This is a genomic window from Tianweitania populi, assembly GCF_014652875.1.
Classification (GTDB): domain Bacteria; phylum Pseudomonadota; class Alphaproteobacteria; order Rhizobiales; family Rhizobiaceae; genus Tianweitania; species Tianweitania populi.
Window position 1 is genome coordinate 903,693 of record NZ_BMZQ01000002.1, and the last position, 57,138, is coordinate 960,830.

Annotated in this window: 51 protein-coding genes and 1 tRNA gene (2 of these 52 running past the window's edge); 28 read left to right on the forward strand and 24 right to left on the reverse strand. The window is 62.5% G+C overall.

Features of this window, described 5'->3' with window-relative positions:
• Window positions 1-205 carry the start of a MarR family winged helix-turn-helix transcriptional regulator gene (locus IE166_RS13680; protein WP_189504716.1) on the reverse strand. 263 nt of this gene lie to the left of the window's left edge, so the window shows 205 of its 468 coding nt (coding positions 1-205); its start codon is at window positions 203-205; its stop codon lies off the left edge, out of view.
• A gap of 150 nt (window positions 206-355) precedes the next feature.
• Between IE166_RS13680 and IE166_RS13685 the strand changes: the two genes are divergently transcribed.
• Together IE166_RS13685 and IE166_RS13690 are read left to right on the forward strand one after the other, a co-directional pair.
• Complete coding sequence (locus IE166_RS13685) at window positions 356-2,398, forward strand: M3 family metallopeptidase (RefSeq protein ID WP_189504718.1); 2,043 nt, start codon at window positions 356-358, stop codon at window positions 2,396-2,398.
• A gap of 3 nt (window positions 2,399-2,401) precedes the next feature.
• Window positions 2,402-3,361 carry a small ribosomal subunit Rsm22 family protein gene (locus tag IE166_RS13690; RefSeq protein WP_189504720.1) on the forward strand — a complete coding sequence of 320 codons (960 nt, stop codon included), beginning with the start codon at window positions 2,402-2,404 and terminating at the stop codon, window positions 3,359-3,361.
• Window positions 3,362-3,363: 2 nt separating this feature from the next.
• Here IE166_RS13690 and IE166_RS13695 read toward each other — a convergent pair whose 3' ends face one another.
• Entirely contained in the window at window positions 3,364-3,627 is a 264-nt protein-coding gene (locus IE166_RS13695; protein WP_189504722.1) for a hypothetical protein, read from the reverse strand.
• 142 nt (window positions 3,628-3,769) lie between these two features.
• Here IE166_RS13695 and typA point away from each other — a divergent pair, with 142 nt between their 5' ends.
• The gene (gene typA, locus IE166_RS13700; protein ID WP_189504724.1) at window positions 3,770-5,590 is read left to right on the forward strand and encodes a translational GTPase TypA; all 1,821 of its coding nucleotides are present in this window, start codon (window positions 3,770-3,772) and stop codon (window positions 5,588-5,590) included.
• A gap of 324 nt (window positions 5,591-5,914) precedes the next feature.
• Here typA and IE166_RS13705 read toward each other — a convergent pair whose 3' ends face one another.
• Together IE166_RS13705 and IE166_RS13710 are read right to left on the reverse strand one after the other, a co-directional pair.
• Entirely contained in the window at window positions 5,915-6,778 is an 864-nt protein-coding gene (locus tag IE166_RS13705; RefSeq protein WP_189504726.1) for a transglutaminase-like domain-containing protein, read from the reverse strand.
• Window positions 6,779-6,887: 109 nt separating this feature from the next.
• Window positions 6,888-7,112: a DUF1674 domain-containing protein gene (locus IE166_RS13710; protein WP_189505973.1), complete on the reverse strand. Its 225-nt coding sequence runs from the start codon at window positions 7,110-7,112 to the stop codon at window positions 6,888-6,890.
• 105 nt (window positions 7,113-7,217) lie between these two features.
• Here IE166_RS13710 and htpX point away from each other — a divergent pair, with 105 nt between their 5' ends.
• The 15 genes from htpX (at window position 7,218) to IE166_RS13785 (ending at window position 23,619) form a co-directional block, all read left to right on the forward strand.
• On the forward strand, window positions 7,218-8,234 hold the full coding sequence (gene htpX / locus IE166_RS13715) for a zinc metalloprotease HtpX (protein ID WP_189504728.1): 1,017 nt from the start codon (window positions 7,218-7,220) through the stop codon (window positions 8,232-8,234).
• On the forward strand, window positions 8,231-9,613 hold the full coding sequence (locus tag IE166_RS13720; RefSeq protein ID WP_385965606.1) for an RsmB/NOP family class I SAM-dependent RNA methyltransferase: 1,383 nt from the start codon (window positions 8,231-8,233) through the stop codon (window positions 9,611-9,613). Before htpX ends, IE166_RS13720 begins: the two co-directional genes overlap by 4 nt.
• Before the next feature lie 87 nt (window positions 9,614-9,700).
• Entirely contained in the window at window positions 9,701-11,398 is a 1,698-nt protein-coding gene (locus IE166_RS13725; protein WP_189504732.1) for a heparinase II/III family protein, read from the forward strand.
• Between the two features lie 77 nt (window positions 11,399-11,475).
• A complete protein-coding gene (purH, locus tag IE166_RS13730) occupies window positions 11,476-13,092 on the forward strand; it encodes a bifunctional phosphoribosylaminoimidazolecarboxamide formyltransferase/IMP cyclohydrolase (RefSeq protein ID WP_189504734.1) in 1,617 nt (538 codons plus the stop codon).
• A gap of 193 nt (window positions 13,093-13,285) precedes the next feature.
• Window positions 13,286-14,329, forward strand: a complete 1,044-nt coding sequence (gene obgE, locus IE166_RS13735) for a GTPase ObgE (protein WP_189504736.1) — start codon at window positions 13,286-13,288, stop codon at window positions 14,327-14,329.
• Entirely contained in the window at window positions 14,329-15,498 is a 1,170-nt protein-coding gene (gene proB / locus IE166_RS13740; RefSeq protein WP_189504738.1) for a glutamate 5-kinase, read from the forward strand. The genes obgE and proB overlap by 1 nt, the downstream gene beginning before the upstream one ends.
• Window positions 15,482-16,762, forward strand: a complete 1,281-nt coding sequence (locus tag IE166_RS13745) for a glutamate-5-semialdehyde dehydrogenase (protein WP_189504740.1) — start codon at window positions 15,482-15,484, stop codon at window positions 16,760-16,762. The genes proB and IE166_RS13745 overlap by 17 nt, the downstream gene beginning before the upstream one ends.
• 25 nt (window positions 16,763-16,787) lie before the next feature.
• Window positions 16,788-17,222, forward strand: coding sequence for an OsmC family protein (locus IE166_RS13750; RefSeq protein ID WP_189504742.1), 435 nt, complete (start codon window positions 16,788-16,790; stop codon window positions 17,220-17,222).
• 40 nt (window positions 17,223-17,262) lie between these two features.
• On the forward strand, window positions 17,263-17,859 hold the full coding sequence (locus IE166_RS13755; protein WP_189505975.1) for a nicotinate-nucleotide adenylyltransferase: 597 nt from the start codon (window positions 17,263-17,265) through the stop codon (window positions 17,857-17,859).
• A 151-nt stretch (window positions 17,860-18,010) separates the two neighbouring features.
• The gene (gene rsfS, locus IE166_RS13760) at window positions 18,011-18,370 is read left to right on the forward strand and encodes a ribosome silencing factor (protein WP_244641525.1); all 360 of its coding nucleotides are present in this window, start codon (window positions 18,011-18,013) and stop codon (window positions 18,368-18,370) included.
• Between the two features lie 21 nt (window positions 18,371-18,391).
• Window positions 18,392-18,871 (forward strand): 23S rRNA (pseudouridine(1915)-N(3))-methyltransferase RlmH, encoded by a 480-nt coding sequence (rlmH, locus tag IE166_RS13765; protein ID WP_189504744.1) that lies wholly within the window; start codon window positions 18,392-18,394, stop codon window positions 18,869-18,871.
• A gap of 156 nt (window positions 18,872-19,027) precedes the next feature.
• Window positions 19,028-20,398 carry a murein hydrolase activator EnvC family protein gene (locus tag IE166_RS13770; RefSeq protein WP_189504746.1) on the forward strand — a complete coding sequence of 457 codons (1,371 nt, stop codon included), beginning with the start codon at window positions 19,028-19,030 and terminating at the stop codon, window positions 20,396-20,398.
• Window positions 20,388-21,713 carry a S41 family peptidase gene (locus IE166_RS13775; protein ID WP_189504748.1) on the forward strand — a complete coding sequence of 442 codons (1,326 nt, stop codon included), beginning with the start codon at window positions 20,388-20,390 and terminating at the stop codon, window positions 21,711-21,713. The genes IE166_RS13770 and IE166_RS13775 overlap by 11 nt, the downstream gene beginning before the upstream one ends.
• 104 nt (window positions 21,714-21,817) lie before the next feature.
• Window positions 21,818-23,008, forward strand: coding sequence for a divergent polysaccharide deacetylase family protein (locus IE166_RS13780; RefSeq protein ID WP_189504750.1), 1,191 nt, complete (start codon window positions 21,818-21,820; stop codon window positions 23,006-23,008).
• Between the two features lie 77 nt (window positions 23,009-23,085).
• On the forward strand, window positions 23,086-23,619 hold the full coding sequence (locus IE166_RS13785; protein WP_189504752.1) for an RNA pyrophosphohydrolase: 534 nt from the start codon (window positions 23,086-23,088) through the stop codon (window positions 23,617-23,619).
• Between the two features lie 124 nt (window positions 23,620-23,743).
• On the opposite strand, the gene IE166_RS13790 is transcribed toward IE166_RS13785, so the two are convergent.
• From IE166_RS13790 to IE166_RS13830, 9 genes are all read right to left on the reverse strand, one after another.
• Window positions 23,744-24,445 (reverse strand): glycosyltransferase, encoded by a 702-nt coding sequence (locus IE166_RS13790; RefSeq protein ID WP_189504754.1) that lies wholly within the window; start codon window positions 24,443-24,445, stop codon window positions 23,744-23,746.
• Window positions 24,446-24,559: 114 nt separating this feature from the next.
• On the reverse strand, window positions 24,560-25,168 hold the full coding sequence (locus tag IE166_RS13795; RefSeq protein ID WP_189504756.1) for a hypothetical protein: 609 nt from the start codon (window positions 25,166-25,168) through the stop codon (window positions 24,560-24,562).
• Window positions 25,169-25,180: 12 nt separating this feature from the next.
• Window positions 25,181-25,579, reverse strand: a complete 399-nt coding sequence (locus tag IE166_RS13800; RefSeq protein ID WP_189504758.1) for a F0F1 ATP synthase subunit epsilon — start codon at window positions 25,577-25,579, stop codon at window positions 25,181-25,183.
• A 66-nt stretch (window positions 25,580-25,645) separates the two neighbouring features.
• Window positions 25,646-27,085 (reverse strand): F0F1 ATP synthase subunit beta, encoded by a 1,440-nt coding sequence (atpD, locus tag IE166_RS13805; RefSeq protein WP_189504760.1) that lies wholly within the window; start codon window positions 27,083-27,085, stop codon window positions 25,646-25,648.
• 57 nt (window positions 27,086-27,142) lie between these two features.
• Complete coding sequence (locus IE166_RS13810) at window positions 27,143-28,027, reverse strand: F0F1 ATP synthase subunit gamma (RefSeq protein WP_189504762.1); 885 nt, start codon at window positions 28,025-28,027, stop codon at window positions 27,143-27,145.
• A 24-nt stretch (window positions 28,028-28,051) separates the two neighbouring features.
• Window positions 28,052-29,581, reverse strand: a complete 1,530-nt coding sequence (gene atpA / locus IE166_RS13815) for a F0F1 ATP synthase subunit alpha (protein WP_189504764.1) — start codon at window positions 29,579-29,581, stop codon at window positions 28,052-28,054.
• Window positions 29,581-30,141 carry a F0F1 ATP synthase subunit delta gene (locus IE166_RS13820; protein ID WP_189504765.1) on the reverse strand — a complete coding sequence of 187 codons (561 nt, stop codon included), beginning with the start codon at window positions 30,139-30,141 and terminating at the stop codon, window positions 29,581-29,583. The genes atpA and IE166_RS13820 overlap by 1 nt, the downstream gene beginning before the upstream one ends.
• A 241-nt stretch (window positions 30,142-30,382) precedes the next feature.
• Entirely contained in the window at window positions 30,383-30,778 is a 396-nt protein-coding gene (locus IE166_RS13825; RefSeq protein ID WP_189504766.1) for an AGROH133_08824 family phage infection protein, read from the reverse strand.
• Window positions 30,779-30,859: 81 nt separating this feature from the next.
• Window positions 30,860-33,052 carry a primosomal protein N' gene (locus tag IE166_RS13830; RefSeq protein ID WP_189504767.1) on the reverse strand — a complete coding sequence of 731 codons (2,193 nt, stop codon included), beginning with the start codon at window positions 33,050-33,052 and terminating at the stop codon, window positions 30,860-30,862.
• A gap of 108 nt (window positions 33,053-33,160) precedes the next feature.
• On the opposite strand from IE166_RS13830, the gene fsa reads away from it, so the two are divergent.
• Window positions 33,161-33,814 (forward strand): fructose-6-phosphate aldolase, encoded by a 654-nt coding sequence (fsa, locus tag IE166_RS13835; protein ID WP_189504768.1) that lies wholly within the window; start codon window positions 33,161-33,163, stop codon window positions 33,812-33,814.
• Between the two features lie 483 nt (window positions 33,815-34,297).
• Here the strand turns inward: fsa and IE166_RS13840 are convergent, their stop codons facing one another.
• The 4 genes from IE166_RS13840 to IE166_RS13855 all read right to left on the reverse strand — a co-directional run bounded on the left by IE166_RS13840 (window position 34,298) and on the right by IE166_RS13855 (window position 40,612).
• Window positions 34,298-35,185: a 1-acyl-sn-glycerol-3-phosphate acyltransferase gene (locus IE166_RS13840; protein WP_244641468.1), complete on the reverse strand. Its 888-nt coding sequence runs from the start codon at window positions 35,183-35,185 to the stop codon at window positions 34,298-34,300.
• A gap of 96 nt (window positions 35,186-35,281) precedes the next feature.
• Window positions 35,282-35,938 (reverse strand): hypothetical protein, encoded by a 657-nt coding sequence (locus IE166_RS13845; protein ID WP_189504771.1) that lies wholly within the window; start codon window positions 35,936-35,938, stop codon window positions 35,282-35,284.
• Complete coding sequence (leuS, locus tag IE166_RS13850; RefSeq protein ID WP_189504774.1) at window positions 35,925-38,510, reverse strand: leucine--tRNA ligase; 2,586 nt, start codon at window positions 38,508-38,510, stop codon at window positions 35,925-35,927. The genes IE166_RS13845 and leuS overlap by 14 nt, the downstream gene beginning before the upstream one ends.
• Before the next feature lie 101 nt (window positions 38,511-38,611).
• On the reverse strand, window positions 38,612-40,612 hold the full coding sequence (locus IE166_RS13855) for a BCCT family transporter (protein ID WP_244641469.1): 2,001 nt from the start codon (window positions 40,610-40,612) through the stop codon (window positions 38,612-38,614).
• Window positions 40,613-40,778: 166 nt separating this feature from the next.
• Between IE166_RS13855 and IE166_RS13860 the strand changes: the two genes are divergently transcribed.
• The 3 genes from IE166_RS13860 (at window position 40,779) to IE166_RS13870 (ending at window position 42,237) form a co-directional block, all read left to right on the forward strand.
• Window positions 40,779-41,441 (forward strand): YggS family pyridoxal phosphate-dependent enzyme, encoded by a 663-nt coding sequence (locus tag IE166_RS13860; protein ID WP_189504776.1) that lies wholly within the window; start codon window positions 40,779-40,781, stop codon window positions 41,439-41,441.
• Window positions 41,442-41,656: 215 nt separating this feature from the next.
• Window positions 41,657-41,872, forward strand: a complete 216-nt coding sequence (locus IE166_RS13865) for a ribbon-helix-helix protein, CopG family (protein ID WP_189504778.1) — start codon at window positions 41,657-41,659, stop codon at window positions 41,870-41,872.
• Complete coding sequence (locus IE166_RS13870) at window positions 41,866-42,237, forward strand: type II toxin-antitoxin system VapC family toxin (protein ID WP_189504780.1); 372 nt, start codon at window positions 41,866-41,868, stop codon at window positions 42,235-42,237. The genes IE166_RS13865 and IE166_RS13870 overlap by 7 nt, the downstream gene beginning before the upstream one ends.
• A gap of 96 nt (window positions 42,238-42,333) precedes the next feature.
• Here the strand turns inward: IE166_RS13870 and IE166_RS13875 are convergent, their stop codons facing one another.
• Window positions 42,334-43,440 (reverse strand): branched-chain amino acid ABC transporter substrate-binding protein, encoded by a 1,107-nt coding sequence (locus tag IE166_RS13875; RefSeq protein ID WP_189504782.1) that lies wholly within the window; start codon window positions 43,438-43,440, stop codon window positions 42,334-42,336.
• Between the two features lie 234 nt (window positions 43,441-43,674).
• Here IE166_RS13875 and IE166_RS13880 point away from each other — a divergent pair, with 234 nt between their 5' ends.
• The 5 genes from IE166_RS13880 (at window position 43,675) to IE166_RS13900 (ending at window position 53,752) form a co-directional block, all read left to right on the forward strand.
• A complete protein-coding gene (locus IE166_RS13880) occupies window positions 43,675-44,721 on the forward strand; it encodes an aldo/keto reductase (RefSeq protein WP_189504784.1) in 1,047 nt (348 codons plus the stop codon).
• A gap of 188 nt (window positions 44,722-44,909) precedes the next feature.
• Window positions 44,910-46,871 carry an acetate--CoA ligase gene (gene acs, locus IE166_RS13885; RefSeq protein WP_189504786.1) on the forward strand — a complete coding sequence of 654 codons (1,962 nt, stop codon included), beginning with the start codon at window positions 44,910-44,912 and terminating at the stop codon, window positions 46,869-46,871.
• 5 nt (window positions 46,872-46,876) lie between these two features.
• Entirely contained in the window at window positions 46,877-47,488 is a 612-nt protein-coding gene (locus tag IE166_RS13890) for a LysE family translocator (protein WP_189504788.1), read from the forward strand.
• Between the two features lie 112 nt (window positions 47,489-47,600).
• Window positions 47,601-52,337 (forward strand): NAD-glutamate dehydrogenase, encoded by a 4,737-nt coding sequence (locus IE166_RS13895; protein ID WP_385965585.1) that lies wholly within the window; start codon window positions 47,601-47,603, stop codon window positions 52,335-52,337.
• Window positions 52,334-53,752 carry an MFS transporter gene (locus tag IE166_RS13900; protein ID WP_189504790.1) on the forward strand — a complete coding sequence of 473 codons (1,419 nt, stop codon included), beginning with the start codon at window positions 52,334-52,336 and terminating at the stop codon, window positions 53,750-53,752. The genes IE166_RS13895 and IE166_RS13900 overlap by 4 nt, the downstream gene beginning before the upstream one ends.
• On the opposite strand, the gene IE166_RS13905 is transcribed toward IE166_RS13900, so the two are convergent.
• The 3 genes from IE166_RS13905 to rplU form a co-directional block, all read right to left on the reverse strand.
• Window positions 53,732-54,325, reverse strand: coding sequence for a GNAT family N-acetyltransferase (locus IE166_RS13905; protein WP_189504792.1), 594 nt, complete (start codon window positions 54,323-54,325; stop codon window positions 53,732-53,734). The genes IE166_RS13900 and IE166_RS13905 overlap by 21 nt on opposite strands.
• Before the next feature lie 124 nt (window positions 54,326-54,449).
• Window positions 54,450-54,719: a 50S ribosomal protein L27 gene (gene rpmA, locus IE166_RS13910; RefSeq protein WP_189504794.1), complete on the reverse strand. Its 270-nt coding sequence runs from the start codon at window positions 54,717-54,719 to the stop codon at window positions 54,450-54,452.
• A 109-nt stretch (window positions 54,720-54,828) separates the two neighbouring features.
• A complete protein-coding gene (rplU, locus tag IE166_RS13915) occupies window positions 54,829-55,143 on the reverse strand; it encodes a 50S ribosomal protein L21 (protein WP_189504796.1) in 315 nt (104 codons plus the stop codon).
• A gap of 298 nt (window positions 55,144-55,441) precedes the next feature.
• On the opposite strand from rplU, the gene IE166_RS13920 reads away from it, so the two are divergent.
• Window positions 55,442-55,531, forward strand: a tRNA-Ser gene (locus IE166_RS13920).
• A gap of 95 nt (window positions 55,532-55,626) precedes the next feature.
• Here IE166_RS13920 and IE166_RS13925 read toward each other — a convergent pair.
• The 3 genes in view from IE166_RS13925 to IE166_RS13935 are tightly spaced (each overlapping or abutting the next) and all read right to left on the reverse strand, a layout consistent with a single transcriptional unit that may run on beyond the window.
• Window positions 55,627-56,325, reverse strand: coding sequence for an ABC transporter ATP-binding protein (locus IE166_RS13925; RefSeq protein WP_189504798.1), 699 nt, complete (start codon window positions 56,323-56,325; stop codon window positions 55,627-55,629).
• A complete protein-coding gene (locus IE166_RS13930) occupies window positions 56,325-57,080 on the reverse strand; it encodes an ABC transporter ATP-binding protein (protein WP_189504799.1) in 756 nt (251 codons plus the stop codon). Before IE166_RS13930 ends, IE166_RS13925 begins: the two co-directional genes overlap by 1 nt.
• A protein-coding gene (locus tag IE166_RS13935; protein WP_189504800.1) for a branched-chain amino acid ABC transporter permease crosses the window boundary here: on the reverse strand, window positions 57,073-57,138 show its 3' portion. Its footprint extends 951 nt past the window's final position; only the last 66 of its 1,017 coding nucleotides appear in the window; the start codon falls outside the window, past its right edge — the gene reads right to left on this strand; the stop codon is at window positions 57,073-57,075. The genes IE166_RS13930 and IE166_RS13935 overlap by 8 nt, the downstream gene beginning before the upstream one ends.

Sequence of the window (57,138 nt, forward strand, 5' to 3'; positions counted from 1 at the left end):
ACGTCATGGCTTCGATGCCCATGCGCTCAGCCAGCACATTCTGGCGTACGGTTCCAGCGCGCGCCGCATGGGCGAGGACACGACCCTCGCCGTGGGTCATGTCGCATCTGGCGTCTTTGAAACGCTGGTCAGCCTCGTTGCGCAAAAGACGAGAGAGATCAGTGACGAGGAACCCGAACGAGTCGGGATCGAGTGTGCGTGCCATAATGAATTTTCGTAAGCTGAAGGATAATAAGGCTAACTTATTATTTGCGGCTTGCCTCGTCAAGCGGTTGCAGCCTTGGGTCAGCCCGCTTACATCGAAGCTCACGGCGCCTTTATGGCACCGCGCGGTTCCCAAGCACAGGTTCACCTCATGACCATCGATCTCGGCACCCACCCGCTCACCCGCTGGACCGGCCCCTTCGACCTGCCGGCTTTCGGCAGCATTCAGGATCAGGGTTTCGAACCGGTCTTCGACGCGGCGCTCGTTGCCCATGAAGCCGAAATCGAGGCGATCGCTGGCAACAGCGAGACGCCGACGATCGAGAATACGTTGCAGGCCTTGGAGCTGAGTGGCGATGCGCTGGATCGGGCCTCGGCTGTGTTCTGGATGCTGGCTGGAGCGCATACAAACGAGCGGATTCAGTCCGTGGAGCGGGCGATTTCTCCCCGGATGGCGCGTCATTTCTCCGCTATTTCGATGAACCCGCGCCTTTTCTCCCGCATTGACGACCTGTTTAACCGGCGTGACGAGCTCGATCTCGACCCTGAAACGCGTCGCGTGCTGGAAAAAACGTGGCGCCGTTATGTCCGTTCCGGCGCCAAGCTGGGGGACGAGGACAAGGCTGCCTTAGCCAAGATCAACGAGGAACTGGCCAGCCTCGGCGCGAGCTTTGGCCAGAACGTGCTGGCCGATGAATCGAGCTGGGTGATGTTTCTGGATGTCGGCGATCTCGACGGTCTGCCGGACTTCCTGAAGGCCGCGATGGCTGAGGCCGCAGCGTCGCGCGGTGAAGCCGGACGCTACGCCGTCACGCTTTCCCGCTCGATCTATGAGCCCTTCACCACCTTCTCCGAGCGCCGTGACCTCAGAGAAAAGGCGTTCCGCGCCTTCACCATGCGGGGCCAGAATGGTGGCGCGACGGATAATAGCGAAGTGGTTCGCCGGACGCTGGAATTGCGCGCGGAAAAGGCGCGGTTGCTGAGCTACGAAAGCTATGCAGCGCTGAAGCTCGAAGAAACGATGGCGAAGACGCCGGCGGCCGTGCTGGCCCTGCTCGAGCCGGTGTGGCAGAAGGCGCTGGAAAAGGCGGCGGTTGACCAGGAAGGCCTGGAAGCAATTGCTTCCGGTGAAGGTCACAATCATCCGATCGCCGCCTGGGACTGGCGCCATTACGCCGAGAAGCTGCGGGCGCAGCGCTTTGCCTTCGATGAAGCGGAGCTGAAGCCGTATCTTCAGCTCGAAAACGTTATCGCCGCTTGTTTCGACGTAGCGACCAAACTGTTCGGCATCGGTTTTCGCGAGGAAAAGGGCGTCACGGCCTGGCATCCGGATGTGCGCACCTTTGCCGTTCTGAACGCGGATGGCACGCAGCGTGGCACGTTCTTGGCGGACTATTTCAACCGTCCGACCAAGCGGTCCGGCGCCTGGATGAGCGCGTTGCAGAGCGGCTACAAGCTTGGCGGTGGCTCCAAGCCGATCATCTACAATGTCATGAACTTCGCGCGTCCGCCGCAAGGCGAGGCGGCACTTCTTTCACTGGATGAAGCGCGCACGTTGTTCCATGAATTCGGCCATGCGCTGCATGGGCTGCTGACCGACGTGACCTGGCCGTTGGTGGCAGGCACTGCGGTCAGCCGCGACTTCGTGGAACTGCCTTCGCAGCTATACGAGCATTGGCTGACGGTTCCACAGGTGCTGGAAAAGCATGCGCGCCATAAGGAAACGGGCGAGCCGATGCCGCAGGCCCTGATTGAGAAGATGGAAGCGGCGAAGACCTTCAATGCCGGTTTCGCGACGGTAGAGTTCACCTCGTCCGCGCTGATCGACATGGCTTATCACCAGTTGTCCAAGGCGCCGGACGATCCGCTGGCTTTCGAGGCCGACACGCTGGAGGCGCTGGACATGCCGGAAGCGATCGCCATGCGCCACCGCACGCCGCACTTCCAGCATGTGTTTGCTGGCGACGGCTATTCGGCCGGCTACTACTCCTACATGTGGTCGGAAGTGCTGGACGCCGACGCTTTTGCGGCCTTCGAGGAAGCGGGCGATCCGTTCGATCCGGAAACGGCGGCGAAACTGCGCCAGTTCATCTATTCGGCCGGTGGCACGCAGGAGCCGGAAACGCTCTACACCGCGTTTCGCGGACGCATGCCGTCCGCCGATGCGATGATGGCCAAGCGCGGCATCGCCTGATCCATGGAGCTCCCGGCTCGCCTGCGCCAGGCGGTTGATGCTGCCCTGGCGGGCGTTCCGCTGGCCGATCTGCAACGCGCTTCCGAACGGCTGACGCAGCGCTATCGCGGCGAGGTGCTGGACGGGCAGCTGCATCTTGGCGACGAGGTGGCCGCGCTTGCTTATGTGACGGCGCGTCTGCCCGCGACCTATGCGGCAGTGCGGGCAGCATTGGAGCATACGGCGGAACTGGCGCCGGACTTCCATCCTTCGAGCTTGATGGATATCGGCTCAGGGCCGGGCACCGCGATGTGGGCCTCAGTTGATTGCTGGCCGAGCCTCCATGAGGCGCTTCTGCTGGATGCCAGCCCGTCGATCCGGGCGCTCGGCTCACGCTTCAGCGAAGCGAGCAGCGTGTCGGCGCAGTGGCGTGCTTTCGATATTGTGCGTGACGCCTTGCCGGAAGCAAACGCCGATCTCGTCACGCTGGCTTATGTGCTCGATGAACTTACCCCTGCCATTCAACTCGCGCTGATCGATCAGGCCTGGGCACGCATCACGGGGATGCTGGTGGTCGTGGAGCCGGGCACGCCGGCCGGGTGGAAGCGCATTCTGGCGGTTCGGGATCGGTTGATCGAAGCGGGCGCTGCGATCATCGCCCCTTGTCCGCATCATGCACCGTGTCCGCTGGTCGAACCGGACTGGTGCCATTTCTCGCGTCGGGTCGCGCGCTCAACCATGCACCGCATGACGAAGCGCGGTGCCGTACCGTGGGAAGACGAGAAGTACATCTATCTCGCAGCAAGCCGATCAGCGGCGGATTACCGCCAAGCCCGCATCCTGCTTCCGCCGCGCGAAAGCTCGGGAAAGGTCGGATTGAAACTCTGTTGTGCGGATGGCGCCGCGCGAGAGCGCCTGATCACACGGCGCGAAGGCGAGACATACAAGCGCGCGCGCCGTGCCGAATGGGGTGACGCGATCTAGGCTCAGTTCTCTATCGAGGCGGTGGCCTGTGCAGACACGCCTTCGCGCTGCAGGCAGGATGCCGGGATGTTCGGCCAGGTCGCCGTTTCGCAAGAGGTGTCTCTGGCCGTCGACGTTGTCACGCGCACGATGCGGATCGGCTCGCTCCCCGCACTTGATGCGCTGGAAGGCGAAAGCGTCGGGGAGGCTGCGCCGGCATAGGCGATGGAGGCGGCTGGAACAGCCGCGGCGGCGAGGATAGAGGCGCTGAGAAGAAGGTGTTTCATGGCCGGATGAACGAGCCATGCGCTGCCAAGTTCCCGCGCCCCCTTTCGCATCTGCGAAAAATCCTGTAAGAGCGCGGCAAATCCGAGCGCTTATCCGTTTTTCGGGCGCTTTACGCGCGCGCCAACTCCCGAGAGCCCCTGTATGAACCTTCGTAATATCGCGATCATCGCGCACGTCGACCATGGCAAAACCACGCTTGTCGATGAACTCCTGAAGCAGTCCGGCTCTTTCCGCGAGAACCAGCGTGTCGCCGAGCGCATGATGGACTCCAACGACATCGAAAAAGAGCGCGGCATCACGATCCTTGCCAAGGCGACCTCGGTCGTCTGGAAGGACACGCGCATCAACATCGTCGATACGCCGGGCCACGCCGATTTCGGCGGTGAAGTCGAGCGTATCCTGTCGATGGTGGACGGTGCGATCGTACTCGTCGATGCCGCCGAAGGCCCGATGCCGCAGACCAAGTTCGTGGTCGGCAAGGCGCTCAAGGTCGGCTTGAAGCCGATCGTCGCGATCAACAAGATCGACCGTCCCGACGGCCGCCACGAGGAAGTTGTGAACGAGGTGTTCGACCTGTTCGCCAATCTCGATGCCACCGACGAGCAGCTCGATTTCCCGATCCTTTACGGCTCGGGCCGTAATGGCTGGATGGCGCTGAGCCCGGAAGGCCCGAAGGACCAGGGGCTAGCGCCCTTGTTCGACCTCGTGCTGAGCCATGTGCCGGAGCCTAAGGTTGCCGAGGGTCCGTTCCGCATGATCGGCACGATCCTGGAAGCTGACCCGTTCCTTGGCCGCATCATCACCGGCCGCATTCATTCCGGTTCGATCAAGCCGAACCAGGCCGTCAAGGTTCTGGCGCAGGACGGTACCGTTCTGGAAAACGGCCGTATTTCGAAGATCCTCGCCTTCCGCGGTATCGAACGCCAGCCGATCGAGGAAGCGCAGGCAGGTGACATCATCGCCATTGCCGGTCTTCAGAAGGGCACCGTTGCTGACACGTTCTGCGATCCGTCGGTGAGCCAGCCGCTGGAAGCTCAGCCGATCGATCCGCCGACTGTGACCATGTCCTTTATCGTCAACGACAGCCCGTATGCCGGCACCGAAGGCGACAAGGTAACGAGCCGCGTGATCCGCGATCGCCTGTTCAAGGAGGCCGAAGGCAACGTTGCGCTCAAGATCGAAGAGTCGACTGAGAAGGACTCCTTCTTCGTGTCCGGCCGCGGAGAGTTGCAGCTGGCCGTTCTGATCGAGAACATGCGCCGCGAAGGCTTTGAACTTGGTGTTTCGCGTCCGCGCGTCGTCATGAAGGATGGCGAGAACGGCGAGAAGCTGGAGCCGATCGAGGAAGTCGTTATCGACGTCGATGAGGAATATTCCGGCACGGTCGTGCAGAAGATGAGCGAGCGCAAGGCCGAAATGGTCGAGCTGCGCCCGTCCGGCGGCAATCGCGTGCGCCTCGTGTTTTACGCCCCGACCCGTGGCCTGATCGGTTACCAGTCGGAGCTTTTGACGGATACGCGCGGCACGGCGATCATGAACCGTCTGTTCCACGATTATCAGCCGTTCAAGGGTGAGATCGCAGGCCGCAACAACGGCGTGCTGATCTCCAACGACCAGGGCGAAGCTGTCGCCTACGCGCTGTTCAACCTGGAAGATCGCGGCCCGATGATCATCGATGCCGGCGTGAAGGTTTATCAGGGCATGCTGATCGGCATCCACAGCAGAGACAACGATCTCGAAGTGAACGTGCTGAAGGGCAAGAAGCTCACCAACATCCGCGCCGCCGGCAAGGATGAAGCCGTGAAACTCACGACCCCGATCAAGATGACGCTGGAGCGCGCTTTGTCCTGGATTCAAGACGACGAATTGGTGGAAGTGACGCCGAAGTCGATCCGCCTGCGCAAGCTCTACCTCGACCCGAACGAGCGCAAGCGCTTCGAAAAGTCGTCGAAGACGGCCTGATCTTTAAAGCGACCTGAACCGGCTGACCCTAGGTTAGCCGGTTTTCTCTTGCGCTCTCGGCCGATCGGTCCCACATTCCCGTTGTGTTCAACAAATTGGAAGGAGGTGATCGAATGTCGAGTGATTTCGTTTCTCGTTGCGTGGTCTCGACGGATCGTCTCTGCGGGGAGCAGCCTTCCCGCTAGGATGTGACGCGCGGACGAGCGCTTGGTAGCGCCCGGGGAAAAAGACCGCGCCACGGACGAAACACGAAGGCCGCTTCACTCAGGTGAAGCGGCTTTTTTATTGCCTAGTTTCTTGGCGTCGGACGGTGAGCGAAGCAGCTTACGCTGCTTCGCGCTCACGCATGTCGCTCTCAGCTAGGATGCGGCGGGCTTCTTCCGGAGCCAACTCGTCAGCCCAGACCTTGAATGTGGTCAGGATATGGGGGCCGAAAGTGTGGATCAGCGGCACATCCGTGGCATCGCGACCGTAGGCGACGACGACGCGGCCTGCGCGTGGCCGGTTGTGGCGGGCATCGAAGGTGTACCAGCCGCCTTCCAGATAGACCTCCATCCAGGCGGAGAAATCCATCGGTGCCGGATCGCGGGGAATGCCGATGTCGCCGAGGAAACCGTTCACATAACGCGCCGGGATATTCATGCAGCGGCAAAGCGTGATCGCGAGATGCGCGAAATCGCGACACACGCCTACGCGTTCTTCATGGCCTTGGCCCGCCGTGCGGGTGGAGCGGGCATAAGAATAACCGAACGAGATGCGGTTATGCACGTAATCGCAGATGGCCTGCACACGCTGCCAACCCGGCTGTGTGTTGCCGAAGAGGTTCCAAGCCGTGTCCATCATCAGGTCGGTGTCGCAATAACGGCTGCCTAACATGAATACCAAAGCTTCATCGGGCAGTTCGGCGATCGGCACTTCACGCAGTTCCGGGTGGGCTTGCTCGAACTCACCGCTATCGGCAATCACCGCATCATACATGATGCTGGTATCGCCAGCCGGCGCTGTGAAGCGAAGGCACCGGTTGCCGAACTGATCGAGGTAAACGGTCGAGGGGATGTCCGGCGTCAGCTGCGGGCGCTGCTCGCGAACAAGATCGACGCGCCGCTCGGGACGGATTTCAAGCGCGGCTAGGATCGGCGTCGGAGCGGGGCACTGGACGCCTAGTTCGTAACCGATACGGATCAGCATGATGCGCTCCAATTTCCGGACAATATAAAACAAAGCCGTTCAACCGGGCTTTGTTCCCCCGCGCCGTCTTGTACTTTTGGTGGGTATGATCCGGCTCAGCGTGACGATGTCAGAAGTCGACGGCGATGCCCTTCTTTTCCCAATCGCCATAGCGCACGGGATCATGGCCGCCCCGGCCACCGCGCTCCTTGGGCATGGCAGCTTCCGCCTGCTCATACTCGGCGCGCCGTGCCTGCGCTTCGGCCAGCGCGCGTTCGGCAGCCGGCGACAATGGCTTGCGCGCGAGTTCGCCTGTTTCCGGTGGAAGCCCGTTATTGGCATCGCTGTTATCCATCATTGAAGTCCCTTTAAGCGCTTCCCATGATAATAGGCGTCACGCAGGCGGCCTGAAAGGCCCCGCGTTCAACAGTTGCCGGCGCAAAAAGGAGGCGCCTCGACGATGAACATGATCCGAACCGCGATGCTGCTCGCCTTCATGACCGCGCTCTTCATGGGCGTCGGCTATCTTATCGGCGGCACGGGTGGCATGGGGATCGCCTTCTTGTTCGCCGCCGGCATGAACCTGTTTTCCTATTGGAACGCCGACAAGATGGTTCTGCGCATGAACAATGCGATGGAAGTCGATCGCAGTTCGGCGCCGGAATATTACGCGATCGTGGAAGATCTCGCACGCCGCGCCGAGCTGCCGATGCCACGCGTCTATCTGATCGACGAAGACCAGCCGAACGCCTTTGCCACCGGCCGCAATCCGCAAAACGCCGCGGTTGCCGCCACCACCGGCCTGCTGCGCCGCCTTAACGCCGATGAAGTGGCGGGTGTCATGGCGCACGAGCTGGCCCATGTGCAGAACCGCGACACGCTGACCATGACGATCACCGCAACGCTTGCCGGCGCGATATCCATGCTCGGCAACTTCGCGTTTTTCTTTGGCGGCAACCGCGAGAATAACAACAATCCGTTGGGCGGCATCGGCGTGATTGTCGCCATGATCGTGGCGCCGCTTGCGGCCATGATCGTGCAGATGGCGATCAGCCGGACGCGCGAATATTCGGCCGATCGGCGCGGTGCGGAAATCTGCGGCAACCCGAATGCGCTCGCTTCCGCGCTGAACAAGATCGCGCGCGGCGCGCATCAGATCGTCAACGAGGGTGCCGAGCGCAATCCGGCTGCGGCGCATATGTTCATCATCAACCCGCTGTCGGGCCAGCGCATGGACAACCTGTTTTCGACCCATCCGGATACCGGCAACCGCATCGCAGCCTTGCAGGCGATGACCGACATTCAGCCGGGTCGGAGTTATGCCGGTGGGTTCCAGCCGGAAACGACCAGCGCGCCGGAGAGTGCAGCCGGGCCGTGGAGCGGGCGTGGCGAACGTCAGCTAGGTAGTGGTTCGGCATCCGGTCCATGGAGCGGTTCGCGTAACAAACCGTCCACTCGCCGGGGACCATGGTCTTGAACCAGGCTCGCACGCCCAACGGCAGCGCCAATCGCCGGCCTTCGTCCTTCGCCAATCCAACCTCCGACATTCCCGGCCTGCCTGCGCGGCAGGCTGCGGCCAAGCTTCTGGCGGCGGTTGTGGATGCCCGCACCTCGCTCGACGGGCTGACGGATGAAGAGCATGGGCACCCAGCTTATCGCGCGCTGGAAGGGCGCGACAGGGCGCTGGTGCGCGCCATCCTGATCTCGGCCCTGCGGTTTCGCGGCACGATCCAGGCTGCGATCTCGAACCAGCTCGACCGGCCGCTGCCTGGCAACGCGTTGACGCTGAGCCATGTGCTGCATGTGGCCATCGCCCAAGTCCTGTATCTCGACGTGCCTGATCGCGCTGCCGTCGATCTGGCTGTCGAGCAGGCGAAAGGCGATCCGCGCACGCGGCGTTTCGACGGGTTGGTCAATGGCGTGCTGCGCTCGATCGTCAGGCGCAAGGCGCAGATCCTCGGCAAGACCCCAATCGCCAACGCCCCGGACTGGTTCGTGGCACGGTTGAACGAAGCCTATGGCGAAGAACGCGCCAAGGCCATCCTCACGGCGCATCTGACTGAGGCGCCCGTGGATTTCACCGTGAAGGATGATCCGGCGGGCTGGGCCGAAAAGCTCGGCGGCATCGTGCTGCCAACGGGCACCGTCCGGGTGGCGCGTCGGGAGGGCGCGATTGCGGCCTTGCCGGGCTATGAGGATGGCGCGTGGTGGGTGCAGGATGCGGCGGCGGCCTTGCCGGCGCTGATCATGGGCGATGTTCGGGGCAAGCGCGTTGCCGATCTCTGCGCGGCACCGGGCGGTAAGACGGCGCAGCTGATCCAGGCTGGTGCAGAGGTCACGGCGCTGGATATTTCGCGCAGCCGGATCAAGCGCCTACGGACCAATCTGGAACGGCTCGATCTTCCAGCCGAGGTCGTGGAAGCCGACCTTTCCGTTTACGAACCGGCGGAACCTTTCGATGCCGTGCTGCTGGATGCGCCTTGCTCGTCCACCGGCACGGTGCGGCGGCATCCCGACGTGCTTTGGACCAAATCCCCGGAAGAAATCGAGAAGCTGGCCGCCGTTCAGTTCCGCCTGTTGAAGGCAGCTGTGCGGCTGGTGAAGCCCGGCGGGCGCATAGTCTTCTCCAACTGTTCACTCGACCCGGTTGAAGGCGAGCAGATGGTTGAGCGCATTCTGGCCGAGCAGCCCGAGCTTGAGCTGGAGCCGATTGCACCCGGCGAGATTCCTGTCGTCGATGCTTTCCTCACGCCAACCGGCACGGTGCGCACGACACCAGCTGACCTGCCGCATGAAGACCCCGCACTTGCCGGCATGGACGGCTTCTTCGCTGCCCGGCTGAGACGCCGTGGTTAATGCCGGGTTGATCTCGGCTCCCCTATCAAAGCTCCGTTAACCATCCCCGTCTAGATTGCCGAAAGGAATCGATGATGGGATGGTTGAGTGAGTGCTGCCGTAGAAGCGCCGGAGCTTTGGGGCTTGGTGGCAAAGGCGCTGTGGCGCAAGACGCGCCGGCGTTTGCGTGCCGGTCCGGGCTGGCGCTTCCGTTATGCCGGCCGCACCCCTGACCGGCTGCTGATTGCGCCGCCCGACCTGCGTCTCGCCGATCCGCAGATCGCGCAGGACATTTATTACGGGCGCTTTCCGTTTGCCGGCAAGGTGGTGGAAACCAGCGGCCGCTCGCCCTTCGACATCAAGGTTGCTTCGCCGGAATGGGTCGAAGCACTGCAGAACTTTCATTGGCTGCGACATCTGCGCGCCGCGCAGACTGAACTGGCAGCCGTTAACGCTCGCGCCTTGGTTGGCGAGTGGATCGGCCTGCACGGCAAGCGCATCAGCCATCCCGCCTGGGATGCGGGCATCACGGCCAGCCGCGTGATCAGCTGGCTGCAGCATTCCTCGATCATCCTGCAAGGTGCCGACTTCGCCTTTTATCGCCAGTTCCTGAAGGCGCTGAGCGTGCAAGTGCGTTATTTGCGCGCTGTGGCCGCCGAGATGCCGGTGGGCGAAGACCGGTTGCGCGCCCGCATCGCACTGGCTTTTGCGGCCTTGTCGCTGCCGGTGCCGGCCGCAACTCTGCGCACCGCCACGCGCTGCCTTGCGGAAGAACTCGACCGCCAGATCCTGCCCGATGGCGGTCATATCTCGCGCAGCCCGCTGGCCGTTCTCGAACTGCTCGCCGACCTGCTGCCGCTGCGGCAAACCTATGCCAACCAGTCCGCGACGCCGCCGCAGGCCTTGATGGGCGCGGTGGACCGGATGCTGCCGGCGCTGCGCTTCTTCCGCCATCAGGACGGCTCGCTGGCGCGCTTCAACGGCATGGGCGTCACCGTTCATGACCGTGTCGCCGCCATTCTGCGCCATGACGATGCCTGTGCCGCGCCGCTGCTTCATGCGCCGCATTCCGGCTATGAGCGTTTGTCGATGGGCGGCACGACGGTGATTGCCGATACCGGCCCAGCACCGGCGGTCGACCAGTCGGCGCAAGCGCATGCCGGTTGCTTGTCGTTTGAACTGTCCTCATCGCGGCGCTCATTCATCGTCAATGCCGGCGTGGATACGTTCGGCGCGCGCGATTTCCGCCCGCTGGCCCGCGCCACAGCTGCGCATTCCACCGCCGTGTTCAACGATGCCTCTTCGGCCCGCTTCAACCTGGCGGGCATGAACGGATGGATCGGCACGCCGCTGGTGGCAGGCCCGCGCGTGGTGCGTTCGCGGCGGCTGGATGAGGGGCGCAACGGTTCGACCCTGCAGGGCTTCATCGCCAGTCATGACGGCTATCTTCAGCGTTTCGGCCTGTTCCATGAACGCCAGCTCGTCCTCTCGGATGGCGGCCAGATGCTGGAGGGCATCGATCGCTTCCATGCCGCCGGCAACGGTTTGCCGCGCAGCGGGCATGTCGCGATCCGCTTTCATGTGCATCCCGATGCCGAGCTGGATCGCGACGGCGACAGCCTCGTCATTCAAGGCCGCGACGGCGAAGGCTGGATCTTCCGTTGCGGTGAGGTGCTTCCCGAAATCGAGGATTCAATCTTCTTTGCGGGACTGGCAGGCCCGGCGCGCACCAAGCAGATCGTGCTGCATTACGATGCCGCCGAACATCCGACACTAGCCTGGCGTTTCACAAGAATCACAAGCTGACGCCCTTCGGCGCTTGCATTTGACCGCGCCCATGGCCTAGGTCCGGGCTTCCCCAGCGAAGCCCGAGATCTCCTGCCATGGCCGTCCCCTCCAAGAACATTCCGGCACCTGACCGCGTTATCATCAAGCGCGCGCTGTTGTCCGTGTCCGACAAGGCCGGCGCGGTGGAGTTTGCCCGCGCGCTGCACGAAGCCGGCGTGACGCTCCTTTCGACAGGCGGCACCTCCAAGGCGATCGCCGAAGCCGGTTTGCCGGTGACGGACGTGTCGGATGTCACAGGCTTTCCCGAGATCATGGACGGCCGGGTGAAGACGCTGCATCCAAGCGTCCATGGCGCGCTCTTGTCGATCCGCGACGACGCCGAGCACAAGGCGGCAATGGTCGAGCACGGCATCGAGCCGATCGATCTGCTCGTGGTGAACCTTTATCCCTTCGAAAGCGTGCGCGCGTCGGGCGCGAATTACGCTTCGATCGTGGAGAATATCGACATTGGCGGACCGGCCATGCTGCGCGCGGCTGCCAAAAACCATGCTTATGTCAGCGTGGTCGTCGATCCCAGCGACTATCAGTCCGTGCTGGAAGAGATGAAGGCGGGCGAGGGCAGTGTCGGCTTGGCTTTCCGCCAGCGGCTCGCGGCCAAGGCCTATTCGCGCACGGCCGCTTACGATGCTGGCATTGCCTCGTGGTTTGCCGGTGCGGTTGAAGGCGTTTCGACCACCTATAACAGCCTTGGCGGTACGGTGGCAGGCGAGTTGCGCTATGGCGAAAACCCGCACCAGACGGCCGGCTTCTACAAGACGGGCGAGAACCGCCCCGGCGTTGCGACCGCGCGGCAGTTGCAGGGCAAGGTGCTGTCCTACAACAACATCAACGACACGGATGCGGCGTTCGAGCTGGTGGGCGAGTTCGATCCGGCAAAGGGTGCTGCAGTCGCCATCATCAAGCATGCAAACCCCTGCGGCGTTGCAACCGGCGCCACGCTGGTCGATGCCTACAAGAAGGCTCTGGCCTGCGACCCCGTTTCGGCCTTCGGCGGCATCGTTGCGTTGAACGGCACGATCGACGCGGCGGTTGCGGAAGAGATCGTCAAAGTCTTCACCGAAGTAATCATCGCGCCGGACGCCACGGATGAAGCGATCGCCATCATCGCCGCGAAGAAGAACCTGCGCTTGCTGGTGACCGGCGGCCTGCCGGATCCGCGTGCGCCGGGCATGGCCGTGAAGACGGTTGCCGGCGGCTTCCTTGCTCAATCGCGCGACAATGGCGTGGTGGATGATTTCGACCTGAAGACCGTGACCAAGCGCGCGCCGAGCGAGCAGGAGTTGGCCGATCTGCGCTTCGCCTTCCGGGTGGCCAAGCATGTGAAGTCGAACGCTATCGTTTACGTTAAGGATGGGGCGACGGTGGGCATTGGCGCGGGCCAAATGAGCCGCGTGGACTCGTCGCGCATCGCCGCTTCCAAGGCGCAGGATGCAGCCAAGGCCGCCGGCTTGGATGTGTCGCTGGCCAAGGGCGCGGTTGTCGCGTCCGACGCCTTCTTCCCCTTTGCCGACGGTTTGCTGGCTGCGGTGGAAGCGGGTGCGACGGCCGTGATCCAGCCGGGCGGCTCCATGCGCGATGACGAGGTGATTGCGGCTGCCGACGAGCATGGCCTGGCGATGGTGTTCACCGGCATGCGCCACTTCCGCCACTGATCGCTGGGGTCTCTTCGCTCGCCTGCTTTGTTGCGAAAGCCTTGAAAGCCGAAAGGCTTCCATCGGTTTCGCGCCTCGCAGGCAAGCGAATATCCTCCCAGCGATACCAGCTCTTCGAAGCTGCTTTTCGTCGGCCTCTCGCGCTTTCGCGGCGTTTGCGCTACACGACGGCGCTTAAGAGGCAGACGACACGATGAAATTTCTCGACCAGGCAAAAGTTCATATTCGATCCGGTGACGGCGGAGCCGGCGCGGTTTCGTTTCGCCGTGAGAAATTCATCGAGTTCGGCGGTCCGGATGGCGGCGATGGCGGGCGCGGCGGCGATGTGTGGGCGGTGGCCGTCGAAGGCCTCAATACGCTGATCGATTACCGCTATCAGCAGCATTTCCGGGCGCAAATCGGCGTTCACGGCATGGGCCGCAACCTTGCTGGCGGCAAGGGGTCGGACGTCATCCTCAAGGTTCCGGCCGGCACGCAGATCTTCGAGGACGACAACGAGACGCTGATCGCCGACCTCACCGAAATCGGCCAGAAGGTGCTGCTCGCCAAGGGCGGCAATGGCGGCTTCGGCAATGCGCATTTCAAGAGTTCGACGAACCAGGCACCGCGCCGCGCCAATCCCGGCATCGAAGGCCAGGAACGCGATATCTGGCTCAGGCTGAAGCTGATCGCCGATGCCGGCATCGTCGGCCTGCCCAATGCCGGCAAGTCCACCTTCCTCGCGGCGGTCACTGCCGCCAAGCCGAAGATCGCGGATTATCCCTTCACCACCCTGCATCCCGGTCTCGGCGTAGCGCGCATCGACGCGCGTGAATTCGTGATCGCCGATATTCCCGGTTTGATCGAAGGCGCGCATGAGGGCGTTGGCATCGGCGACCGTTTCCTCGGCCATGTCGAGCGCACGCGTGTGCTGCTGCACCTTGTATCCGCGCAGGAAGAGGATGTCGCTTACACCTATGAAACCGTGCGCAACGAACTCGAAGCCTATGGCGGCGGTTTGGATGAAAAGCAGGAAGTGTTGGCTCTCAGCCAGGCCGACACGATCGATGGGGAAACCCGCAAGGAGAAGATCAAGGCGCTGAACAAGGCGTCCGGCAAGACGCCGCTGGTGCTGTCGGCCGCCACGAACGAGGGCACGGAAACGGTGCTGCGCGCGCTGATGGAAGTCGTGCAGGCTGCGCGAAAGCAGGAAGAGCCGGAGGTCGAGGATCCCCGCTGGCAGAAGGGCGAGTCCTGATGCAGCGCGAGCTGAGCTCTTACCGGCGCATCACCGTCAAGATCGGCTCGGCCTTGCTGGTGGATCGCGAAAGCGGTTTGAAGCGCCAATGGCTCGCCTCGCTAGCGCGCGACATCGGGACCCTACGGCAGGCGGGCGCAGATGTGCTTGTCGTATCGTCCGGCGCGATCGCGCTTGGCCGCACCATCCTGGGGTTAGGGCGCGGGCCGTTGAAGCTCGAAGAAAGCCAGGCGGCGGCGGCGGTCGGCCAGATCGCGCTGGCTGGCGCCTGGTCCGAGGAACTGGCTGGTGTCGGCCTGAAATCGGGTCAGGTGCTTGTGACGCTCGGCGATACCGAAGAACGCCGCCGCTACCTCAATGTGCGCGCTACGATCGGCACGCTGTTGAAGCTTGGCGCCGTTCCCGTGATCAACGAGAACGACACGGTTGCGACCTCCGAAATCCGTTACGGCGACAATGACCGGCTGGCTGCGCGCGTCGGCACGATGATGAATTCCGACCTGCTGGTGCTCCTGTCCGATATCGACGGGCTTTACACCGCCCCTCCGCAGCGCGACCCGAATGCCGAGTTCGTGCCTTACGTCGAGCGGATCACGGGTGAGATCGACGCCATGGCGGGTGCTGCGGCGTCCGAACTGTCGCGCGGCGGCATGCGCACCAAGCTCGATGCCGGCAAGATCGCGACGGCGGCGGGTGCGGCGATGATCATCACGGCCGGTGACCGCCTGCATCCCCTGGCCGCCATCGACAAGGGCGAGCGTGCCACCTTCTTCAAGGCGTGGGACCATCCTGTGCGCGGTTATAAGAGCTGGATTGCCGGGCAGCTGGAGCCTGCAGGCCGGCTGACGGTGGACGGCGGTGCGGTCAACGCATTGCTTGCCGGCAAGTCGCTGCTGCCAGCCGGTGTGACCGGCGTCAGCGGCGTGTTCGAGCGCGGCGACACGATCGCGGTGCTTGGCCCTGACGGCGCGGAAATCGCGCGCGGGCTTGCGGCCTATGATTCCGGCGACGCTTTGCAGATTGCGGGCCTGAAAAGCACGGAGGTGGCTGATGTGCTGGGCTATGAAGCGCGCTCGGCCATGGTGCATCGCGACGATCTCGTGATGACGAGGCAGGCCGCACGCAGCGACGCCATCGTGCAGGAAACAAGCCATGCTGAATCTGCTTGAAAAGACTGAAGTCACCGAGGTGATGGCCGAAATCGGCCGCAAGGCGCGCACCGCGACGAAGCCGCTGGCACTGGCTGCACCGGAAACGAAGGCCGCAGGGCTACAAGCGATGGCCGCAGCGATCCGAACAGGCGCGCCGGCGATCCTCAACGCCAATGCGATCGATCTGGCCAACGGTCATACGGCTGGCTTGTCGGCGTCCTTCATGGACCGGCTCCAGTTGAACGACGCACGTATCGAAGCCATGGCTGCGGGCATCGAGGCCATCGCCGATCTGCCTGATCCCGTCGGCTCGGTGATGGCTGCCTGGGAGCGGCCGAACGGGTTGAAGATCGAACGCGTGCGCACGCCGTTGGGCGTGATCGGCGTGATCTATGAGAGCCGGCCGAATGTGACGGCCGATGCCGGCGCGCTCTGCCTCAAGGCCGGCAATGCTGTGATCCTGCGCGGTGGCTCGGATTCGGCGCGCACGTCCGCCGCGATTCATGTCTGCCTGCAAAGCGGGCTGGAAGTGGCGGGTCTGCCGGCCGACGCAATCCAGCTGGTGCCAACCACCGATCGTGCTGCCGTCGGCGAGATGCTGGCCGGTTTGAACGGCGCCATCGACGTGATCGTGCCACGCGGCGGCAAGAGCCTTGTTTCGCGCGTGCAGGCCGATGCGCGTGTGCCGGTCTTTGCCCATCTCGAAGGGCTTTGCCATGTCTATGTCGACCGTTCGGCTGAACTCGACATGGCGGTGAGCCTCATCGTCAACGCCAAGATGCGGCGTACCGGCATCTGCGGCGCGGCCGAAACGCTGCTGGTGGACCGTGCGGCGGCCAACACGCATCTCCTGCAGATGCTTGAAGCGCTAAGCGCAGCCGGCTGCGAGATTCGTGGCGACAGTGATGTCTTGGAACGTTTTCCTGCCGCCAAGCCGGCGAAGGATGACGACTGGCGCACCGAATATCTCGACGCGATCCTCTCCGTGCGCTTGGTCGACGGCATCGAGGGTGCGATTGCCCATATCGATACTTATTCCTCGCACCACACCGAAGCGGTGATTGCAGACGATGCAACCGTGGTCGCGCGCTTCTTCAACGAGATCGACTCGGCAATCCTGTTGCACAATGCCTCGACCCAGTTCGCCGATGGTGGTGAGTTCGGCTTTGGCGGCGAGATCGGCATTGCCACCGGCAAGATGCACGCGCGCGGCCCGGTGGGCGTCGAGCAACTGACTTCGTTCAACTACCGCGTTCATGGCTCTGGCCAGGTTCGGCCTTAAAGCGATTAGCGGAGGAGGCGTGACCATGGAAGCATCCTCATCGACGGCGCGCACTGCAACGGTTGAACTGCGCAACATCGAAGGCACGCAGGCAGCACTTGGCTGGGCTGGCGGCCACACGCTTGTGGTCGATCGCCCGGATGGCATGGCGGGCGGAATGGGTCTGGGCTTCAATGGCGCGCAGATGTTGGCGCTGTCGCTCGGCGGCTGCTTTTGCAACGATCTGCGATATACGGCCGAAAAGATGGGCGTGCAGCTTGGACCCGTGGCGGTTACCGTGACGCTCACCCTGGACGGCGACCCTTTGCTGGCACAGTCGGCCGCGATGCAGGTCGATTGCACGCTCATCGACGGTTCGGATGCGGGCGCCGTGATCGAAGCGGCGAAAGCGAGTTGCATGGTCAGCAATTCGCTGCGCAAGGGATTTCCCGTCTCGATCAGCGAAGCCGCTCGTGCCTGAACAGGGTCGACCTGCGGATGTTCCGCACCAGTATCTGCGCATGCCCTATGTCGAAAAGGGCATGGCAGTCGGCCTGTTTGGCGGGTCGTTCAATCCACCGCATGCGGGGCACGCGCTTGTGGCCGAGATCGCGTTGCGCAAGCTGCGGCTCGATCAGCTGTGGTGGATGGTAACGCCGGGCAATCCGCTTAAGAGTACGCGCGAGCTGGCGCCCTTGGCCGAGCGCATCCGCCTGTCCGTGAAGCTGGCGGAGGATCCACGCATCAAAGTGACGGCATTCGAGGCGGCCGCCAATGTGCGTTACACCGCCGACACATTGGCCCTGGTCAAGGCACGCAATCCCGGCGTGCATTTTGTTTGGATCATGGGCGCCGACAGTCTGGCGAGCTTCCATCGCTGGGAACGCTGGCGGGCGATTGCCATGACCTTCCCGATCGCCGTGATCGACCGGCCGGGCGCGACCCTGTCCTTCCTGTCTTCGGTGATGGCCAAAACCTTTGCTCATGCCCGCGAAGACGAAACGGATTCGGAAGTTCTGGCCAGTCGGCGGGCGCCGGCCTGGACCTTTTTGCATGGTCCGCGCTCGACCTTGAGCTCGACGGCGCTGCGGGCACAAGCCAAAGGCACGAAGACCTGATACACTGTCCAGCCATTGTTATTGAAACCGTCACCGAACTGCGCCTATCTATAGGGTGCGCCAAGGGTGGCGCATCGTTGTTCCTTAGAAAGGGAAGACACTGAGAACAGAACTGCGGAAGGAGGCGGAAACACCGCTTTCGCCGGTCGAGATCGGCGCCCAAGCGCCTGCGACCTCCCAACTCGAAACCGTTCTTGCCAGTCTCGACGACTCCAAGGCGGAAAACATCGTGGCCATCGACATCCGGAAGAAATCGAGCCTCGGCGACCATATGGTCGTGGCGAGCGGTCGGTCGCACCGTCATGTCGCGGCTGTGTCCGAACACCTCATGAAGGCGCTGAAGGACAGCGGCGTGAACAATGCGCGCGTCGAAGGCCTGCCAAGTGCCGACTGGGTGCTGATCGATACGGGTGACATCATCATCCACGTCTTCCGGCCCGAGGTGCGCGAGTTCTACAACCTCGAAAAGATGTGGCAGACGCCTGATCTCGACGATGGGACCAAGCACTGACACGGGCATTCTGAGGTTTCAATGCGGATCGGCATCAATGCCGTCGGTCGGATGAAGGCCGGGCCAGAGCGGGAGCTTGCCGATCGCTACCTTGACCGCTTCGCCAAAGCGGGGCCGCCGCTCGGCTTGGAATTTGCCGGAGTGGCGGAAAGCGCGGAAAGCCGATTGGGCACGGCGGCCGAGCGGATGCGCGAAGAAGCGGCCCGGCTCGACGCTGCTCTTGGCGCCGGCGGGCTGATCCTGCTCGACGAGCGCGGCAAGAACCTTGCATCGCCGGCCTTTGCGCAACTGATTGCCGACCACCGCGATCGCGGTTTGCGGCAGCTCACTTTCGCCATTGGCGGGCCGGACGGCCATGCCGCCACCTTGCGGGATCAGGCAACCGCGCTGATCTCCTTCGGCGCGGCGACTTGGCCGCATCAGATGGTGCGCGTCATGCTAGGCGAACAGCTTTACCGCGCCGCTACCATCCTGTCCGGTCACCCCTATCATCGCGTTTGAACGCTGCCTTCTTGAAGGCCCCGCGTAAGCTCGCCTTGAGAAAGTGCGATTCGCTTGGGAAGAACGGCGTTGCAGCCGGGCCGATGGTTGATGCTTCCTTTACGAAGCCGACCTACGATCCGCGCGTTAGCCGATCCGGGCGAGGGATGAAGCGGTATGGGTTCAGGCAAGGCATCGGCAGCATGGGGGAAGGGCGGTCTTTTGATCGCGCTTGGCCTGCTGCTGGCCTCTGCCGCGCCTCTCCATGCGCAAGAAGACGAAGCTGCTTCCACCGAGCAGACGCAGCCTGACGATCCGGTTGCGGCGATCGAAGCGCGACGGGCGCGAACACAAGCCGACTACGAACGCGCGCTGGACGACATCAAGCTGTCGGAAGAACGGATGGCCTCCATTTCGGCAGGCATAGCGACGCTGAAGAAAGACAGCGCTTCGGTGACGGCGGCGCTGATCCAGGCTGCGAAAACTGAAAAGAAGCTCGCCGAAGACGTCGAGGAAATCAGCGGCCGGCTGGTCGGCCTGCGTGGCGAGGAAGACGGCATCAAGGCCTCGCTGGAAGGCCGTCGCGCCGTGCTGGCGGAAGTGCTGGCGGCGTTGCAGCGCATGGGGCTCAACCCCCCGCCGGCCATTCTGGTGAAGCCGGAAGACGCGCTTTCGTCCGTTCGCAGCGCCATTCTGCTGGGTGCTGTGGTGCCGGAACTGCGCCAGGAGACCGAAACGCTGCTGGCGGATCTCCGGGAACTGTCGCGGGTGGCAGCCTCGATCGAAGCCGAGCGCGGTCGCTTGAATGCCACGGCGGAAGAGCAGGTGGCGGAAAAGCAGCGGCTCAGCATGCTGCTGGAAGAAAAGCAGCGGCTGCAGACCCAGTCCGAAGCCGTTTATGCTGCCGAGCAGAAGCGGTCCGAACAGCTCGCAGCGTCCGCATCCTCTTTCCAGGAGCTGATAGCAAACCTTGAAAAGGAAGGGCAGTCCGCCCGTGCCGCGGCGGAAGCGGCAGCCAAAGCGGAGGTCGAGCGGCTGGCGCGCGAAGAAGCGGAGCTCAACAAGCCCATTCCCGAGGCCTATCGCCTGTCGATGATTCCGTTTGCGGCCTTGAAAGGACAGATGAGCCTCCCAGCTACTGGGCGACGCACCGCGCGTTTCGGCGAAGCCGACAATAACGGCGGCGTGAGAATGGGAGACACCATTACAACACAATCCGGGGCAATTGTTACCGCACCGGCAGGGGGGAGCGTCTTGTATGCGGGACCCTTCCGGTCATACGGTCAACTCTTGATCCTCAACGCTGGCGACGGCTATCATGTCGTGCTGGCGGGAATGGGCAGAATCAGCGTGACGCTTGGCCAGGCCGTTTTGGCGGGTGAGCCGATCGGAGCAATGGGTGAAACGAGGGTCGCTGGCCCCGTTCCACTGAAGGACGGCAGCACCGGACCTGACCTTTATGTCGAGTTCCGGAAAGATGGAAAACCCGTGGACCCGACACCCTGGTGGTCGGAGCGGATCGCTGGAAGGACTGCAAATGATTCGTAAGCTGTCGCTGTTGTTTGCCGGCGCCTTGATGGGCGCTTCGGCGATGAGCGTGGTCTACGGTGCGCCCGGCTCGACAGCGAATGCCGCGGGTTCCGAAACCTATCGCCAGCTGGCGATCTTCGGTGACATCTTCGAGCGCGTGCGCGCGCAGTATGTGACACCGCCGGACGACAAGTCGCTGGTCGAGAATGCCATCAACGGCATGCTCACCTCGCTCGATCCGCATTCCTCCTACCTCAACCAAGAGGCAGCCAAGGATATGCGCGTCCAGACGAAGGGCGAGTTCGGCGGCCTTGGCATTGAAGTCACGATGGAAAACGACCTGATCAAGGTCATCACCCCAATGGATGAAACGCCCGCTGCCAAGGCTGGCGTTCTGGCGGGCGACCTAATTGCCGAGATCGATGGCCAGGAGGTGCGTGGCCTGTCGCTCAACGACGCCGTCGAAAAGATGCGCGGTCTGGTGAATACGCCGATAGAACTGACGCTGATCCGCGATGGCGCGGACAAGCCGATCAAGCTTACCGTTATTCGCGACGTCATCAAGGTGAAGGCCGTGCGCGCTCGCGTCGAGGGCGATGTCGGCTATCTCAAGATCAACTCCTTCACCGAAAAGACGTTTGACGATCTGCAGGCAGGCATCAACACCATCCGCAAGCAGCTGCCGGATGACAAGCTGAAGGGCTATGTGATCGATCTGCGCTTGAACCCGGGCGGTCTGCTCGACCAGGCCGTGAGCGTATCGGACGCCTTTATCGACCGTGGTGAGATCGTTTCGACCCGTGGCCGCGATCCGCAGGACATTTCGCGCTTCGATGCGCGTCCGGGCGATCTGGTCAACGGCAAGCCGCTCATCGTTCTGGTGAATGGCGGTTCGGCGAGTGCCTCGGAGATCGTTGCCGGTGCCTTGCAGGATCACCGTCGCGCCACCGTGCTCGGCACCCAGTCCTTCGGCAAGGGTTCGGTGCAGACCATCATCCCGCTGGCCGAAAACGGTGCTTTGCGCCTGACGACGGCGCTTTACTACACGCCAGCCGGCAAATCGATCCAGGGCAAGGGCATTACGCCTGACGTCAAGGTCGACCAGCCGCTGCCGGAAGAGTTCAAGGGCCGCGACAGCAGCCGTGGTGAGTCCGCTCTGCGCGGTCACATCAAGGGCGTGGAAGAAAGCGACGAGGGTTCGGGTTCGGCATCCTATGTGCCGCCGGAAGCCAAGGACGACATCCAGCTGCAATACGCACTGGACCTGATCCGCGGCGCGAAGACCGATGCCGCCTTCCCGCCGAACCCCGACAAGGCGGTGATGAACCAGTAAGCGCATCGCGCTAATAGAAGTTATCATGTCCGGCGGAGGAACCCCTTCGCCGGACATTTGATTCCGGGATGATGCAAAAGCAGGTCTGAGGTCGATCGGGTCACATGGCGGGGCAGGAGCGGGGCGGAGACACGACGCGCATTCGGGACATCGACCTGCCGCTTGGCCTGGGCATTCGGGGTCCGGCGAAGCCGACACGATCCCCGCGTTTCACGTCATCGTCGATGCTCACTACCGTGGTGGCTATTGCGCTTGCCGGCAGCGCCACTGCCATCGCCTTGCGCGATCGCGGCATTCGCATGCCGAGCGCTGCGGTGGTCTCCGTCCCCGTACAAACGGCCGCATCCGAGGCGGAACCCACTCCCGCTCCTCGACCCAGCCTGTCCAATGATCCGGCAGGCGGTCCAGCGATCATCCGTGTCAATCCGGATCCGAACTCCTCGCAAGGCACCACGATCATCCGCAATACGTCATCGCCGGCACAGGACGCGCATATCGCGCATCTGCCGGATCAAGCGTTGATCGAAGCGAGTTCCAATGGGCCGCTGCCTCAACGCGCGGCGGATGGGCGGCGGCCGTTCGACGTTTATGCGCGGCCATGGTCAGGTGCTCGCGGCGCGCGCATTGCCTTGGTCATCGGCGGTCTTGGCGTCAGCCAGACAGGCACGCAGAAAGCGATTGAGAAGCTGCCCCCGGAGATCACGCTGGCTTTCGCGTCTGGCGGCAACAGCTTGTCGCGCTGGATGCAGGCGGCGCGGCAAGGCGGGCATGAGATCGTTTTGCAAGTGCCACTCGAGCCGTTCGACTACCCGTCGGTTGATCCCGGACGCGCGACGCTGACCGTGGATGCGCCGGCATCCGAGACGGTCGAGAACCTGCAATGGGTGCTGGCGCGCACAACCAACTATGTCGGCGTCATGAACTATATGGGTGCGCGCTTTCTTGGCGAAACGCAGCCCGTTGAAACCATGATGGCCGAACTCGGCAAGCGCGGCTTGGCCTATGTCGACGATGGCTCGACCGCACGTAACGAAGCGCAACCGCTGGCCAAAGCGAACCGCGTTCCTTTCGCGGCGTCCGACATGCAGATCGATGCGGTTCGCGAGCGCGGCGAGATTCTTGGGAAGCTCGACGATCTCGAACGCACCGCCCGCGCCAACGGGTTTGCCGTCGGCACCGGTTCCGCCTTCGATGTGACCGTGGACACGGTCACCGCCTGGGCCGCCGAAGTCCGCCGACGTGGCGTCGAAATCGTGCCGATCACCGCCGTGGCGGATGATCCCGAACGCCGCTGAACAGTGCCTTCAAACTGTCAGAGAACAGGCATATGGAAGCGCAGAACGGGCAATCCAGAACGCAAAGTGATGTAGTCATGCCGCATAAGACGCACATAGACCCCGAAACCCTGCCCTATCGTCCGTGCGTCGGGATCATGGTGCTGAACGCATACGGAAAAGTCTGGGCTGGTCACCGCATCTCGGAAGAAGGCAGCGAAACGGCTGGCACGACTCAGCTCTGGCAAATGCCTCAAGGTGGCATTGACGAGGGCGAGGAAGCGCTGCCAGCGGCTTTGCGTGAGATCTACGAGGAAACGGGCATGACGAGCCTGGCGCTGCTGGAAGAGGCCCCATACTGGATCAATTACGATCTGCCGCCGCATCTGGTCGGCGTGGCCTTCAAGGGCCGCTATCGCGGGCAGACGCAGCGCTGGTTTGCATTCCGCTTCAACGGGAACGAAAGCGAGATCCAAATCAACCCACCGCCCGGAGGCCATACAGCGGAATTCGACGCCTGGGAATGGAAGGACATGGCCGAACTGCCGGACCTGATCGTGCCGTTCAAGCGCTCAGTCTATCTGCAGGTGGTTGAAGTGTTCGGCCATCTTGCCGGCAAGCCGCTCGCGTAAGCTGTTGCGGCTGACTACCCTTAGGCTCACAAGAAGGGGCAAATGGGTTTAGCGATGCAGATCGCAGATAAGGAAAAGGCGGCCCCTTTGCAGGTGCCGCCTTTTCATTTGGCCGAGTGCCGGATCAGATCGGCTGCCAGCCCGGCTCGACTTTGTCGGCCTCGGCACGCCATTCATCGCCGTAATCGACATTTTGCCAGTCCCTGAACCAAGGGCCGCCATTGGTGAAGTGGACCGCGCCCGGCGTGCCGGTCTCGGGCTTCTCGTTCCAGCCTTCCAGCCAGTTCCAGCGCGTTGGGATCTCGCCGATGTCGTCGTCGGCTGCCCATTGCATCCGGTGGAGATAAGCGCCGCTTTCACGGTTGATCCGCTCCGGCGTTAATTGCTGGGTCGAAGGGTGTTCGCAATTGAAGAGCATGAAGCTCGACCAGTTCTTGCGCGGATAGTTGGTCTGCACCTTGCCATCCATCTTCACCGTGGCCTTCGGCGTATAGTCGTGCTTCACGCAGGCCACCGCGAGCGAGGGATCGCGATATTGCAGGATCTCGGCGATGTCATCGAGAAACAGGAAGTCGCAGTCGCAAAACAGTGCCCAACCTTTGAAGCCGGCCATATAAGGCACGAAGAAGCGTGAGTAGGTGAACTCGGTGGACGCGAGCGGGTCGATGTCACGGGTGTAAGCACCTTGCGCCACCAGCTCCTGCACCTTGATTGGAAAGACCCGCACCGGCACGCTGGCATGGTCCTTCAGCGTTTTCTCGGCAACGTCGTAAGCGATCGGCTCGCGCGAGTCCCAGCCGATGTAAATGTCCAGCGATTGATCCATGGTTTTCAAGCCCTCCAGTTAACCCGCACCACCCCGCAAGATGGAGGAACCGAAAGAAATGTCGAGCAAAACCATCATGGCCGCATAGGCCAGTTGCCCGAAATCGGCTGGTCGTCAGGCCATCATGGTCAAGCGGCCGTCGGCGATCTTCTTTTCAACCCAACCGCGCTCGTCCGACCAAGCATGACGCTTCCAACCTTCCCAGGAGAACCCACAAATCTGAACGTGGTGCTCGGGGTAATGGTGGAAGACGTGGCGCAGGCCGAGATAGCCGGTGCTGGGGAACACGGTCCGCATGCGTTCGCGGGGAATGCCGAGCTCGGCGCAGCCATCCTCGTAGAAGGACGGCGGCATGATCCGCACTTCCTTGCCGGCCATGCCGAAGGCTTCAACGGCCTGGATGGTCCAGTCCGCCTTGCGCCCGCGCAGGCTCGACATCCAGTTCGGCCGGATCATGTAGGTGCGAATGGCGTAGGGGTGGTAGGGGAAAACGATCTCACCGGCGTTCTGCACGATGGCAGAGCGGAAGTAACCGGGATCGCGTAACCGGCGCTGCATGGGCTTGCCGGAATTGCTCACCATCAGCATGTCGGTCTTGACGCCCGACAGGCCAATGGATTCTTTTGGCTCGTTGAAGCGCAAAACGAAGTCGGCGCTTTCGACCTCATCCGTCAGATCGCGCGGCAGCCGGCCATTGCCGACAACGACGACACGGCCGGTCATAGCCGTTCAACCTCAGACTGCGTCGCCGAGAGCGGACAGATGATGCAGGAACTCTTCGGCGCGGGTGCGGGCATGATCGTCCGGCGCGCTGCCGATATCGGCGCGTGCGCGTTCAACGCGGGCCGTAATGTCGGCCTTGTCGAGCGTATCGATATGCGTGGCCGACTCAGCCAGAAGGGTGCAGGTGTCCGGAAGAATATCTGCGAAGCCGCCATACACGACGTAACGATCTTCCTTGCCGGAAACCGTCTTCACCGTCACGATGCCGGGCTTGATCGTGGTCATCACCGGCGAATGGTTCGCCATCACCGTCATTTCGCCTTCGGTGGCGGGAATGACAATCGATTCAACGCTTTCCGAAACGAGCAGGCGTTCCGGCGAAACGAGTTCGAACTTGTAGGGCTCGGCCATGACGTCTCACATATCAGCTGAAATGACCGGCGATGAAAACTCGCCGGTCATGGGATGCTTGGTTGATCAGGCTGCTTCGGCAGCGAGACGCTTGGCCTTTTCAACGGCCATGTCGATGGAGCCGACCATGTAGAAGGCGGCTTCCGGCAGATGGTCGTATTCGCCGTCCACGAGACCCTTGAAGGAGCGGATCGTGTCTTCGAGCGGAACCAGCTGGCCGGGCGAACCGGTGAACACTTCGGCCACGAAGAACGGCTGCGACAGGAAGCGCTCGATCTTGCGGGCGCGAGCGACCGTGACCTTATCCTCTTCCGACAGCTCGTCCATTCCCAGGATGGCGATGATGTCCTGCAGCGACTTGTAGCGCTGAAGGATTTCCTGAACGCGACGGGCGACCGTGTAGTGTTCTTCGCCGACGATGATCGGGTCGAGCATGCGCGAGGTCGAATCGAGCGGATCAACGGCCGGGTAGATACCCTTTTCCGAGATCGCGCGGTTCAGCGTCGTGGTCGCGTCCAAGTGAGCGAAGGATGCGGCCGGAGCCGGATCGGTCAAATCGTCGGCGGGCACGTAGATGGCCTGCACCGAGGTGATCGAACCCTTGGTGGTGGTGGTGATGCGCTCCTGCATCGCGCCCATGTCGGTTGCCAGCGTCGGCTGATAACCCACGGCGGACGGGATACGGCCGAGCAGAGCGGACACTTCCGAGCCAGCCTGCGTGAAGCGGAAGATGTTGTCCACGAAGAACAGCACGTCCTGGCCCTGATCGCGGAAGTGCTCGGCGATCGTCAAACCGGTGAGAGCAACGCGGGCGCGGGCACCTGGCGGCTCGTTCATCTGGCCGAACACGAGGGCGCACTTGGAGCCTTCGGTCGAACCGTTGTTCTCGTGCGGATCCTTGTTAACGCCCGACTCGATCATCTCATGATAGAGATCGTTGCCTTCGCGGGTGCGCTCGCCAACGCCGGCGAACACGGAGTAACCACCATGCGCCTTTGCGACGTTGTTGATGAGTTCCTGGATCAGAACCGTCTTGCCGACGCCAGCGCCGCCGAACAGGCCGATCTTGCCGCCGCGGGCGTAAGGCGCCAGCAGGTCGATGACCTTGATGCCGGTGACGAGGATCTGCGCCTCGGTCGACTGGTCGACGTAAGGCGGGGCTTCCTGGTGGATGGCGCGGCGGGAGTCCGAAGGAACCGGACCAGCCTGGTCAACCGGCTCGCCGATGACGTTCAGGATACGGCCGAGCGTTGCTTCGCCGACGGGAACCATGATCGGGGTGCCGGTGTCGCGCACCGACTGGCCGCGAACGAGACCTTCGGAGGAGTCCATGGCGATGCAGCGAACGGCGTTTTCGCCGAGATGCTGCGCCACTTCGAGAACGAGGCGGTTGCCGCCGTTGTCGGTCTCGAGCGCGTTCAAGATCGCCGGGAGTTCGCCGTCGAAGGACACGTCCACCACGGCACCGATGACCTGCGAGATGCGGCCGGTCTTGGCTTCTGCCATCGTATCTAACCCTTTTCTCTGGGGCTGCGGTGGCTTTCGCCTCCGAGCGATTGGTTTTTAGAGCGCTTCCGCGCCCGAAATAATTTCGATGAGTTCCTTGGTGATCTGCGCCTGACGCTGACGGTTGTAGGTAATCGTCAGACGGTTGATCATGTCACCGGCATTGCGCGTCGCATTGTCCATGGCGCTCATCTTGGCACCCATCTCACCAGCGACGTTTTCAAGCAGCGCACGGAAAATCTGGACGGAAATGTTGCGCGGGATGAGATCGTTGAGGATCTCAGCTGGATCCGGCTCATACTCATAGACGGCGCCGTTCGTCCCCGAAACAGCACCAGCCACAGCCGGCAAGCTCGCCGGGATGATCTGCTGTGCGGTCGGAACCTGGCTGATCACCGACTTGAACTCGGAATAGAACAGGGTGCAGACGTCAAACTCGCCGGCATTGAACATCTCAATAACGCGGCGGGCGATTGCTTCCGCATTGGTGAAGCCGATCTGCTTGACTTCGCGCAGTTCGACCTTCTCGACGATCAGCGAGGCGAACTCGCGGCGCAGGATGTCGTTGCCCTTCTTGCCAACGGTGAAGATCTTCACCGTCTTGCCTTCGGCGATCAGCTTGCGAGCATGATCCCTGGCAAAGCGCGCGATCTGGCTGTTGAAGGCGCCGGCCAAACCGCGGTCGGCGGTCGCAACAACGAGCAGATGCACGTCGCTCTTGCCCGTGCCCGTCATCAGGGCAGGGGCGTCACCGCCATCGGCAACGGCCTGGCTGATATTGGCCAGAACGGCTGCCATGCGCGTGGAATAAGGCCGCGCGGCTTCCGCTGCTTCCTGGGCACGACGCAGCTTCGCCGCGGCGACCATCTGCATCGCCTTGGTGATCTTCTGCGTCGCCTTAACCGAAGCGATGCGGTTGCGAAGTTCTTTCAGGGAAGCCATGCGGCGGCTCTATCCTCGGGTCGGTTACGCGTAGGTCTTGGCATAAGCGTCGAGCGACGCCTTGAGATTGGCACGCGTCGCATCCGACAGCTGCTTCTCTTGGCGGATCGTCTCGAGAACGCTCTTGCCTTCGCTGCGCATGTAGGACAGCAGGCCCTGCTCGAACTTGCCGACCTGGTTCACAGGCAGCTTGTCGAGGTAACCGTTGACGCCGGCATAGATCACCGCGACCTGCTCTTCCGTCTTCAGTGGCGAGAACTGCGGCTGCTTCAAAAGCTCGGTCAAGCGCGCACCGCGGTTCAGAAGGCGCTGCGTGGAGGCGTCCAGATCGGAACCGAACTGCGCGAAGGCAGCCATTTCACGATACTGGGCGAGCTCGCCCTTGATGGAGCCGGCAACCTGCTTCATCGCCTTGATCTGGGCCGACGAACCGACGCGCGACACCGAAAGACCGACGTTCACGGCAGGGCGGATACCCTGGAAGAACAGATTGGTCTCGAGGAAGATCTGGCCGTCGGTGATCGAGATCACGTTGGTCGGAATATAGGCCGACACGTCGTTGGCCTGCGTTTCGATAACCGGCAATGCCGTTAGCGAACCCTTGCCATTGTCGTCGTTCAGCTTTGCAGCGCGCTCCAGGAGACGCGAATGCAGGAAGAACACGTCGCCAGGGTAAGCTTCACGGCCGGGCGGACGGCGCAGCAACAGCGACATCTGGCGATAAGCCACGGCCTGCTTGGAGAGATCGTCATAGGCGATCACGGCATGCATGGCGTTGTCGCGGAAGAATTCGCCCATGGCGCAGCCGGCGAACGGTGCCAGGAACTGCATCGGAGCCGGATCGGAGGCCGTTGCGGCAACCACGATCGAGTATTCCAGTGCGCCGCGCTCTTCGAGCGTCTTCACGAACTGAGCAACGGTGGAGCGCTTCTGACCAACGGCAACGTAAACGCAGTACAGCTTCTGCGATTCGTCGTCGCCCTGATTAAGCGGCTTCTGGTTGAGGAAGGTGTCCAGGATGATGGCGGTCTTGCCGGTCTGGCGATCGCCGATCACCAGCTCGCGCTGGCCACGGCCGATCGGGATCAGTGCGTCGATGGCCTTGAGGCCGGTCGACATCGGCTCATGCACGGACTTGCGCGGGATGATGCCGGGAGCCTTGACGTCGACGCGGCGACGCTCGTCGGACACGATCGGGCCCTTGCCGTCGATCGGGTTACCGAGGGCGTCGACAACGCGGCCGAGCAGGCCACGGCCAACCGGCACGTCCACGATCGCGCCGGTGCGCTTGACGGTGTCGCCTTCCTTGATGTCGCGGTCGGCGCCGAAGATAACCACGCCGACATTGTCGCTTTCGAGGTTTAGCGCCATGCCGCGGATGCCACCCGGGAACTCGACCATTTCGCCCGCCTGGACGTTGTCGAGACCGTAGACGCGGGCAATGCCGTCACCAACGGAAAGAACCGAACCAACTTCAGAAACCTCGGCCTCGCGACCGAAGTTCTTGATCTGGTCCTTCAGAATTGCGGAAATTTCCGCGGCGCGGATATCCATCAGCCGACCTCTTTCAGTGCGAGCTTAAGCGAAGCGAGTTTCGTTTTGAGCGACGTGTCGATCTGGCGTGAGCCCATCTTGACGACGAGGCCGCCGAGAAGGGTCGGATCAACAGTCACGTTGATTGATACGTCCTTGTTGGCGATGCTTTTCAGCGCAGCCTTCAATTCGGATTCTTGGGTTTCCGTCAGCGCATGCGCCGTGGTGACCTCGGCCGTTGCTTCGCCGCGATGATCGGCAGCGATGCGGCGGAAGGCCTGGATCATGCCGGGAACGGCGAACAAACGGCGGTTCTGCGCAACAACCTGCAGGAAATTGGCGACCAAACCGGTGATGCCGGCCTGACGCAGCACGGCGGCGAGCGCCTTTTCCTGGTCTTCAGCGGAAAAAACCGGGCTCTTGATGAGGCGGGTCAGATCCTCGCTCTCATGAAGCAGAGCCTCGAAACGGGTGAGATCAGCCTCAACAGCGGGGATGCTGTTTGTTTCGCGCGCGAGGTCGAACAATGATCCCGCGTAGCGGTCGGCAACACCAGCGATCAGCGAAGTGGATTGAGCCACGTTACGTCTTTTCTCTCTGCCTTGAGGGCCGCAGGGTTAAGGACCGCAGATTGTGGCGCGAGCACTTGGACTCTGGCTTAAATCTTTGACCTTGTGTGCAAATCAGGCTGAAGCAAGCGGCTTTGCCACCCCCTCCGGCCAAAAGTCGATTGCCGTCTAGCACAGGCAAAACGGTGCCGCAACATAGCGGACGGCCACGATTTGAACAGATTTGTCGCAGCGGACCGAAGCGTCCCGTCGATCAGGCGACGAATCCCAGCGCGAAGGCCAGCGCCAGTCCAGCCAGAGCGCATTCCAGCACGAGGCGCATCCAGTTGAAGGGCGTGCTCGCCTTGTCGGAAAGGATCGAAACCAGGCGGCCGAAGGCAGTGAAAGCCCAGGAAAAGCCCAATGCCAGATAGACCCAGAACTGGCCGGTGAGCAGGCAGCAGAGCCCAACGCCGAGATAAAAACCCGCTATGGTCGCGCGTCCCTCGCTGATCGCTTCGGGATGCCCAGGCAGCGGAGCAATGCGCAGGATGCGGAACGACAAGGCCGGCGCGATCAGCAAAGCCAGGCCAAACAAAACCGTGATCGCGGCGGATGTGAAAGCCAGCCACTCGCCATTCGTGATTGGCCAGGGAAATGCGAGGTTCATGCGGATCCTGCGAATCGCTCAGTTTGGCTGTTCTAGCGCGAGAGGGGTTGCGTTTGCATCACCGCAGCTGAAGCATCGCACTTACAGGAAACTCTGCGGGTCGATGTCGACCTGGACCCGCAGCGATCCACGCGACTTGGGGCCGGTGGCGAGCAGGGTGCGGATGTAAGTCTGGATGTCGGCCTTGCGTTCGCCCTGGATCAGCAGGCGGAAACGATGGCGGCCGGCGATGAGTGCCAGCGGGGCTTCGGCCGGGCCGAGAATGTCGATGAGGTCGGATTCGGGTGCTGCGCGGCGCAGGGCGCGGGCGTGGGTTTCGGCTTCGGCCTTGGTTTCGCCGCTGACGATGATGGCGGCCAGACGACCGAAGGGGGGAAGGTGGCCGCGGCGGCGTTCGGCGATTTCCTGCGCATAAAAGGCGTCCGAATTGCCTGAGACCAGCGCACGCATCACGGGATGATCGGGCTGGTAGGTCTGGATCAGGCCACGGCTCGCCTTGCCGGTGCGGCCCGCACGGCCCGTCACCTGGCTGAGCAGCTGGAAGGTGCGCTCGGCAGCGCGGGGATCGCCATTGGCAAGGCCGAGGTCGCCATCCACGACGCCGACCATCGTCATGTTGGGGAAGTTGTGACCCTTCGCGACGAGCTGCGTGCCGATCACGATATCGGCCTCGCCCTTGGCGATGGCTTCGAGTTCCAGCCTCAACCGCTTGGTGCCGCCCAGCATGTCGGACGACAGCACGATCGTGCGCGCGTCGGGAAAGGCCGCGTCCACTTCCTCGGCGATCCGCTCCACGCCAGGGCCGCAGGCGACGAGATGATCGAGCGTGCCGCATTCCGGGCAGGCATCCGGCTTAGGTTCATGATGGCCGCAATGATGACAGATCAGCTGGCCGCGAAAACGGTGTTCCACCAGCCAGCTCGAGCACTGCGGGCATTGAAAGCGGTGACCACACACGCGGCACAGCGTCAGCGGGGCATAGCCGCGACGATTGAGGAACAGCAGCGCCTGTTCGCCGCTCTCCACACTTTCGCGCATGGCGTCGATGAGAACCGGCGACAGGAAGTTGCCGCGGGCGGGCGGGGCGCGGCGCATGTCCACGGCCCGAATCGATGGAAGGGCGGCTTCGGCATAGCGGGCGGGCAGCGAAACGAGGCCGTAGCGCCCGCTCGTTGCGTTGACGCGGCTTTCCACCGATGGCGTGGCAGATGCCAGCACCACCGGGAAACCGCCGAGCTGGCCCTGCACTACCGCCATGTCGCGCGCATTATAGAAGACGCGATCTTCCTGCTTGTAGGCGGGATCGTGTTCTTCATCGACCACGATCAGGCCGAGTTCCTTGAAAGGCAGGAACAGGGCCGAGCGCGCCCCGGCGACCACGCGCACGCGGCCTTCCGCGACCTGCCGCCAGACGCGCTCGCGCATCCGGGGAGCGAGATCGGAATGCCATTCGGCGGGCTTGGCGCCGAAGCGATCATGGAAGCGGTCGAGGAAGGCTTGAGTCAGCGCGATTTCCGGCACGAGAACCAGCACCTGACGGCCCTCCTTGAGGGCTGCGGCAATGGCTTCGAAATAGACTTCCGTCTTGCCCGAGCCGGTGACGCCATCGATCAGCGACACGGAAAAGGCGTCGTCGGTGATGCGCAGCCGCAAGGCTTCGGCCGCTTCTGCCTGGCCGTCGCTCAACGTGGGCGCGGCGTAATCCGGATCGGGTTCGGCAACCACGGGCCGCGTGGGGATCTGCACCTTTTCGAACACGCCTTGCGCGGCCAGCCCATCCACCACGGTCATCGACACGCCGGCGGCATGGGCGAGGCCGGAGCGTGTCCAGGCCAGGTCGCCGCCGTGTTCTTCCACGATGGACAGTACCCGGGTGCGTGCCGGCGTCATGCGATCGGGATGGCGGTTGGTCAGCACCAGACCGTCGATATCAGGCTCGGGATCGAAGGCGGTCGGCACGCGCAGTATCATGCGCGCGACCATGCCGGGCGCGGCCAGCGTGTAGCCTGCAACCCATTCCACGAAGCGGCGCATGCGCTCCGTGACAGGCGGGCAATCGAACACTTCCGAGATCGGCCTGAGCTTGCGCGCATCCACCGAGCCGCCTTCGCCGTCCCAAACGATCCCGGCGACTTCGCGCGGTCCAAGCGGGACGCGCACGATCGAGCCCGGCACGACCTGCATGCCGGGTGGAACTTGGTAGGAATATGGAGCTTCGGCAGGCATCGGCACGAGAACCGGCACCACGCGAACCCCAAGCGAATCTTGCGTCATTGCGCGTGACCTTGCCGCTTTCTTGCGCTAGAGCAAGGCCCATCAGACAAGGGGCTTGAAGACCCGCTTGTCATCCCCGCGATCATGCGAATACCAAGGAGACCAGCCATGAAGTTTTTCGTCGATACCGCTGACGTCAAGGACATCCGTGAGCTGAACGATCTCGGTCTGCTCGACGGCGTCACCACCAATCCGTCGCTGATCCTCAAGTCCGGCGGCTCGATCGCCGAAGTCACCAAGGAAATCTGCTCCATCGTCGAAGGCCCGGTTTCGGCCGAGGTTGTGGCGATCGAGTATGACGAGATGATGCGCGAAGCCGACTTCCTGTCGAAGATCGCCGACAATGTCTGCATCAAGCTGCCGCTGACCCTGCCCGGCCTTAAGGCCTGCCGTGCGATCACCGGCGACGGCCGCCTCGTCAATGTCACGCTCTGCTTCTCGGCCAACCAGGCGCTTCTCGCCGCCAAAGCCGGTGCTACCTTCATCTCGCCCTTTATCGGCCGCGTCGACGACATGGGTCTGGATGGTATGGAGCTGATCCAGGAAATCCGTCAGATTTACGACAACTACGATTACAGCACGGAAATCCTGGCGGCCTCGATCCGCACCGTGAACCATGTCAAGCAGGCCGCGCTGATCGGCGCCGACGTCATCACCGCACCGCCCGCCACGCTCAAGGCCCTGGTGAAGCATCCGCTCACCGACAAGGGCCTCGAGACCTTCCTTGCCGACTGGGCCAAGACCGGCCAGAAGATCGGCTGATTATAGCGGCTGAATGCGTAAAAGCCCGGGCAATGCCCGGGCTTTTTGTTTGGAGTCGTGCGTCCTTCGAGGCTCGCCCGAATGGGGTTGTGCTTTGTTCGATAAACCCTGTGCGGGCTCGCACCTCAGGATGAGGACGGTTGCGAGAGGGTTGAGATGGCTTGCCTGCGAGTAAGCAAACTTCGTGCCCTGGTGCCCCAGACAATCGTGCCAAAACACCAACCGTCCTCATCCTGAGGCGCGAGCGCAGCGAGCCTCGAAGGACACACCCCCGCTTCTGCAAGCTCCGATGATGCCGGTCCTGCTTGTTCGATTGTCAGGGATGGACACCCGCAATGATCGTTCAGGCATGAATCCTCGGGTCAAGCCCAGGGATGACGAGGTCACGACCGGCGTACGGGATGGAGCTTGCGCGCCAACCGTCCTCATCCTGAGACGCCAGCGCAGCGAGCCTCGAAGGACGCACTACGCTTATTGCGTGGCTCAGAACTCGGCGTTCGGATTGGTCTTCAGCGTGTCGACCGTAAAGGTCTGGAGCCTTGCGGTCAGCTCGGCCGGGTCGCCGTCGAGCTGGTCCGGTTCGATCGCCTTGCCGACATGGAAGGTGAACTTCATGCCCTTCTTGTTCAGCAGCTCACGAAACAGCGTCATGTCGCGCAGTTCGGTGGAATGCTTGGACAGGAAGTAGAACAGGCCGGAATTGCGGGCGGAGATATTCACCGGCACGACAGGGAACTTGTAGCGCCGCGCCAGGGCGACAAAGGACGTCTGCCACGGACGCTCTGTCAGCTTGCCCTCATTCCAGTACGCGATGCGGCCGGCCGGGAACAGCACGATGGCCCGCTTTTCCTGGAAGGCGCGCGCCGTCAGCTCCAGGGTTTCGCGGCTCTTGGCATGGCTCTTCTCGCCGGCGCGCCACTCCACGGGAATGATCACGTCGCGGAATTGCGGCGCAACGCGCTGCGCATCGCGATTGGCGAAGATGGCGATGTCCTTGCGGACCTTGTTCACGAGATCGAAAGCCGCAATCCCGTCGGCGATGCCGGTCGGGTGGCTCGGCGCCAGGATGACGCCGCCGGTTGCCGGGATGTTTTCCAGCCCGGTGATGGTGAGATCGAGCTGCAGCACCTTGCTGATGAAGTCGAGCGCGTCCCAGCCCGGCAGTGGCGCGATGCGGTCGGCCATGCGCACGGCCTGATGATAATGCATCAACCGGAACAAGAGCGGCTTGGCTAAGGGCCAAAGGGGGTGACGTGACAGGTTGGTCGTGCGCTCATCGATCAGGCGATCGATGATATGCCGGTCATCCGCCGGAAAGAGTTCCGCCGGAAAACTGCCGACCCCGGTCGTGACCGAAGGTCTCACTGTCATGACACCGTGCCCCATGACCTGTTGTTTGGACAGCGAGCATGACGCGGGGATGACGCGGGCGCCACAACTTTCTGGCCGGTCTGAAGCCGGCAAGTCTTAGTTCGCAATCGACCCTCGAGTCTGGTTGCCGGGCCGCGGCGTGACCTCGGCGATCGGGGCCGAAACGCTGGACTTGGCGCCGAAGCCTGCCGGCTGCGACAGGTCCTGCGCGATGGCCAGACGAAGCAGTTCGGCGAGTTCGCGACCCGCACGCTCCTGCGCATCGCGCTCGGCGCGCAAAGCGGAAAACTGCTGGCGCGGCACGTCGAAGGACGAAACAACCTGGCGGCTGCCGGTGCGAATCACCTGGCCGGTTGTTGTGTCCGTGATGTCGTAAGCGCCGCGCATGGTGACGGCACCTGCGGTGGGCTCGTCTTCGCTCGTGCGCTGGACATAAGCGGCTGAAGAGGTTTCCGACGTAACGTTGAGGCCCACGGAATAGCGTGTGGTGGCCTGTGGCTTGGCGCCGCCGTTCAACAGAAACACCAGCTGGTTGCGCACGATTTGCGCCGGGCGGCTGCCGACAGCCTTGACGCTGATCGAGGACAAGGGCGTCACATCGCCGGTTGCGCCGCTGACCAGCGTTCCGCCGCTGCCATAAAGCGGGCGGGCCTGACAGCCGGCGGCAAGGCCGAGCAGGCCTGCTGCAACAAGGAGGAGGGCGGGGCGCAGGAACCGGACCGCGCCAGAGTTACGAACGTCAACCGACGACATTCACGATCCTTTGCGGCACCACGATGATCTTCTTGGGCTGGCGGCCTTCGAGCGCAGCCTGGACGAAGTCCAGCGCCAGCACGGCGGCTTCCACGGCAGATTGGTCAGCGTCGCGGGCAATTGTCAAATCACCACGCTTCTTGCCGTTGATCTGGATCGGCAAGGTGACCTCATTGTCCACGAGGAAGGACGGATCGAAGTCCGGCCAGGCACGCGCGGCAACCATCTCCGTGCCGCCGACTTCCGCCCAGCATTCTTCCGCCAGATGCGGCATCATCGGCGCGATCATCGCAATCAGGAAGTCGACCGCCTGGCGCAGGGTCGGGCTGGCCGTTCCGGTCAAGGCGGCTTCCGTCAGCGGGGCGTGCAGCGCGTTGACGAGTTCGTAGATGCGCGCAACCGCCTTGTTGAAAGCGAGCTTCTCGATGTCTTCGCCGACATGTTTCAGCGTGCGATGGGCGATCTTGGCCACAGTCTGGTCGCTGGCGGCAGTGCCCTGCGGCGCCTTCAGCCCGTCGGCTGCTTCGGCAATCAAACGCCAGATGCGCTGCACGAAGCGGTGCGAGGCATCCGCTCCCGCTTCCGTCCAGATCACGTCGCGCTCCGGTGGCGAATCGCTGATCATGAACAAGCGAGCGGTATCGGCGCCGTAGCTGTCGATGATGTCGTCGGGGTCGACCACATTCTTCTTCGACTTCGACATCTTTTCAATTGAGCCGATTTCGATCGGCGAGCCATCGGACAGAAGCGTCGCGGTGCGCTTGCCGTCGACGTCCGAAATCTTGATCTCGGCCGGCGTCACCCAGCCGCTCGGGCCCTTATAGGTCTCGTGAACCACCATGCCCTGCGTGAACAGGCCCTTGAACGGCTCGGCCAGATCGACATGGCCGGTGTCGCGCATGGCGCGGGTGAAGAAGCGCGAATACAGCAGATGCAGGATCGCATGCTCGATGCCACCGATATACTGGTCGACCGGCATCCATTCATTGGCCGCCTTGCGATCGGTCGGCTCGTTTTCCCAAGGTGCCGTGAAGCGCGTAAAATACCAGGACGAGTCTACGAACGTGTCCATCGTGTCGGTTTCGCGCCGCGCCTCGCCACCACAGGACGGGCACTTCACGTGCTTCCAGGTGGGGTGACGGTCGAGCGGGTTGCCCGGCGTTTCGAAATCCACGTCGTCCGGCAGCTTCACCGGCAGATCGGCCTTCGGCACGGCAACGATGCCGCAGCTCTCGCAGTGGATCATGGGGATCGGGCAGCCCCAGTAGCGCTGGCGCGAAATGCCCCAGTCGCGCAAACGGAACTGCGTCTCGCGTGTGCCCCAGCCATCCTTCTCGAAGATTTCGAGCGAGCGCGACATGGCTTCATAGGCTGTCTGCGTGCAGGGCTCGCCGACCCATTGCACATAGCGCACGGGCTGCGTCTTCAGCGGCACGAAGGCGGTGTTTCCGACGCGCTCATCGCTGTCCAAGGGCAGGAAGACGTCGATCACCGGCAGGTCGTATTTACGGGCGAAGTCGAGGTCGCGCTGGTCATGCGCCGGGCAGCCGATAATGGCGCCCGTGCCGTAATCCATCAGCACGAAATTGGCGATAAAGAGCGGCAGCGTCCAGCTGGGATCAGCGGGATGCGTGACCTTGATGCCAGTGTCGAAGCCAAGCTTCTCCGCCGTCTCAATCTCGGCCGCCGAGGTGCCGATGCGGCGGCATTGCTCGTTGAACGCCGCGATGTCCGGGTTGTTTTCCGCAAGCTTCTTGGCCAGCGGATGGTCAGCCGCGATCGCCGCAAAGGTCGGCCCGTACATGGTGTCCGGGCGTGTGGTGAAGACGGGCAGCGTGTCGAAGCCGTCCGGCGCACCGACCAGACCGAAGGAAAAGGACAGGCCTTCCGACTTGCCGATCCAGTTGGCCTGCATGGTGCGGACCTTTTCCGGCCACTGGTCGAGGCCGTCCAGGGACTCAAGCAGGTCCTGCGCGTAGTCGGTGATCTTGAACACCCACTGCGCCAGCTCACGCTGCTCGACCTCGGCACCGGAACGCCAGCCGCGACCATCGATCACCTGCTCGTTGGCAAGTACCGTCTGGTCGACCGGATCCCAGTTGACCTTGGACACTTTGCGGCCAACCAGACCCTTGGCCTGGAAGTCGATGAACAGCATCTGCTGGCGATGGTAATAATCGACATCGCAAGTCGCGAATTCCCGCGACCAGTCGAGCGACAGGCCCATCGACTTCAACTGCGTCCGCATCGTCGCGATGTTCTGATAGGTCCAGTCCTTGGGATGAACCTTGTTCTGCATGGCCGCATTCTCGGCCGGCATGCCGAAAGCGTCCCAGCCCATTGGGTGCAGAACGTTGAAGCCCTTGGCCTTGCGGTAGCGCGCCAAAACGTCGCCCAGCGTATAATTGCGGACGTGGCCCATATGGATGCGCCCCGACGGATAGGGGAACATCTCCAGCACGTAATATTTCGGGCGCGGATCGTTGTTCTTCGTTTCGAACAGCTTGGCGGAATCCCAGGCTTCGCGCCATTTGGGCTCGGCAGCACGGGGATTATAGCGTTCGACGGGCATGGGACGGGTCACTTTCACAATCGCGCGGCATCAATAAGGTGCCAGCCAAGGTTTGCAAGCCATTCTTGGTGCGGCGCGATTGCGAAGGTCCGCTGAGCGCCTCAGGCGCCGGCAGCATGCAGGAACTGGAAGTGCCGGTCATATTGCGACAACACGTCCTGGATCAGTTCCTCCTTGGATAAGCCCATCACATCATAATCCTGGCTGCCTTCGGCCAGGAACACCTCGGCGCGGTAGTAATGATCCGCCTCGTGCCTGCGCCGTGCCGCACTTTCGATGAAGCTGTAGCTTGGCAGATCGTAGCGTCGCATGCGGATGCCATAGGCGAAGGCTTCTGGTGCTTCCGGCGCCACCCTCAGACGGATGCGATCGTCCCGCACATCCACTTCCGCAAGGAGGTCGCGCTTGCGCAACTCCTCAGCCACCTCTTCCAGCGCCGGGCGCGCCGTTTCATCCATGAAGCGGGTAACTTCGCTGCGGCTCGGATGATTGAGGATGCCTTGCAACTGGCGCTGCCAGTTGCGCGTGGCGCGCGGGCGCAAGGTCTGGGTCAGCGCGTTCTGGCGAATGCCTTCGCGCGCCAAACCCTTCCACAACCCGTAACACATGATGAGCATCACGAAGGTGAAGGGCAGCGCACCGGCGATCGAAGCGGTTTGCAGGGCATCGAGGCCACCGGCCCACAACAGCACCATGGCGATGACGCCGGACAGGATGGCCCAGAACACGCGCCGTGCGGTGGGGCCGTCCTCACGACCGCCCGAGGTGATCGTATCAATCACCAGCGCGGAGGAATCCGCGCCTGTGACGAAGAAGAACACGATCAGGAACATGGCGAACCACGAGACATAAACGCCAAGCGGGAATTGCTCGAGGAACACGAACAAAGCGAGCGTGACATCCTGCGCCACCGCGTCGGTCACGGCGCGGGTCGCCCCAGTCAGATGCATGCCCAAGGCGGTGTCGCCGAACACGGTCATCCAGGCGAAGCTGAAGCCGGTGGGAACGAGAAGAACGCCGAGCACGAACTGGCGGATGGTACGGCCGCGCGAAATGCGGGCGATGAACATGCCGACAAAGGGCGACCAGGCGATCCACCAGCCCCAGTAGAACAGGGTCCAGCTGCCCAGCCATTCGCCGGGGCGTTCATCGGGCGCATAGGCATACATATAGAAGGTGCGCAAAACGAACTGATCGAGATAGGCGCCGAAATTCTGCACGAAAGCGCGCAGCAGGAAGGTGGTAGGGCCCATCACGAACACGAAGGCCATCAGCGCCACGGCCATGATCATGTTGAGGTTCGACAAGAACTTGATGCCCTTGTCGAGACCGGTCGCGACAGACACCGTCGCCATTGCCGTGATGACCACGATCAAGGGCATCTGCACCCAGAAGCTCGTCGGCAATCCCAGCACATGGCTGAAGCCGGCATTGATCTGCAGCACGCCCAATCCAAGCGATGTCGCCACGCCGAAGATGGTGCCGATGACCGCAAAGATGTCGACCGCATTGCCGATCGGCCCGTAGATGCGCTCGCCGATGATCGGATAAAGCGCCGAGCGCATGGTCAGCGGCAATCCGTGGCGAAAGCTGAAATAAGCCAGGCTCAGGCCGATCACGGCATAAACGGCCCAGGCATGCAGACCCCAATGGAAGTAGCTGATTTCCATGGCGGTGCGCGCCGCCGCGATCGTTTCGGGATCGCCCACCGGCGGCTTGGCGAAGTGGGTGACGGGTTCCGCCACGCCAAAGAAAACGAGGCCGATGCCCATACCGGCGGCAAACAGCATCGAGAACCAGGCACCGTAGCTGTAATCGGGTTCGGAATGGTTGGGTCCGAGCTTGATGCGTCCAAAATTGGAAACGGCCAGGAACAATGTGAAAAGCAGGAAGATCGCAACCGAAAGGAGATAAACCCAACCAAGCTCCGAGACGATCCAGGATTGCACCGCTTTGAACAAAGCGGCAGAGCCCTCCGGAGAAAGGACGCCGGCAAGCACGAAGGCCAGCGTGATACCCACCGAGCCGAAGAAAACAGATCGATTGACGCCTTCGGTCAATCCGACGGGTTTGGCTGCGGGCGGGGCTTGGTGATCGGTCAACGGAACATGGTCTCCTGAGGGCAGATTTCGGGCGCGACCGTGTCACGCACCGGGTGGGCAAGTGGGGCGATCTGCGTCACCGACAAGTCAAAAACCGGCCTCTCGCTTGACGAAGCGAGCTGTTCGGCTCCAAACGGCAAGCCATAGATCGCAGGAGAATGCAACCATGCCGGACGCAGTCGACAACCTCAACCAGGTCTTGTCACGGATCGCGGATGCCGAGCGCCAGGCGCAGCGTCCGGCCGGTTCGGCGGCGCTTGTCGCCGTGTCCAAGACCTTCGATGGCGAGGCGATCCGGCCGGTGCTGGACACCGGACAGCGGGTGTTCGGCGAGAACAAGGTGCAGGAAGCACAAGGCAAATGGCCGGCGCTGAAGGCCGAATTTGCCGATGTCGTCTTGCACCTGATCGGGCCACTGCAATCGAACAAGGCGAAGGATGCCGTTGCGCTGTTCGACGTGATCGAAACGGTGGATCGCGAGAAGATCGCGGCCGAACTTTCTAGGGAGATTGCGAAGCAAAACCGGCAGATCCGGCTTTATGTGCAGGTGAATACGGGATCCGAGCCGCAAAAAGCGGGAGTCGAGTCAACGGAAGCAGTGGCTTTCGTGACCCGCTGCCGCGATGTGCACGGCCTGGCGATCGAAGGCCTGATGTGTATTCCACCGGCGGACGAGAACCCCGGACCCCATTTCGCGCTGCTGGAGAAGCTCGCGCGAGAAGCGGGGGTGGAGAAGCTTTCGATGGGGATGTCGGGGGATTACGAGACGGCGGTTGCGTTTGGCGCGACGTCAGTGCGGGTGGGGTCGGCGATTTTTGGGGCGCGGTGAGGGAGGTAGGCGAGCAGGGTGCGTCCTTCGAGGCTGGCTCGCTGCGCACGCAGCACCAGAGTTCCCAACGAGGGCGATGGGCGGAGTATAGGGAATGGGTTGGTGACGTTGATAGTTTCTTGAACAGAGGCGAAATTGAAGGCGTTTGGCGTCAACCTTCTCTTCCATGACCTCGCTAAGAATGATATCTATCCTGCATATCATAGGAGGCTGGCATGCGAGCCCTAGTTGACATGAACGACGCTCAAGTCGAGGCTCTGGACATCCTCTCGAAGCGCATGCGCCAGTCCCGTGCGTCGCTGATCCGTGCAGCAATCAACGATTATCTCGACCGCCATAGCCGCGAACAAGTCGAAGACGGCTTCGGCTTGTGGGGTGAGCAGAAGGTTGATGGCCTTGCCTATCAGAATGAGGCGCGCAAGGAATGGTAGGTGCGCTGCTCGATACGAATATTCTTATCGACTATTTGAACGGCGTTCCCCAGGCCCGCGAGGAAATCAGTCGCTACCAAAATCCGGCCATCAGCATCATTACCTGGATGGAGGTCATGGTCGGCGCGAAGGCTGATCGGGTTGATCCAACAAGGCGTTTCCTTGAAGGATTTGACCTCCTCGCTCTGGATAACAAGATCGCCAGTGCGGCGGTTGCTTTGCGACGTGCTCATCGTATCAAGCTGCCGGATGCTGTCATTTGGGCTTCCGCGCAAACGACAGGACGTATCCTCGTGACGCGCAGCACCAAGGATTTTCCGACTTCGGATCCCGGGATCCGGGAACCTTACATCTTGTACATGTGAGATCGTAAAGCGCTGATGCGTGCTTGGACGGCCACCGAGATGATTCACGTGAAAAGGGCCGGCGAACCGGCCCTTTTTTGTGGCTGCTAAGCGGCTTTACTCGCCAGCGGCGACGATCTTGCCGGCTTCCCACTTGAAGAGGGAGAAGCTTGGCGAGGAAAGATCACCGGTTTCGCCATAGGTGAGGTCGCCAATGGCGGTCTTGATGGGCTGGCCGTCCTTAAGGGCGGTGGAAACGGTTGCGCTGTCGTCGGCGCCGGCTTTTTCGATGCCGGCTTTCAGCACTTCCACTGCAGCATAGGCGTTGAGCGTGAAGGCTTCGGCCGGGATGTTCTTGTCCTGCAGCGCCTTGATCGCGTCGGCGGAAGCCGGGTTCTTGGAGGCGTCGCTGGCATTGGTGAAGAGCGTGCCGGCGGCGGCTTCGTTGCCGATGGACCAGAATTCGGTGTTGGACAGGCCTTCGCCGCCAATGATGGTGGCGTTGACGCCGGCGTCCTTCAGCTGGCGGGCAAGCAGGCCGCCTTCCGGATGGTAGCCGCCGAAATAGATGATTTCGACGTTCTCGGCCTTGAGGCGCGAGGTGAGCGCGGAGAAGTCCTTTTCGCCGGGTGTCAGCGAATTGTAGAACACTTCCGTTACGCCGCCCTTGTTGATGCCGGCCTTGAAGGCATCGGCGAGGCCTTTGCCATAAGTGCCGTTGTCATGGACGATGCCGATGCGCTTGTCCTTGAGGCTCTTCAAGACATAATCGGCAGCAACGCCGGCCTGCTGGTCGTCACGGCCGCAGGTGCGCAGCACGTTGGTGAGGCCGCGGCTCGTCAATTCCGGCGAGGTCGCGGTCGGGGTGACCATCAGGACACCGTTTTCGGCAAACACGTCAGACGCGGCCATGGCAACGCCGGAGGTGACCGGGCCGACCACGAACTTGATGCCGTCGGCAACCAGCTTGTTGGCGGCCGACACGCCTTGCGTCGGATCGCCGGCGTCGTCGGCCAGCGTCAGCACGAGCTTTTCGCCCTTGATGCCGCCGGCGGCGTTGATCACGGCAACAGCAGTTTCCGCGCCGTTCTTCACCTGTGCGCCATAAGCAGCAACAGGACCGGTAAGCGGCGCGATCAGACCGACCGCGATGTCGGCTTGGGCGGCGGAGTTAAAGGCGAGGGATGCGGCAAAAGCCGCGCTTGCGAGAAGTATCTTGCGCATTTCCTGCTCCAATTCGGCTTCTTGCCATCGAAAACAGGTCGTTTCCGACAGGAACCATCATGGCTAAGACAAGGAGGCTTGCAACGCAATCGACCAAGCCGTGAACTTGGCTCTACCAGTCTGAAAGTTTCGGATGTGGTTGCGCGGAGCGTCCTGCGTTCCATCTATCCCCTTGTCTTCCTCCCTTCACAGGCAAGCCCGATCATCGGGAGGGATGACCAAGGAGATCTCCTCATGAAGTATAATCAGCTTGGCCGCACCGGCCTGTTTGTTTCCGAAATCTGCCTGGGCACCATGACCTTTGGTGAAGCCAGCGAAGGCCAGTGGGGCAAGATCGCCAGCCTCGGCCAGGACGGCGCAAACGAAATCGTGGAGCGGGCGCTGGCTGCCGGCGTCAACTTCATCGACACCGCTAATGTCTATTCGTTCGGCGAATCCGAGCGGTTGCTCGGGCAGGCGCTGACCGATCTCGACGTGCCGCGCGATGAGGTCGTGATTGCCACCAAGGTGCATGGGCCGATGGGCGACAAGCCCAATCAGCGCGGATCGTCGCGCGGCCATATCATGGATTCGATCGAGCAGAGCCTCGACAATCTCCAGCTGGATTATGTCGATTTGTACCAGCTGCATGGCACCGATACGGTGACGCCGATCGACGAAACGTTGCGGGCGCTGGACGATCTCGTGTCGAGCGGGCTCGTGCGCTATATCGGCGTGTCAAACTGGCAGGCCTGGCGCATCGCCAAGGCGTTGGGCATTTCGGAACGCAAGGACAGCGCGCGCTTCGAGACCGTGCAGGCCTATTATTCCATTGCCGGCCGCGATCTCGAACGTGAGATCGTGCCGCTGATGGCGGAAGAAAAGCTCGGCCTCATGGTGTGGTCGCCGCTCGCCGGCGGATTGCTGTCCGGCAAATATGGACCGGGTGCGCCGAACGAGGCGGAGGGCCGTCGCAAGAACTTCGACTTCCCGCCGGTGAACACCGACAAGGCCTGGCCGATCGTCGCCGCCATGCGCGAGGTGGCGAGCAAGCACGGCTCGGACGTCGCGACCGTGGCGCTGGCCTATATTCTCGCCAAGCCGTTCGTGATGAGCGTAATTATCGGCGCAAGCCGCATGGATCAGCTCGAGCAGAACCTTGCCGCTGTGGATCTGCAACTCGACGCCGACGATCTCGGCAAGCTCGACGAGATCAGCAAGCTGGCGCCGGAATATCCGGGCTGGATGCTAGAGCGGCAAGGTGCCGGGCGCCGTCCCGCCCCGTTCAAGCCGGAAAGCTGATCAATCGCTGAGATGGAAGCGCGGCTGCCGGTGGCGGCCGCGCTTTTGTTTGCTCGCCCGATGCATCTTTGTTGCGGGCAGCTTGGCTGGGACCGCTGCAAAGGTCTAATGTCACTGAGGCGGCAGGTTTGCTAGGAACGCACCAAGGAGGAGCGCCAAGCAAGGCGCTTGTTGAGGGAGGCATGTTTATGACCGAGAACCAGCTTCACGCCGTTCAGCCGGACTGGAAAGCGCGCGCGCTGATCGACGACGACACCTACCGCGCGTGGTACGAGGAAAGCGTGCGCGACCCCGAGGCGTTCTGGGGCAAGCACGGCAAGCGGATCGACTGGTCCAAGCCTTTCACCAAGGTCAAGAATACCAGCTTCGACGATGATGTCGTGATCCGCTGGTTCGAGGATGGCGAAACCAATGTTTCGGTGAACTGCATCGACCGCCACCTTGAAAAGCGCGGTGATCAGGTCGCGATCATCTGGGAGGGCGACGACCCGAAGGACGATCGCAAGATCACCTATCGCGAACTGCACGATCAGGTTTGCCGGCTGGCCAATGTCCTGAAGGACAACGGCGTCCAAAAGGGCGACCGTGTCACGATCTATATGCCGATGATCCCCGAAGCGGCTTATGCCATGCTGGCTTGCGCGCGCATCGGCGCCGTTCATTCGATCGTGTTCGGCGGCTTTTCGCCGGATGCGCTGGCCGGCCGCATCGTCGGCTGCGAATCCACCTTCGTGATTACTGCGGACGAGGGTCTGCGCGGCGGCAAGAAGATTCCGCTGAAGGATAATACCGACAAGGCGATCGACATCGCCGCGCGGCAATATGTGATGGTCAACAAGGTGCTGGTGGTGAAGCGCACCGGCGGGGCTGTGAGCTGGGCTAACGGCCGCGACATCTGGTTTCACGAAGCGGTTGAAAAGGCCTCGCCGGATTGCCCGGCTGAAGCAATGAATGCGGAAGATCCGCTGTTCATCCTTTACACATCGGGTTCCACCGGCAAGCCGAAGGGCGTGCTGCACACAACCGGCGGCTATCTCGTTTATGCCTCGATGACGCATGAATACGTCTTCGATTACCATGACGGTGACGTTTATTGGTGCACGGCCGATGTGGGCTGGGTCACGGGCCATAGCTACATTGTTTACGGTCCGCTGGCGAATGGCGCGACGACGCTGATGTTCGAGGGCATCCCGAACTATCCCGACCAGTCCCGCTTCTGGCAGGTGATCGACAAGCATCAGGTCAACATCTTCTATACCGCGCCGACGGCGCTGCGCGCGCTGATGGGGGCGGGCGACGATTACGTGACCTCGTCCTCGCGCAAGTCGCTAAAGGTGCTGGGCTCGGTCGGCGAGCCGATCAATCCCGAAGCGTGGGAATGGTATTACAGGGTGGTGGGCGACAGCCGCGTGCCGATCGTGGATACGTGGTGGCAGACGGAAACTGGTGGCATTCTCATTACGCCGCTGCCGGGCGCGACCGACCTCAAGCCGGGTTCGGCGACACGCCCCTTCTTCGGCGTACAGCCGCAGCTGGTGGATGCGGAAGGCGGCGTGCTGGAAGGGGCAGCCGACGGAAATCTCTGCATTGTGGACAGCTGGCCGGGGCAGATGCGCACGGTTTACGGCGACCACGAGCGCTTCGTGCAGACCTACTTCTCGACCTATCCCGGCAAGTATTTTACCGGCGATGGCTGCCGCCGCGACGAGGACGGCTATTACTGGATCACGGGCCGCGTCGATGACGTGCTCAACGTTTCGGGCCACCGCATGGGCACGGCAGAAGTTGAATCGGCGCTGGTCAGCCACGATAAGGTTTCGGAAGCGGCTGTTGTCGGCTATCCGCATGACGTGAAGGGGCAGGGCATCTACTGCTATGTCACGCTCATGAATGGCGTGGAGCCGACCGACGAGTTGCGCAAGGACCTCGTTGCGCATGTGCGCCGCGAGATCGGCGCCATTGCTTCGCCGGACAAAATCCAGTTCTCGCCGGGCCTGCCGAAAACCCGCTCAGGCAAGATCATGCGCCGTATTCTCAGAAAGATCGCCGAGGACGATTACGGCGCGCTGGGCGATACGTCGACGCTTGCCGATCCGGCAGTGGTGGACGATCTCGTGGCCAACCGCCAGAACAAGAAGGCAGCGGCTTAAACAACATGGACCTCGGTTCGCTCCTGATCTTTGCCGGCGCGCTGTTCGTGGCGGCCGGCTCGCCGGGTCCCAGCATCGCGGCCCTTGTGGCGCGGGTGCTGACCGGCGGTATCAGGAGCGTGCTGCCGTTTCTTGCAGCGATGTGGGTGGGCGAGGCGATCTGGCTGTCGCTCGCCGTGTTCGGCCTCGCCTTCATCGCGCAGACCTTCCATCTCGCTTTCACCGTGATCAAGTGGGCAGGCGTTGCCTACCTTGCCTGGCTTGCTGGCAAGATGTGGACCGCGCCGGTGAAAGCGGATGGCGAGACCCTGCCGAAAGCCGACGCGCCGTGGCAGATGTTTGCGACAGGTCTGGCGGTGACGCTGGGCAATCCCAAGATCATGATGTTCTATCTCGCGCTTCTGCCGACCATCATCGATCTCGGCCGCGTATCCCTCGTGGGCTGGGTGGAACTGACGGCCACGATGGTGATCGTGCTGATGGCAATCGACATCGGCTGGGCCGTAGCAGCATCGCAAGCCCGACGCTTCCTGCGCAGCCCGTCTGCCATGCGCATTGCCAATCGTTTGAGCGCGACGGCGATGGCGGGCGCTGCGGCGGCAATAGCGTCGCGCTGAGCCGCCCCGTCATAACTGCATCATCCTTATCGCGCACTTTCCCTTTGCAGATGGTCGATAAACGGCCTTGATCTGCTAGATAGACCTGCAAAGCAGATGTCTGGAGGAAATCGTGGACAGCGCAAGCCGAACTTCGCCTCAGGATCCCACTGGTCCGAGCTTTGCCAAGCGTCTCTTTGAACGCGCGCCTGCGGAGGATCTGGCGCGCTACGATGCGGCGACCCTGGAAGCGGCGGCTGCGTTTGCGAAAGCAGCGCTAAGACAGCACCGGCGTGGCCAGAGCGTCGTTGCCTTCGATGCGCTTGCGGTGCCGAATAGCAAGACGCCGCTGACCGCGATCACCGTGATCAACGACAACATGCCCTTCCTGTTCGATTCGGTTGTGGGCGAGGTGGCCGCTGACACCGGCGAAGCGGTGCTGGTGGTGCATCCGATCTTCGATGTGCGGCATGGCGCGGATGACGCCTATGCCGAGATCGTTTCCGGAGAGAACGGGACGGAGACAGATCGCGTCAGCGTGATCCAGATCCACACCACGCAGCTGAGCAGCGCCGATGCCGAGCTTTTGAAGCAGCGCATCCTGTCCGTTCTCAAGCAGGTGAAGGACGCAGTCACGGGCTGGCAGCCGATGCTGGCGCGTTTGGACCAGGCGATCGCCGGTCTGCGCGAGGCGCCGGCGCAGCTGGCTAAGCCGGCCGTAGATGAAGCGGTCGCTTTCCTGGAATGGCTGCGTGACGAGAATTTCACCTTCCTTGGCATGCGCGACTTCCATTATCAGGGCGATGCCGCTGAAGGCGGGCTGGAGCGCGTGGATGCGCCGGGCCTCGGCATCCTGTCCGATCCAGATATGCGCGTTCTGCGCCGCGGCAGTGAGCCGGTTGTCACCACGCCGGAAATCCGCGCTTTCCTGCATGGGCCGGAGCCGCTGCTGGTCACCAAGGCCAATGCCAAAACATCCGTGCATCGCCGTGCTTATCTCGATTACATCGGGGTCAAGACTTTTGGCGCCGATGGCAGTTTGCAGGGTGAGCTGCGCATAGTGGGTCTGTTCACCTCCACCGCCTACACACGTTCGGTGATGACCATCCCCTATCTGCGCTCCAAGGCGAAGACGGTGATCGGCGAGCTCGGCTTCGATCCGGGCGACCACAGCGGCAAGGCGCTGATCAATGTGCTGGAAAGCTATCCGCGTGACGAGCTGTTCCAGATTGAGGTTCCGGTTCTGCGTGACCATGCCGAAGCCATCCTGGCGCTGGGCGAGCGGCCGCGGGTGCGGGTGCTGACGCGGGCCGACCAGTTCGACCGCTTCGTGGCGGTGCTGGTTTTCGTGCCGCGCGATCGCTACGATTCAATCGTGCGCGAGAAGATCGCGGCTTACCTCAAGGACATCTATCGCGGCCGTGTGTCGGCCTATTATCCGTCCTTCCCGGAAGGCGGTCTGGCGCGCGTGCACTTCATTATCGGCCGCTCGGAAGGGCAAACGCCGACGCCGTCGCAGGCCGAGCTGGAAGAGGCCGTTCGTGCCATCGTGCGCACCTGGGATGATACGCTGCGCGAAGCCGCGATCCAGGCTGGACCGGCGCCGCAAGCACTGACGGTTGCCGCCCGCTTGCCCGAATCTTATCGCGAAAGCTTCTCGCCTGTTGATGCGTTGCTCGATGCCGAGCGTTTGGCCGGCTTGACGGCAGACAACGGGATCGCGATCGACTTTTATCGCCGCGAGGACCAGCCGGATACCGCGCTGTCCCTGAAGATCCATCATTTCGCAGCCCCGGTGCCGTTGTCCAAGCGCGTGCCGCTGCTGGAAAATATGGGCTTCCGGGTCATCAGCGAACGCACCTTCGAAATCCCGTACACGCAAGGTGACGGCGCCGACTTCATCCATGACATGGAACTGGAACCGGCGGATGGGCGCGCGCTCGATCTGGCCGATGCGGGCCTGCTTTTCGAAAGCGTGTTCCTGGCAGTGTGGAACGGCCAGGCCGACAATGACGGCTATAATGGTCTGGCGCTGACGGCAGATCTTTCGGCTAAAGACATCGTGGTTCTGCGCGCTTACGGCCATTACCTGCAGCAGGCCGGTATTCCGCAAAGCCAGGATTTTATCGCAGGCGTTCTCAACCGCTCGCCTTCTATCGCGCGCGCCTTGCTCGACCTGTTCCAGGCCCGCCTGGAGGCCGGCGATGCAGCCGCCGAAACGACAAGCGCCGACGCAATCCTGCAGGCGCTGGACGATGTCGCGAGCCTTGATGACGACACGGTTCTGCGCCGCTTCCTCAACCTCGTGCAGGCCACGCTGCGCACCAACCATTTCGCCGGCGACACACCAGTTGGCGCGACGTTGGCGCTGAAGCTGGACGCTCGCGCCGTGACCGGTCTGCCGGAACCACGCCCATGGCGGGAAATCTTCGTTTACGGGCCGGAAGTCGAAGGCGTGCATCTGCGCTTCGGGCCGGTGGCGCGCGGCGGCTTGCGCTGGTCTGACCGGGCGCAGGATTATCGTACCGAAGTGCTGGGCCTCGTAAAGGCGCAGCAGGTGAAGAATGCCGTGATCGTGCCGGTGGGCGCGAAGGGTGGGTTTTTTCCTAAGAAGCTGCCGACGGGCGGGTCGCGCAATGCCGTGTTCGAAGCAGGCACGCAGGCTTACGTCACTTTCGTATCGGCGCTGTTGTCGATCACCGACAATATCATCGGCGACCATGTCGTTGCGCCGGTAAACGTTCTGCGCCGCGACGAAGACGATCCGTATTTCGTGGTTGCCGCCGACAAGGGAACGGCGACCTTCTCCGACACGGCCAATGCCATCAGCCAGGCGCATGATTTTTGGCTAGACGATGCTTTCGCCAGCGGCGGTTCGGCTGGTTATGACCATAAGAAGATGGGCATCACCGCGCGCGGCGCCTGGGAAGCGGTGAAGCGGCATTTCCGCGAAATGAACCGCGACATCCAGTCTGAGCCGTTCACGGTTGCCGGCGTCGGCGACATGTCGGGCGACGTGTTCGGCAATGGCATGCTCCTTTCGGAGCAAACGCAGCTGGTGGCGGCGTTCGACCATCGCGACATCATCATCGACCCGCAGCCGAACATCGCCGCGAGCTTTGCGGAGCGCAAGCGGCTGTTCGATCTGCCGCGCTCGTCCTGGCAGGATTACGACAAGAGCCTCCTGTCCAAGGGCGGCATGATCGTGCCACGCAATCAGAAGACGATCACGCTGTCGCCAGAAGCGGCCGCTCTGCTCGGCTTGGAGAAGACGAGCGCCTCGCCGACCGAGGTGATGACGGCGATCCTCAAGCTGCCGGTCGACCTGCTCTGGTTTGGCGGCATCGGCACCTATATTCGCGGCTCGAGCGAGAACAATGCGGATGTCGGCGACCGCGCCAATGATCCGATCCGCATCACCGGTGGGGATGTCGGCGCCAAGGTGATCGGCGAGGGCGCCAATCTCGGCGTGACTCAGCGCGCGCGCATCGAATATGGTCTGCGCGGCGGGCGCTGCAATTCCGACGCGATCGACAATTCCGGCGGCGTGAACTCGTCGGATCTGGAAGTGAACATTAAGATCGCGCTGGCTTCAGCCATGCGCTCCGGCCGTCTGACACGCGAAGACCGCAATGTCTTCTTGGCGGAGATGACGGGTTCGGTGGCGTCGCTGGTACTGGAGAACAACTATCGGCAAACTCTCGCGCTTTCGCTTGCCGAGCGTCGCGGGCTGGTGGAACTGCCTTACCAGCGCCGCTTCATCACCGGGCTGGAAGAGCGCAATCTCCTGGATCGCGCGGTGGAAGTGCTGCCCTCGGACGTGCAACTGGCCGATCGCGAAAGCCGTGGCGTGCCTTTGACGCGCGCGGAACTCGGCGTGCTTCTGGCCTATGCCAAGCTGACTTTGTTCTCCGATCTCGTCGGTAGCGGTTTGCCTGATGAGCCGGTGTTCGAGCGCGATCTGATCGGCTACTTCCCGCGTGAAATGGCCGAGCCCTATCGCGACGAAATCCTCAGCCATCGCTTGCGCCGCGAGATCATCGCCACCGAAGTGGCCAACGACATCGTGGATCGCGGCGGGCCGGCGTTCGTGTCGCGGCTGCAAGACATGACGGGGGCAAGTGCCGCCGAAGTCGTGCATGCCTATGTCCTCGTGCGCGATGGCTTCGAACTCGCCGCGCTTTACGCGGCGGTGGATGCGCTCGACACCAAGATCGACGGGCATGCGCAGCTCGATCTTTATGCGGCGATTGCCCGGCTGGCACGCCATGCCACGACTTGGCAGCTGCGCAATGGCGAACGCGACAAGCCGCTGGCCGAGCAGATCGTGGATTTGCGCGCCACGCGAACAGCGCTGGAAACGGCGCTTCCGGAGCTGCTGCCCGACGGCATGCGCGACAGACTGCAGGAGCGCGCGCGTGGTCTGGCCGAGCAGGGTGTTTCGCCGGAGCTTGCCGACAAGCTTGCGCTGCTCGACGTGCTGCACGTGATTCCCGAAATCATGCAGGTGGCGGCACGCTCCGGCTCGACCTTGCCGGCAGCCGCTAAAGCTTTCTTCGCGGTGACTGCCTTCTTCCGTATCGGCCGCATCGAGGATGCCATCCGCAACCTCAATCCGACCGACTATTATGAAGGCCTGGCGCTGACGCGGGCGGAAGATGCGGTTGGTGCCGCGCGTCGCAGAATCGCGGCGGCGGTCTTGCAGGCGGAACCAACCGGCGAGACGTCTCCCGATGACTGGGTAGCGAAGGCGGGCGAGCCCGTGTTGCGCGCGCGCTCGCGGCTGGAAGCGCTGACGGATTCCGGTGAGCTGACCGTGTCCAAGCTCACCGTTGCGTCCGGCATCCTGTCCGATCTGGCGCAAGGATGACGTCAACCGCCCCCACATCGCCCGCTGCCATCGATGCCAAGGCAGCGACGGGCAAGGGCATCTGGGGGTGGATGCTGTTTGATTGGGCTGCTCAGCCCTTTTTCACGGTGGTCACCACCTTCATCTTCGGCCCGTATTTCGTGTCGCGAATGGTGGAGGACCCTGCCGTGGGGCAGGCGGCTTGGGGCTATGGCATCGCCGCCGCCGGTCTGGTGATCGCGATCCTGTCGCCGGTTCTGGGCTCGGTTGCCGACCAGACCGGTCGACGCAAGATCTGGATCGGTATCTTCGCCTTCATCAAGATCACCAGCCTGATCCTCCTTTGGTGGGCGGCACCCGGTTCAAACCTGTTCTGGCCGCTGCTGGTATTTGCGCTGGCTTCCGTTGCGGCCGAGTTCTCCATCGTCTTCAACGATTCCATGCTGCCGCGGCTCGGCATGGGGCGCGATATCGGCCGCATCTCCAACCTCGCCTGGGGTTTGGGCTATGCGGGCGGCATGGTGGTGCTGATCTTCGTGGTCGGCTTCATCGCCGGGACGCCGGACACCGGCCGCACCCTGCTAGGCTTCGCGCCTTTGCTCGGGCTCGATCCGGCTGCTGGCGAAGATGCGCGCGCGACAGGACCGATCGCTGCCATCTGGTATCTTGTTTTCATCCTGCCGATGTTCCTGTTCACGCCCGATACGCGTACGGGAACGCCGGTTGGCAAAGCCATGAAACAAGGCTTGGGCGAGCTGCGCGATACGCTGACGGAGGTCCGCGGCCGTCCGGGCATTCTGCGCTTTCTCGTGGCGCGCATGATCTTTCAGGACGGCGTCAACGCGCTCATTGCGCTTGGCGGCACATTTGCAGCGCTGCTGTTCTCGTGGTCAGTGACCGAGATCGGTCTTTTCGGCATCATCCTGAACGTTGCGGCGATCATCGGCTGTTTGACCGCCAGCCGGCTCGACAACCGCTTCGGCTCCAAGGTGGTGGTGGTGTTGTCGCTGGTGATCCTCATCGTAGCGACACTCGGTGTCGCGTCGACCTCGGCCACCGCAACGCTGTTCGGCTTGCTGCCGCTCGGCGCAGCCGATGTGCCAGGGCTGTTCGGGTCGACGGCCGAAAAGGCCTATATCTTCTACGGCCTGATGATCGGCGTGGCATTCGGGCCGGTGCAGGCTTCGTCGCGCGCTTACCTCGCCCGCAGTATCCCGCCTGAAAATGCGGGGCGGTATTTTGGCCTTTATGCGCTGGCCGGCCGGGCCACCAGCTTCGTCGCGCCCTTCGTGGTGGCGACCGTCACAGCCCTGTCCGGCTCGCCGGCGGCGGGCATGGCGACCATCATCCTGTTCTTGGCGGTGGGGCTGGCGATCCTCTTGCGCACGCCATACCCCGCCGACAAAGTTGACGCTTCAACCGTTACGCGGCCATGAGCGCAGGCTGATCCAGATCTTGCGATCGAGCTGATAGTGCTCGACCGGCACCTGGCCGGCCACGCGTGATTGCGCCAGGCCGGGGCCGGCATAATGGAAGCCGCATTTCTGGATGACGCGACGCGAGGCCGTGTTAACGACGCGGCAGCTGGCATAAAGCCGATCGATCTCAGTGGCGCGAAAAGCCAGATCGACAAGCGCATGTGCTGCTTCGGTGGCGAAGCCTTGACCCTGATGCGGACGGCCGATCCAGTAGCCGAGCGTGAGACCCTGGCGGCCCTGGATCAGGCTGGCGCAACCAATAAGGGCGCCGGTGTCAGCGAGGGTCAGCGCATAGCCTGCCCCGGCTCGGGGCTGGCTCCAGTTATTGATAAAGGCCAGCGCGTGCTGTTCGCCATAGGGATGCGGCATGGTTGCGAGCATGGCAGCAAGCTGGCGGTCATTGGCCAATTTTACGAGATCGGCCACGTCGTCCGCATGCGGCGGACGCATCACCAGTCGTTCGGTGATCAATACCGGGCAGTTGATCGTCAGTGCCTGCGCTTCGTCGACCTCATCCGTCTCGACAACCATGTGCAGTCCCTCCAGAGCACAAGAAAAAAGGGGAGATGGCTGCCCATCTCCCCTTCATCTGATCTGGTTTTTCACCAGACACCGGACCCCGAGATGGGTGCCGGTGTTGGTGGTGCGGAACCGGCTACTCCGCGGCTTCGGCCAGTGCGTCGACCGACACGTAGGTACGGCCGTTGGCTTTCGCGCGGAACGACACGGCACCTGGAACGAGCGCAAAAAGGGTATGGTCCTTGCCCATGCCCACATTGGTGCCCGGATGCCACTTGGTGCCGCGCTGACGAATGATGATGTTGCCCGGAATGACCTGCTCGCCACCGAACTTCTTCACGCCAAGGCGCTTGGATTCCGAATCGCGACCGTTGCGCGAAGAACCGCCAGCTTTCTTATGTGCCATGGATCTACTCCTTGAATGGCGCTCTTTGTGCCTGATGACCTCTTAGGGATCAAGCGGCGCCCAAAATTGTCGTTGCGTCAATCCAAGCCGTTCAGCCTGAATCAGTTCCTCAAGCGGCCGAAATGCCGGTGATGCGAACCACCGTGTGCATCTGGCGCTGACCGCGCTTGCGGCGTGAATTCTGACGGCGGCGCTTCTTGAACGCGATGACGGTCTTGGAACGGCCGTGCTCGACGATCTCTGCGGTGACCTTGGCGCCGGAAACGAAGGGCGCGCCGAGCGTGGTGTTGTCGCCATCGCCATAAGCGAGGACTTCGCCGAACTCGATCGTGTCGCCGGGATTGCCGGTGAGGTTGCTGATGGTGACGACGTCGTCGGCAGCAACGCGGTACTGCTTACCGCCGGTCTTGATGACTGCGAACATCTTTCTTCCTTTCGGTGTTCATCCGGCTCTGAGCGGGAAACCGCCCGGCCGTCTTCTTGTCAGTCTTGTTGCTCGAATTGCGTCCGGCCTCACGGAAAGGACCACGTGTTTGGCGCAAACCAAGCACGGCACGCACGGATCGAGGATCCATGCATGATCGCGCGTCCATAAAGGAGCGGTCTCGCTGCGTCAAGGTCACAGCGAAGAGACTTCGCATCGAACATGCTTTGGGCCCTTGTGTCGGCCCGCTACTGCCTATATGGAGTGCGCCGCGCCCTTCATCGGGCGGACCAGCCGCGGAGAGGTGGCAGAGTGGTCGAATGCACCGCACTCGAAATGCGGCATGGGTGCAAGCTCATCGGGGGTTCGAATCCCCCCCTCTCCGCCATCGGCTTTTATAAGCAGTAAAAGCGCAACGCCTCTGCTGAACCTCGTCTAGTTCATCGTCTTAGCGTCACGTCAGGAGCATCAGCGTCGCTGGGCTCAAACGTGCAGGTAGCGGTTCTTGATGTCGGGGTTGTCGACGAGCCCAGCGCTGTCGCCACTCCAAACCACCCGGCCTTTTTCGATCACCACGTGGCGGTCGGCGAAGCGGGCGAGGACGTCGACATTCTTGTCGATGACGAGAATGGCCTCGCCTTCGGACTTGATGGAGCGCAGGCAGGTCCAGATTTCTTCGCGCATTAGGGGCGACAGCCCTTCAGTGGCTTCGTCGAGCACGATCAGGCGGGGGTTGGTCATCAGGGCACGGCCTACTGCCAGCATCTGCTGCTCGCCGCCTGAAAGCTGGTTGCCCATGTTGCGCCGGCGTTCTTTCAGGCGCGGAAACATGCGGTAGATGCTCTCGAGCGTCCATTTGGGCGCGCGTCGATCGGCGCGCCGCGTGGCGACGAGGTTTTCTTCCACGCTGAGCGTCGGGAAGATCTGGCGGCCTTCCGGCACAAGACCCAGGCCTTGCTGGGCGATGGCGTGAGGCGGTTTGCCGGTCATGTTGAGGCCGTCCACGAAGACCTTGCCACCCTTTGGCGGCAAGAGCCCGAAAATCGAGTTGATCGTCGTGGTCTTGCCCATGCCGTTGCGGCCCAGCAGGGTCACGACTTCGCCGGCACGAACCTCGAAATTGATGCCGAACAGGATGCGCGACTGACCATAGGCGTTCTGCAGGCCTTCCACCTTCAGCATCAGGCGATCTCCTCTTCGCCGAGATAGGCTGCGCGGACATCCGGATGCGCGCGCACGGCGGCGGGCTCGCCGGAGGCGATGACGCGGCCATAAACGAGAACGCTGACATGGTCGGCAAGCGAGAAGACGGCGTCCATGTCGTGCTCGATCAGGACCAGCGTGTGCGAGCCGCGTAAGGAGCGCATCAGATCGACGAGAACGGCGGATTCTTCATGGCCTGTGCCGGCCAGTGGCTCGTCGAGCAGCAGGAGGCGCGCGCCGGTGGCAAGGGCGATGGCGATTTCGAGCTGGCGCTTCTCGCCGTGCGACAAGGAGCCGGCGCGTCGGTGGGCCCGGTCGGCGAGCTGGACACGCGCCAAGGCGGCACTTGCCTGGGCGTTGATGTCGTCTTCCCGACTGGCGTTGCGGAAGAAGCGGAAGCTCGATCCGGAACGCGCCTGAACGGCCATGGCGACGTTTTCCAGTACGCTGAAGCCGTCGAGAATGGAGGTGATCTGGAAGGAGCGGGCGAGCCCCAGATGCACCCGGTTTTGCATGGAAAGCGGGGAAATATCCCGCCCATCGAAGAAAATCTTCCCGAAATCGCTCTTCAAATTCCCGGAAAGCTGATGGATCAGGGTGGTTTTTCCCGCTCCATTGGGACCGATCAGGGCGTGGATCTCGCCGGCCTCTACCGCGAGATCGACGTTGTCTGTGACCTTCAGGGCGCCGAAATTTTTGCGGAGACCCTCGACCTTGAGCAGGACGTCAGACATCGGAGCCTCCCCGCAAGCGCCGCGCCAATCCGCTCATGCCGTCGCGGCTGCCGAGCAC

Excerpts from the sequence above, each read along its gene's own strand:
- IE166_RS13775 (WP_189504748.1), top strand. The coding sequence starts at position 20,388 with ATGATTCGTAAGCTGTCGCTGTTGTTTGCCGGCGCCTTGATGGGCGCT.
- IE166_RS13845 (WP_189504771.1), bottom strand. The coding sequence starts at position 35,938 with ATGTCGTCGGTTGACGTTCGTAACTCTGGCGCGGTCCGGTTCCTGCGC.
- leuS (WP_189504774.1), bottom strand. The coding sequence starts at position 38,510 with ATGCCCGTCGAACGCTATAATCCCCGTGCTGCCGAGCCCAAATGGCGC.
- IE166_RS13825 (WP_189504766.1), bottom strand. The coding sequence starts at position 30,778 with ATGAACCTCGCATTTCCCTGGCCAATCACGAATGGCGAGTGGCTGGCT.
- IE166_RS13755 (WP_189505975.1), top strand. The coding sequence starts at position 17,263 with ATGCCCTATGTCGAAAAGGGCATGGCAGTCGGCCTGTTTGGCGGGTCG.
- IE166_RS13810 (WP_189504762.1), bottom strand. The coding sequence starts at position 28,027 with ATGGCTTCCCTGAAAGAACTTCGCAACCGCATCGCTTCGGTTAAGGCG.
- IE166_RS13690 (WP_189504720.1), top strand. The coding sequence starts at position 2,402 with ATGGAGCTCCCGGCTCGCCTGCGCCAGGCGGTTGATGCTGCCCTGGCG.
- htpX (WP_189504728.1), top strand. The coding sequence starts at position 7,218 with ATGAACATGATCCGAACCGCGATGCTGCTCGCCTTCATGACCGCGCTC.
- IE166_RS13925 (WP_189504798.1), bottom strand. The coding sequence starts at position 56,325 with ATGCTGAAGGTGGAAGGCCTGCAGAACGCCTATGGTCAGTCGCGCATC.
- atpA (WP_189504764.1), bottom strand. The coding sequence starts at position 29,581 with ATGGATATCCGCGCCGCGGAAATTTCCGCAATTCTGAAGGACCAGATC.
- IE166_RS13905 (WP_189504792.1), bottom strand. The coding sequence starts at position 54,325 with ATGGTTGTCGAGACGGATGAGGTCGACGAAGCGCAGGCACTGACGATC.
- fsa (WP_189504768.1), top strand. The coding sequence starts at position 33,161 with ATGAAGTTTTTCGTCGATACCGCTGACGTCAAGGACATCCGTGAGCTG.
- rlmH (WP_189504744.1), top strand. The coding sequence starts at position 18,392 with ATGCGGATCGGCATCAATGCCGTCGGTCGGATGAAGGCCGGGCCAGAG.
- IE166_RS13870 (WP_189504780.1), top strand. The coding sequence starts at position 41,866 with ATGGTAGGTGCGCTGCTCGATACGAATATTCTTATCGACTATTTGAAC.
- IE166_RS13750 (WP_189504742.1), top strand. The coding sequence starts at position 16,788 with ATGGAAGCATCCTCATCGACGGCGCGCACTGCAACGGTTGAACTGCGC.
- IE166_RS13745 (WP_189504740.1), top strand. The coding sequence starts at position 15,482 with ATGCTGAATCTGCTTGAAAAGACTGAAGTCACCGAGGTGATGGCCGAA.
- IE166_RS13710 (WP_189505973.1), bottom strand. The coding sequence starts at position 7,112 with ATGGATAACAGCGATGCCAATAACGGGCTTCCACCGGAAACAGGCGAA.
- IE166_RS13705 (WP_189504726.1), bottom strand. The coding sequence starts at position 6,778 with ATGCTGATCCGTATCGGTTACGAACTAGGCGTCCAGTGCCCCGCTCCG.
- obgE (WP_189504736.1), top strand. The coding sequence starts at position 13,286 with ATGAAATTTCTCGACCAGGCAAAAGTTCATATTCGATCCGGTGACGGC.
- IE166_RS13875 (WP_189504782.1), bottom strand. The coding sequence starts at position 43,440 with ATGCGCAAGATACTTCTCGCAAGCGCGGCTTTTGCCGCATCCCTCGCC.
- IE166_RS13785 (WP_189504752.1), top strand. The coding sequence starts at position 23,086 with ATGCCGCATAAGACGCACATAGACCCCGAAACCCTGCCCTATCGTCCG.
- typA (WP_189504724.1), top strand. The coding sequence starts at position 3,770 with ATGAACCTTCGTAATATCGCGATCATCGCGCACGTCGACCATGGCAAA.
- rplU (WP_189504796.1), bottom strand. The coding sequence starts at position 55,143 with ATGTTCGCAGTCATCAAGACCGGCGGTAAGCAGTACCGCGTTGCTGCC.
- acs (WP_189504786.1), top strand. The coding sequence starts at position 44,910 with ATGACCGAGAACCAGCTTCACGCCGTTCAGCCGGACTGGAAAGCGCGC.
- IE166_RS13860 (WP_189504776.1), top strand. The coding sequence starts at position 40,779 with ATGCCGGACGCAGTCGACAACCTCAACCAGGTCTTGTCACGGATCGCG.
- IE166_RS13685 (WP_189504718.1), top strand. The coding sequence starts at position 356 with ATGACCATCGATCTCGGCACCCACCCGCTCACCCGCTGGACCGGCCCC.
- IE166_RS13840 (WP_244641468.1), bottom strand. The coding sequence starts at position 35,185 with ATGACAGTGAGACCTTCGGTCACGACCGGGGTCGGCAGTTTTCCGGCG.
- IE166_RS13695 (WP_189504722.1), bottom strand. The coding sequence starts at position 3,627 with ATGAAACACCTTCTTCTCAGCGCCTCTATCCTCGCCGCCGCGGCTGTT.
- IE166_RS13780 (WP_189504750.1), top strand. The coding sequence starts at position 21,818 with ATGGCGGGGCAGGAGCGGGGCGGAGACACGACGCGCATTCGGGACATC.
- proB (WP_189504738.1), top strand. The coding sequence starts at position 14,329 with ATGCAGCGCGAGCTGAGCTCTTACCGGCGCATCACCGTCAAGATCGGC.
- IE166_RS13930 (WP_189504799.1), bottom strand. The coding sequence starts at position 57,080 with ATGTCTGACGTCCTGCTCAAGGTCGAGGGTCTCCGCAAAAATTTCGGC.
- IE166_RS13790 (WP_189504754.1), bottom strand. The coding sequence starts at position 24,445 with ATGGATCAATCGCTGGACATTTACATCGGCTGGGACTCGCGCGAGCCG.
- IE166_RS13865 (WP_189504778.1), top strand. The coding sequence starts at position 41,657 with ATGCGAGCCCTAGTTGACATGAACGACGCTCAAGTCGAGGCTCTGGAC.
- IE166_RS13795 (WP_189504756.1), bottom strand. The coding sequence starts at position 25,168 with ATGACCGGCCGTGTCGTCGTTGTCGGCAATGGCCGGCTGCCGCGCGAT.
- IE166_RS13890 (WP_189504788.1), top strand. The coding sequence starts at position 46,877 with ATGGACCTCGGTTCGCTCCTGATCTTTGCCGGCGCGCTGTTCGTGGCG.
- IE166_RS13900 (WP_189504790.1), top strand. The coding sequence starts at position 52,334 with ATGACGTCAACCGCCCCCACATCGCCCGCTGCCATCGATGCCAAGGCA.
- IE166_RS13800 (WP_189504758.1), bottom strand. The coding sequence starts at position 25,579 with ATGGCCGAGCCCTACAAGTTCGAACTCGTTTCGCCGGAACGCCTGCTC.
- rpmA (WP_189504794.1), bottom strand. The coding sequence starts at position 54,719 with ATGGCACATAAGAAAGCTGGCGGTTCTTCGCGCAACGGTCGCGATTCG.
- IE166_RS13830 (WP_189504767.1), bottom strand. The coding sequence starts at position 33,052 with ATGACGCAAGATTCGCTTGGGGTTCGCGTGGTGCCGGTTCTCGTGCCG.
- purH (WP_189504734.1), top strand. The coding sequence starts at position 11,476 with ATGGCCGTCCCCTCCAAGAACATTCCGGCACCTGACCGCGTTATCATC.
- IE166_RS13880 (WP_189504784.1), top strand. The coding sequence starts at position 43,675 with ATGAAGTATAATCAGCTTGGCCGCACCGGCCTGTTTGTTTCCGAAATC.
- IE166_RS13770 (WP_189504746.1), top strand. The coding sequence starts at position 19,028 with ATGGGTTCAGGCAAGGCATCGGCAGCATGGGGGAAGGGCGGTCTTTTG.
- atpD (WP_189504760.1), bottom strand. The coding sequence starts at position 27,085 with ATGGCAGAAGCCAAGACCGGCCGCATCTCGCAGGTCATCGGTGCCGTG.